Annotated in this window: 53 protein-coding genes, 5 tRNA genes and 6 pseudogenes (2 of these 64 running past the window's edge); 25 read left to right on the forward strand and 39 right to left on the reverse strand. The window is 56.0% G+C overall.

The features are described from left to right. The 10 genes from LOY38_RS17980 to uvrB form a co-directional block, all read right to left on the reverse strand. On the reverse strand, positions 1–612 hold the 5' portion of the coding sequence (locus tag LOY38_RS17980) for a tRNA-dihydrouridine synthase (protein ID WP_258696388.1). Its footprint begins 348 nt before the window's first position; 612 of the gene's 960 nt are visible here — the first part of the coding sequence; its start codon is at positions 610–612; the stop codon falls past the left edge of the window. A 167-nt stretch (positions 613–779) separates the two neighbouring features. Beyond that, entirely contained in the window at positions 780–1,229 is a 450-nt protein-coding gene (locus tag LOY38_RS17985; RefSeq protein ID WP_134101384.1) for a thioesterase family protein, read from the reverse strand. 48 nt (positions 1,230–1,277) lie between these two features. After that, positions 1,278–2,111 (reverse strand): alpha/beta fold hydrolase, encoded by an 834-nt coding sequence (locus LOY38_RS17990; RefSeq protein ID WP_258696389.1) that lies wholly within the window; start codon positions 2,109–2,111, stop codon positions 1,278–1,280. Positions 2,112–2,142: 31 nt separating this feature from the next. After that, the gene (locus LOY38_RS17995; RefSeq protein ID WP_258696390.1) at positions 2,143–2,682 is read right to left on the reverse strand and encodes a TetR/AcrR family transcriptional regulator; all 540 of its coding nucleotides are present in this window, start codon (positions 2,680–2,682) and stop codon (positions 2,143–2,145) included. A 181-nt stretch (positions 2,683–2,863) separates the two neighbouring features. Next, a tRNA-Glu gene (locus LOY38_RS18000) sits at positions 2,864–2,939 on the reverse strand. Positions 2,940–3,019: 80 nt separating this feature from the next. Then, a tRNA-Ala gene (locus tag LOY38_RS18005) sits at positions 3,020–3,095 on the reverse strand. A gap of 53 nt (positions 3,096–3,148) precedes the next feature. Next, a tRNA-Glu gene (locus LOY38_RS18010) sits at positions 3,149–3,224 on the reverse strand. Positions 3,225–3,303: 79 nt separating this feature from the next. Next, positions 3,304–3,379, reverse strand: a tRNA-Ala gene (locus LOY38_RS18015). 189 nt (positions 3,380–3,568) lie between these two features. Next, the gene (gene gltX, locus LOY38_RS18020) at positions 3,569–5,050 is read right to left on the reverse strand and encodes a glutamate--tRNA ligase (RefSeq protein ID WP_258696391.1); all 1,482 of its coding nucleotides are present in this window, start codon (positions 5,048–5,050) and stop codon (positions 3,569–3,571) included. 326 nt (positions 5,051–5,376) lie between these two features. After that, complete coding sequence (uvrB, locus tag LOY38_RS18025) at positions 5,377–7,392, reverse strand: excinuclease ABC subunit UvrB (RefSeq protein ID WP_258696392.1); 2,016 nt, start codon at positions 7,390–7,392, stop codon at positions 5,377–5,379. 336 nt (positions 7,393–7,728) lie between these two features. On the opposite strand from uvrB, the gene LOY38_RS18030 reads away from it, so the two are divergent. Next, on the forward strand, positions 7,729–8,925 hold the full coding sequence (locus tag LOY38_RS18030) for an amino acid aminotransferase (protein WP_258696393.1): 1,197 nt from the start codon (positions 7,729–7,731) through the stop codon (positions 8,923–8,925). A 250-nt stretch (positions 8,926–9,175) separates the two neighbouring features. After that, complete coding sequence (locus LOY38_RS18035; RefSeq protein ID WP_007935214.1) at positions 9,176–9,376, forward strand: hypothetical protein; 201 nt, start codon at positions 9,176–9,178, stop codon at positions 9,374–9,376. Here the strand turns inward: LOY38_RS18035 and LOY38_RS18040 are convergent. Beyond that, on the reverse strand, positions 9,373–9,603 hold the full coding sequence (locus LOY38_RS18040; RefSeq protein ID WP_008007186.1) for a hypothetical protein: 231 nt from the start codon (positions 9,601–9,603) through the stop codon (positions 9,373–9,375). The two genes, LOY38_RS18035 and LOY38_RS18040, sit on opposite strands and share 4 nt — an antisense overlap. Positions 9,604–9,830: 227 nt before the next feature. Between LOY38_RS18040 and LOY38_RS18045 the strand changes: the two genes are divergently transcribed. The 8 genes and pseudogenes from LOY38_RS18045 to LOY38_RS18080 form a co-directional block, all read left to right on the forward strand. Beyond that, positions 9,831–9,906: transfer RNA gene (locus tag LOY38_RS18045), tRNA-Asn, on the forward strand. A gap of 161 nt (positions 9,907–10,067) precedes the next feature. Then, positions 10,068–11,387, forward strand: coding sequence for an integrase arm-type DNA-binding domain-containing protein (locus tag LOY38_RS18050; protein ID WP_258696394.1), 1,320 nt, complete (start codon positions 10,068–10,070; stop codon positions 11,385–11,387). Positions 11,388–12,300: 913 nt separating this feature from the next. Then, a pseudogene (locus tag LOY38_RS18055) lies at positions 12,301–12,549 on the forward strand (integrase); the annotation flags it as partial. 227 nt (positions 12,550–12,776) lie between these two features. Next, positions 12,777–13,109 carry a carboxymuconolactone decarboxylase family protein gene (locus tag LOY38_RS18060; RefSeq protein ID WP_014860758.1) on the forward strand — a complete coding sequence of 111 codons (333 nt, stop codon included), beginning with the start codon at positions 12,777–12,779 and terminating at the stop codon, positions 13,107–13,109. A gap of 44 nt (positions 13,110–13,153) precedes the next feature. After that, positions 13,154–14,260, forward strand: coding sequence for an alkene reductase (locus tag LOY38_RS18065; protein ID WP_258696395.1), 1,107 nt, complete (start codon positions 13,154–13,156; stop codon positions 14,258–14,260). Between the two features lie 48 nt (positions 14,261–14,308). Then, positions 14,309–14,527 carry a 4-oxalocrotonate tautomerase family protein gene (locus tag LOY38_RS18070; protein ID WP_071550870.1) on the forward strand — a complete coding sequence of 73 codons (219 nt, stop codon included), beginning with the start codon at positions 14,309–14,311 and terminating at the stop codon, positions 14,525–14,527. A 166-nt stretch (positions 14,528–14,693) separates the two neighbouring features. Next, positions 14,694–15,096, forward strand: a pseudogene (kefF, locus tag LOY38_RS18075) (glutathione-regulated potassium-efflux system oxidoreductase KefF); the annotation flags it as partial. Positions 15,097–15,109: 13 nt separating this feature from the next. Continuing rightward, positions 15,110–15,394 (forward strand): annotated as a pseudogene (locus LOY38_RS18080) (glutathione-regulated potassium-efflux system protein KefC); the annotation flags it as partial. A 14-nt stretch (positions 15,395–15,408) separates the two neighbouring features. Here LOY38_RS18080 and LOY38_RS18085 read toward each other — a convergent pair. The 9 genes from LOY38_RS18085 to LOY38_RS18125 form a co-directional block, all read right to left on the reverse strand. Then, complete coding sequence (locus LOY38_RS18085; protein WP_258696396.1) at positions 15,409–15,738, reverse strand: co-chaperone YbbN; 330 nt, start codon at positions 15,736–15,738, stop codon at positions 15,409–15,411. A 63-nt stretch (positions 15,739–15,801) separates the two neighbouring features. Further along, on the reverse strand, positions 15,802–16,500 hold the full coding sequence (locus tag LOY38_RS18090) for a DsbA family oxidoreductase (protein WP_258696397.1): 699 nt from the start codon (positions 16,498–16,500) through the stop codon (positions 15,802–15,804). Between the two features lie 23 nt (positions 16,501–16,523). Next, a complete protein-coding gene (locus LOY38_RS18095; protein ID WP_258696398.1) occupies positions 16,524–17,108 on the reverse strand; it encodes a TetR/AcrR family transcriptional regulator in 585 nt (194 codons plus the stop codon). A gap of 104 nt (positions 17,109–17,212) precedes the next feature. Further along, positions 17,213–17,986 (reverse strand): SDR family NAD(P)-dependent oxidoreductase, encoded by a 774-nt coding sequence (locus LOY38_RS18100; RefSeq protein ID WP_258696399.1) that lies wholly within the window; start codon positions 17,984–17,986, stop codon positions 17,213–17,215. Between the two features lie 98 nt (positions 17,987–18,084). Continuing rightward, entirely contained in the window at positions 18,085–18,639 is a 555-nt protein-coding gene (locus LOY38_RS18105) for an OsmC family protein (RefSeq protein WP_258696400.1), read from the reverse strand. Positions 18,640–19,039: 400 nt separating this feature from the next. Next, the gene (locus tag LOY38_RS18110; protein WP_104910642.1) at positions 19,040–19,615 is read right to left on the reverse strand and encodes a TetR/AcrR family transcriptional regulator; all 576 of its coding nucleotides are present in this window, start codon (positions 19,613–19,615) and stop codon (positions 19,040–19,042) included. 506 nt (positions 19,616–20,121) lie between these two features. Beyond that, positions 20,122–21,639, reverse strand: coding sequence for a nucleobase:cation symporter-2 family protein (locus tag LOY38_RS18115; protein WP_258696401.1), 1,518 nt, complete (start codon positions 21,637–21,639; stop codon positions 20,122–20,124). A 130-nt stretch (positions 21,640–21,769) separates the two neighbouring features. Next, positions 21,770–23,101 (reverse strand): hypothetical protein, encoded by a 1,332-nt coding sequence (locus LOY38_RS18120; RefSeq protein WP_258696402.1) that lies wholly within the window; start codon positions 23,099–23,101, stop codon positions 21,770–21,772. Between the two features lie 321 nt (positions 23,102–23,422). Next, the gene (locus LOY38_RS18125) at positions 23,423–24,253 is read right to left on the reverse strand and encodes an arylamine N-acetyltransferase (protein ID WP_258696403.1); all 831 of its coding nucleotides are present in this window, start codon (positions 24,251–24,253) and stop codon (positions 23,423–23,425) included. A gap of 389 nt (positions 24,254–24,642) precedes the next feature. On the opposite strand from LOY38_RS18125, the pseudogene LOY38_RS18130 reads away from it, so the two are divergent. After that, positions 24,643–24,858 (forward strand): annotated as a pseudogene (locus LOY38_RS18130) (transposase); the annotation flags it as partial. Positions 24,859–24,901: 43 nt separating this feature from the next. Continuing rightward, positions 24,902–25,480, forward strand: coding sequence for a plasmid pRiA4b ORF-3 family protein (locus tag LOY38_RS18135; protein ID WP_258696404.1), 579 nt, complete (start codon positions 24,902–24,904; stop codon positions 25,478–25,480). Between the two features lie 216 nt (positions 25,481–25,696). Here the strand turns inward: LOY38_RS18135 and LOY38_RS30375 are convergent. The 12 genes and pseudogenes from LOY38_RS30375 to LOY38_RS18200 all read right to left on the reverse strand — a co-directional run. Beyond that, a pseudogene (locus LOY38_RS30375) lies at positions 25,697–25,986 on the reverse strand (hypothetical protein); the annotation flags it as partial. Positions 25,987–26,021: 35 nt separating this feature from the next. Further along, the gene (locus LOY38_RS18150) at positions 26,022–26,627 is read right to left on the reverse strand and encodes an aminodeoxychorismate/anthranilate synthase component II (protein WP_258696405.1); all 606 of its coding nucleotides are present in this window, start codon (positions 26,625–26,627) and stop codon (positions 26,022–26,024) included. Next, positions 26,608–28,131 carry an anthranilate synthase component I family protein gene (locus tag LOY38_RS18155; RefSeq protein WP_258696406.1) on the reverse strand — a complete coding sequence of 508 codons (1,524 nt, stop codon included), beginning with the start codon at positions 28,129–28,131 and terminating at the stop codon, positions 26,608–26,610. The genes LOY38_RS18150 and LOY38_RS18155 overlap by 20 nt, the downstream gene beginning before the upstream one ends. A gap of 130 nt (positions 28,132–28,261) precedes the next feature. Then, positions 28,262–28,873 carry a glutathione S-transferase family protein gene (locus LOY38_RS18160; RefSeq protein ID WP_258696407.1) on the reverse strand — a complete coding sequence of 204 codons (612 nt, stop codon included), beginning with the start codon at positions 28,871–28,873 and terminating at the stop codon, positions 28,262–28,264. A gap of 103 nt (positions 28,874–28,976) precedes the next feature. Then, a complete protein-coding gene (locus LOY38_RS18165) occupies positions 28,977–29,822 on the reverse strand; it encodes a glutamate racemase (protein WP_258696408.1) in 846 nt (281 codons plus the stop codon). A gap of 46 nt (positions 29,823–29,868) precedes the next feature. After that, on the reverse strand, positions 29,869–30,471 hold the full coding sequence (locus LOY38_RS18170) for a LysE family translocator (protein ID WP_258696409.1): 603 nt from the start codon (positions 30,469–30,471) through the stop codon (positions 29,869–29,871). Positions 30,472–30,565: 94 nt separating this feature from the next. Beyond that, positions 30,566–31,279 (reverse strand): glutamine amidotransferase, encoded by a 714-nt coding sequence (locus LOY38_RS18175; protein WP_258696410.1) that lies wholly within the window; start codon positions 31,277–31,279, stop codon positions 30,566–30,568. A gap of 46 nt (positions 31,280–31,325) precedes the next feature. Next, entirely contained in the window at positions 31,326–32,504 is a 1,179-nt protein-coding gene (locus tag LOY38_RS18180; protein WP_258696411.1) for a 4-hydroxybenzoate 3-monooxygenase, read from the reverse strand. A gap of 151 nt (positions 32,505–32,655) precedes the next feature. Next, a complete protein-coding gene (locus LOY38_RS18185) occupies positions 32,656–33,039 on the reverse strand; it encodes a cytochrome c (RefSeq protein ID WP_258700749.1) in 384 nt (127 codons plus the stop codon). A 947-nt stretch (positions 33,040–33,986) separates the two neighbouring features. After that, positions 33,987–34,109 carry a hypothetical protein gene (locus LOY38_RS18190; protein ID WP_258696412.1) on the reverse strand — a complete coding sequence of 41 codons (123 nt, stop codon included), beginning with the start codon at positions 34,107–34,109 and terminating at the stop codon, positions 33,987–33,989. A gap of 30 nt (positions 34,110–34,139) precedes the next feature. Continuing rightward, positions 34,140–36,725, reverse strand: coding sequence for an EAL domain-containing protein (locus LOY38_RS18195; RefSeq protein WP_258696413.1), 2,586 nt, complete (start codon positions 36,723–36,725; stop codon positions 34,140–34,142). Positions 36,726–36,910: 185 nt separating this feature from the next. Continuing rightward, positions 36,911–38,482 carry a GGDEF domain-containing protein gene (locus LOY38_RS18200; protein WP_258696414.1) on the reverse strand — a complete coding sequence of 524 codons (1,572 nt, stop codon included), beginning with the start codon at positions 38,480–38,482 and terminating at the stop codon, positions 36,911–36,913. Positions 38,483–38,880: 398 nt separating this feature from the next. On the opposite strand from LOY38_RS18200, the gene LOY38_RS18205 reads away from it, so the two are divergent. After that, positions 38,881–39,363: a hypothetical protein gene (locus LOY38_RS18205; protein ID WP_258696415.1), complete on the forward strand. Its 483-nt coding sequence runs from the start codon at positions 38,881–38,883 to the stop codon at positions 39,361–39,363. Positions 39,364–39,366: 3 nt separating this feature from the next. Here the strand turns inward: LOY38_RS18205 and LOY38_RS18210 are convergent, their stop codons facing one another. Further along, positions 39,367–41,115 carry a murein L,D-transpeptidase gene (locus LOY38_RS18210; protein WP_258696416.1) on the reverse strand — a complete coding sequence of 583 codons (1,749 nt, stop codon included), beginning with the start codon at positions 41,113–41,115 and terminating at the stop codon, positions 39,367–39,369. 81 nt (positions 41,116–41,196) lie between these two features. Here LOY38_RS18210 and LOY38_RS18215 point away from each other — a divergent pair, with 81 nt between their 5' ends. From LOY38_RS18215 to LOY38_RS18260, 10 genes are all read left to right on the forward strand, one after another. Next, on the forward strand, positions 41,197–41,904 hold the full coding sequence (locus tag LOY38_RS18215) for a murein L,D-transpeptidase catalytic domain family protein (protein ID WP_258696417.1): 708 nt from the start codon (positions 41,197–41,199) through the stop codon (positions 41,902–41,904). Between the two features lie 147 nt (positions 41,905–42,051). After that, a complete protein-coding gene (locus LOY38_RS18220; protein ID WP_258696418.1) occupies positions 42,052–43,836 on the forward strand; it encodes a copper resistance system multicopper oxidase in 1,785 nt (594 codons plus the stop codon). A gap of 10 nt (positions 43,837–43,846) precedes the next feature. Beyond that, complete coding sequence (locus LOY38_RS18225) at positions 43,847–44,734, forward strand: copper resistance protein B (protein ID WP_258696419.1); 888 nt, start codon at positions 43,847–43,849, stop codon at positions 44,732–44,734. Positions 44,735–44,788: 54 nt separating this feature from the next. Next, positions 44,789–45,172, forward strand: coding sequence for a copper homeostasis periplasmic binding protein CopC (gene copC, locus LOY38_RS18230; RefSeq protein ID WP_258696420.1), 384 nt, complete (start codon positions 44,789–44,791; stop codon positions 45,170–45,172). A gap of 3 nt (positions 45,173–45,175) precedes the next feature. After that, on the forward strand, positions 45,176–46,099 hold the full coding sequence (copD, locus tag LOY38_RS18235) for a copper homeostasis membrane protein CopD (protein WP_258696421.1): 924 nt from the start codon (positions 45,176–45,178) through the stop codon (positions 46,097–46,099). Between the two features lie 158 nt (positions 46,100–46,257). Beyond that, the gene (locus LOY38_RS18240; protein WP_038980048.1) at positions 46,258–46,599 is read left to right on the forward strand and encodes a hypothetical protein; all 342 of its coding nucleotides are present in this window, start codon (positions 46,258–46,260) and stop codon (positions 46,597–46,599) included. 305 nt (positions 46,600–46,904) lie between these two features. After that, positions 46,905–47,315: a hypothetical protein gene (locus tag LOY38_RS18245; protein WP_258696422.1), complete on the forward strand. Its 411-nt coding sequence runs from the start codon at positions 46,905–46,907 to the stop codon at positions 47,313–47,315. Positions 47,316–47,408: 93 nt separating this feature from the next. Then, positions 47,409–47,615 (forward strand): DUF2933 domain-containing protein, encoded by a 207-nt coding sequence (locus LOY38_RS18250; RefSeq protein WP_258696423.1) that lies wholly within the window; start codon positions 47,409–47,411, stop codon positions 47,613–47,615. A gap of 90 nt (positions 47,616–47,705) precedes the next feature. Further along, the gene (locus LOY38_RS18255; RefSeq protein WP_258700750.1) at positions 47,706–49,787 is read left to right on the forward strand and encodes a copper-translocating P-type ATPase; all 2,082 of its coding nucleotides are present in this window, start codon (positions 47,706–47,708) and stop codon (positions 49,785–49,787) included. 112 nt (positions 49,788–49,899) lie between these two features. Continuing rightward, positions 49,900–50,691 (forward strand): transporter substrate-binding domain-containing protein, encoded by a 792-nt coding sequence (locus LOY38_RS18260; protein ID WP_258696424.1) that lies wholly within the window; start codon positions 49,900–49,902, stop codon positions 50,689–50,691. A gap of 127 nt (positions 50,692–50,818) precedes the next feature. Here LOY38_RS18260 and LOY38_RS18265 read toward each other — a convergent pair whose 3' ends face one another. Next, a complete protein-coding gene (locus LOY38_RS18265) occupies positions 50,819–51,016 on the reverse strand; it encodes a hypothetical protein (protein ID WP_258696425.1) in 198 nt (65 codons plus the stop codon). Positions 51,017–51,541: 525 nt separating this feature from the next. Between LOY38_RS18265 and LOY38_RS18270 the strand changes: the two genes are divergently transcribed. After that, on the forward strand, positions 51,542–52,000 hold the full coding sequence (locus LOY38_RS18270) for a hemerythrin domain-containing protein (RefSeq protein WP_258696426.1): 459 nt from the start codon (positions 51,542–51,544) through the stop codon (positions 51,998–52,000). Positions 52,001–52,142: 142 nt separating this feature from the next. Here the strand turns inward: LOY38_RS18270 and LOY38_RS18275 are convergent. Further along, positions 52,143–52,920, reverse strand: a pseudogene (locus LOY38_RS18275) (IS4 family transposase); the annotation flags it as partial. A 182-nt stretch (positions 52,921–53,102) separates the two neighbouring features. Beyond that, complete coding sequence (locus tag LOY38_RS18280; protein WP_258696427.1) at positions 53,103–53,666, reverse strand: hypothetical protein; 564 nt, start codon at positions 53,664–53,666, stop codon at positions 53,103–53,105. Positions 53,667–54,009: 343 nt separating this feature from the next. Between LOY38_RS18280 and LOY38_RS18285 the strand changes: the two genes are divergently transcribed. Beyond that, a protein-coding gene (locus LOY38_RS18285; RefSeq protein WP_258696059.1) for an IS3 family transposase occupies positions 54,010–55,190 on the forward strand; the annotation gives its coding sequence in 2 pieces (ribosomal slippage) (positions 54,010–54,274 and positions 54,274–55,190; 1,182 coding nt in all). A 569-nt stretch (positions 55,191–55,759) separates the two neighbouring features. Here the strand turns inward: LOY38_RS18285 and LOY38_RS18290 are convergent. The 3 genes from LOY38_RS18290 to LOY38_RS18300 form a co-directional block, all read right to left on the reverse strand. Further along, positions 55,760–56,470, reverse strand: a complete 711-nt coding sequence (locus tag LOY38_RS18290) for a hypothetical protein (protein WP_258696428.1) — start codon at positions 56,468–56,470, stop codon at positions 55,760–55,762. A gap of 101 nt (positions 56,471–56,571) precedes the next feature. Beyond that, positions 56,572–56,784: a lysis system o-spanin lipoprotein Rz1 gene (gene rz1 / locus LOY38_RS30380; RefSeq protein WP_408980529.1), complete on the reverse strand. Its 213-nt coding sequence runs from the start codon at positions 56,782–56,784 to the stop codon at positions 56,572–56,574. A 249-nt stretch (positions 56,785–57,033) separates the two neighbouring features. Beyond that, positions 57,034–57,232: the 3' portion of a cell wall hydrolase gene (locus LOY38_RS18300; protein ID WP_258700751.1), read on the reverse strand. It continues 227 nt past the right edge of the window; 199 of the gene's 426 nt are visible here — the last part of the coding sequence; its start codon lies beyond the right edge, outside the window; the stop codon is at positions 57,034–57,036.

Below are 57,232 nucleotides of genomic sequence, written 5' to 3' on the forward strand. Positions count from 1 at the left end.
GCTCCAGATGTCGCCGTTGGCGAACACCGGCACCTTGACCACGTCCTGCACCCGCGGGATCCATTCCCAGTGAGCCGGCGGCTTGTAGCCATCAGTCTTGGTCCGTGCGTGAACCACAATGTGCGCCGCGCCGCCTTCGGCCAAGGCCGTGGCGCAGACCAGCGCACCGTCCGGGCTGTCGAAGCCCAGGCGCATCTTGGCAGTCACCGGAATGTGCGCGGGGACGGCACGACGGACGTGTTCGACGATTTCGTTGAGCAGTTCAGGTTCTTTGAGCAGCACCGCGCCGCCACGGGACTTGTTCACGGTCTTGGCCGGGCAACCGAAGTTCAGGTCGATGACCTCGGAACCCAACTCGCAGGCCAGCGCAGCGTTTTCCGCCAGGCACACCGGATCGGAGCCGAGCAGTTGCACCCGTAGCGGAACGCCGGACGCGGTTCGGGCGCCGGTCAACAGTTCCGGGCCGAACTTGTGGTAATAGGCAGGCGTGAGCAGTTGATCGTTGATCCGAATGAACTCGGTCACGCACCAATCGATACCGCCCACACGGGTCAGCACGTCCCGCAGGATGTTGTCGACCAACCCCTCCATGGGCGCCAAAGCAATTTGCATGAAAAACACACTCAACGAAAAACGTGCGGCAGTTTACTGGATTGCGCGAGGAATCTGCAGAACATCGCAGATTCCCTTGTGGGAGCGAGCCTGCTCGCGAAAGCGGTGTGTCAGTCGAAACAGAAGTTGTTTGATACGCCGCCTTCGCGAGCAGGCTCGCTCCCACATTAGATTTTGGTCGTATCCAAAATCTGCAACGCAGGGCCGTAGCCCTCGATGAACTCCGCCGGCATGCGCTTGGGCTTGCCAGTGGACAGTTCGATGCACACGAAAGTGGTCTGCGCCCGCAGCAACGTGGTGTTGTCGCTGGGGCGCTTCAACTGAAAGTGTCGGGTCATTTTCAGGCGTTGGTCCCAATCGACGATCCAGGTCGCCAACTGCAGCTCATCGCCTTCGTAGGCTGCCGCCAGATAATCGATCTCGTGCCGCACCACCGCCATCGCCCGGTCCAGCCGACGGTACTCGACCAGATCCAGACCAAGCCGTTGCGAGTGGCGCCAGGCGCAGCGCTCGAGCCAGGTCACATACACCGCGTTGTTCGCATGCCCCAGCCCGTCGATGTCCTCGGCGCCCACTTCCAGATCAATGATAAACGGCGTTGCCCGATCCCAGCCCATGCCCCACTCCCGGTCAGATGATTTCGACCGGGGCAGTGTAACGGATGCTCAGGCCGATTGGCGCGATTGCAGGCTTCGACCGGCCAGCAGCGAAAGAACGCCTTCGATCACCCGCGGATCAGCCAGCACCCGCTGATGACCGCCCTCTTCCAGGCGCAACAGACGACTGTCGAACCAGGCTTCGTGGATCAACTGCGATTCCTTGACCGAGACATAGTTGTCGTCTTCAGCATGGACAATCAGGCCGGGCATGTCGAGTTGATAGTGCGCGACATCCAGCAACGAAGCGCGCATGCCGACATCTTTCTCGACCTGACGAATGAACGCCGAACGGGCTTTGGGCGGCAACCGCACATAGCGCGCGAAACCGCGCAGCACTCCAAGAATTCGCGCTGGGGCGGCGATCGTGACCAGGGTTTCGGTACGCAGGCCCAACTGAACCGCAAGCATGGCGCTGGCGCCACCCATGGAGTGACCGATCACCGCTTGCAGCGGCGGTAATTCAGCGGCGGCCTCGAGCATGGCCCGAGCGAACAGCACCACATTGGCCTCGCGCCCAGGCGAGCGACCGTGAGCCGGACCGTCCAGGGCAACCACGGTGTAGCCGGCATCGACCAGCGCCGTAATCAGCGCGGCAAACTGCGTTGGCCGGCCTTCCCAGCCGTGCATCAACAACACCGCCGGCCCCTGCCCCCAACGCAATGCCGAGAGACCGAAGCGCAAGGTGATTCGTTCGGACTTCGCCAGCAGCGGCAATTCCCAGTCACGCGGTGTCAATTCCCGCGGGGTCATGAATGCCAGGCGCATCTTGCTCGCCACCAGCTTCGGTGCGAACCAGCCCAAGGTGCCATTAACGCCACGAACCCAGCTCAACGTGTTCATCGCTCATTTCCTCAGGCTGGATGCCTTTAGGTCACAGCACCGCCGATTTGGCGGCGCGCAGCAATCGATCGGACAACTCTCCAGGCCCCAGCGCCCGCGCCAGAGCCAAACCACCGACCATCAAGGCGATGTCGGCCAAGACTTTGTCGGTGTCTTCCGGGCTGGCCGCCAGCTGCGCGACCATCAACTCAACATGCTCATTCAACGCCACACGAAATTCGTCCGGCAGACGGCCCAACTCACCGACCGACGCCGGAATCGGACACGCCTGCTCGGTGGAATCACGGTGTTTACGCGACAGATAGAACGCAGCGACCAACGCGCGACGCTCTTCGACGGTCAACTGCGCGTCCATGTCGGCGATCAAGCCACGACGATGGCTGAGCAGCTGCTTGAACGCCTCCAGCATCAATGCGTCCTTGCTTTCGAAATGCGCGTAGAAGCCGCCGACCGTCAGGCCGGCCGCCCCCATCACTTCGCCCACGCTCGGCTCGGCCGGGCCGCGCTGGATCAGCGCTGCGCTGGCAGCCTTGAGGATGCGTTCGCGGGTTTGAGCTTTTTTATCGTTCATCGTTGCCTCCGAATATTACGACTAGAATATTATTCTCATAATAATTTTCGCAAGTCGTGGATGTGACCGCTAGTCTGAAGAACAGTTTTGAGGAATAAGGAGATTTGGCCAAACGCCAGACAAACAAAAGGGCCATTCAATAATTGAATGACCCTTAAAAATCCCGCAAAGCGGGTAATCGTGGCGTCCCCTAGGGGACTCGAACCCCTGTTACCGCCGTGAAAGGGCGGTGTCCTAGGCCACTAGACGAAGGGGACACAAACCCTTCTATACAACTGATCAGTGCTGAGAGCTGATCGATTCAAGGCCGGTGTGGCCAGACCTTGAACTGTAAAATTGGTGGAGCTAGACGGGATCGAACCGTCGACCTCTTGCATGCCATGCAAGCGCTCTCCCAGCTGAGCTATAGCCCCAGATTTTTCGCCTCGCGGCGGAGCGACATTTTGCAACATCGCTTCTGTAAAACTGGCGTCCCCTAGGGGACTCGAACCCCTGTTACCGCCGTGAAAGGGCGGTGTCCTAGGCCACTAGACGAAGGGGACGCAAACCCTTCTATACAACTGATCAACGCTGAGTGTTGATCGCTTCAAGGCCGGTGTGGCCAGACCTTGAAGTGTAAATTGGTGGAGCTAGACGGGATCGAACCGTCGACCTCTTGCATGCCATGCAAGCGCTCTCCCAGCTGAGCTATAGCCCCTCATCGCTGAGGACGGGGCGAATCTTAATGGCGCATCGGAAAGCTGTCAAACTTATTTTTCAAAAAAATTAAAATTTTTTGCCGACATAACAAACACTTACCGCCCTCCCCCCGTAAATTCGGGAGAAGCGCCGAAGATCAGGATCAAAAGATCGCAGCCTTCGGCAGCTCCTACAGAGTCAAACGCAGTCAGGCAATCGCGCCCAGGAGCTTTTCCCACTCCTTGTTTTCCTTCTTCGACACGCCGCCCAACAGGTCGATGGCCTGGCGCAGACGGAAACGCGTCAGGTCCGGACCGAGGATTTCCATCGCGTCGAGCACCGACACCGAGCTGGCCTGGCCAGTGATCGCGGCGAACATCAGCGGCATGGCGTCACGCAGCTTCAGCTCCAGGGATTCGACCACCGCCTGAATGGTCGCGGTGATGCTGTCCTTTTCCCACTGGCGCAGGCTTTCCAGCTTCCACAGGATCAACTGCATCAACTGACGAACCTGATCAGCCGAGAGCTTCTTGGATTCGAACAGCTTGGCGTCCGGGTTCACGCCACCGGCGAAGAAGAAACCGGCCAGCGGTGCGACCTGACTGAAGGTTTCAACCCGGCCCTGCACGTGCGGCGCGATCTTCATCATGTATTCAGGGTTCAGTGCCCACTTTTGCAGGCGAGCGGCGAACTCTTCCACCGGCAGGTCACGCAACCATTGGCCGTTGAGCCACGACAGTTTCTCGATGTCGAAAATCGGCCCGCCGAGGGAGACGCGGCTCAGGTCGAAGTTGTCGACCATCTCCTGCAGGGAGAACTTCTCGCGCTCGTCCGGCATCGACCAGCCCATGCGACCCAAGTAGTTGAGCATCGCTTCCGGCATGAAGCCCATGCGCTCGTAGAACGTCACCGAGGTCGGGTTCTTGCGCTTGGACAGCTTGCTCTTGTCCGGGTTACGCAGCAGCGGCATGTAGCACAACTGCGGCTGTTCCCAGCCGAAGTATTCGTACAAAAGGATCAGTTTCGGCGCCGAGGGCAGCCATTCTTCACCGCGCAAAACGTGGGTGATACCCATCAGGTGGTCATCGACCACGTTGGCCAGGAAGTACGTCGGCAGGCCGTCGGTCTTCATCAGCACTTGCATGTCCATGCGATCCCACGGGATCTCGACGTCGCCACGCAGCATGTCCGGCACCACGCACACGCCTTCGGTCGGCACTTTCATGCGGATGACGTGTGGCTCGCCAGCGGCCAGGCGGCGCGCGACCTCTTCCTTGGAGAGCAACAGCGCACGGCCGTCGTAACGCGGGGTTTCGCCGCGGGCCATTTGCTCGGCGCGCATCTGGTCCAGTTCTTCGGCCGTGCAGAAGCACGGGAAGGCATGGCCCAGTTCGACCAGTTGCTGGCAGTACTTCTGATAGATGTCGCCGCGCTCGCTCTGACGATAAGGACCGTGCGGGCCGCCAACGTCCGGGCCTTCGCTCCAGTCGATACCCAACCAGCGCAGGGCGTCGAAAATCTGCTGTTCGGACTCGCGGGTCGAACGCAGTTGGTCGGTGTCTTCGATCCGCAGGATGAACTCACCGCCATGCTGCTTGGCAAAGCAGTAGTTGAACAAAGCGATGTAAGCGGTACCTACGTGGGGGTCCCCGGTAGGCGATGGCGCGATGCGAGTGCGGACGGTGGTCATGGCATGTCTCGAAAAGAATAAAAGCGGAAATCAAACAAGAGGCGAATGGTAACAGGCGATAGCCGCCCGGCTCCAGTGAGTGGGGCATAGTAAGCCAGTATTGCATTGGGGGATCAGCTTGGTGGCGGTGCTGCCTACCAGAAGGTTGCAGGCAGGGCTGAAGGCTAGGAAAGCACGCTAATTGATATTTGTAGTGTTCCGACGGGCCTCATCGCGGGCAAGCCCGCTCCCACAGGATCCGTAGGTGGCCACATATTGTGTGAATACCCTCAATCCTTGTGGGAGCGGGCTTGCCCGCGATGAGGCCCACCCATTCACTGCGCATCTCAAACCGTGATCAACCGCTCCCGCAATTTGCCGATTTCGTCGCGAAGCTGCGCCGCGGCCTCGAACTCCAGGTCGCGGGCAAGCTGGTACATCTTCTCTTCCAGCGCACGAATGCGTTTGGCGATCTCGCCCGGCGAGCGCAACTCCGCTTCGTATTTGGCACTTTCCTCGGCGGCCTTGGCCATGCCTTTGCGCTTCTTGCTGCGCGAGCCCGGCACGGTTGCGCCTTCCATGATATCGGCGACGTCCTTGAACACACCCTTCGGCGTGATGCCGTTGGCCAGGTTGAAGGCGATCTGCTTGTCGCGACGACGCTCGGTTTCGCCGATCGCCCGCTCCATCGAGCCGGTGATGCGATCCGCATACAGAATCGCCCGCCCGTTGAGGTTGCGCGCCGCCCGGCCGATCGTCTGGATCAGCGAGCGCTCGGAACGCAGGAAACCCTCCTTGTCCGCATCGAGAATCGCCACCAGCGAGACTTCCGGCATGTCCAGACCTTCACGCAGCAGGTTGATCCCCACCAGCACATCGAAGGTGCCAAGACGCAAATCACGGATGATTTCGACCCGCTCCACGGTGTCGATGTCCGAGTGTAGATAACGCACGCGAACGCCGTGGTCGGCCAGGTAATCGGTCAAGTCTTCGGACATGCGCTTGGTCAGCGTGGTGACCAGCACCCGCTCCTCCAGGGCCACACGCTTGGTGATTTCCGAGAGCAGGTCGTCGACCTGGGTCAACGCCGGGCGGATTTCGATTTGCGGGTCCACCAGGCCGGTCGGGCGCACCACTTGCTCGACCACGCGCCCCGCGTGTTCGGCCTCATAATTGCCCGGCGTGGCCGAGACAAAAATCGTCTGTGGGCTGATGTTTTCGAACTCGTCGAAACGCATTGGCCGGTTATCCAGCGCCGATGGCAGGCGGAAGCCGTATTCCACCAGCGTTTCCTTACGGGACCGGTCGCCCTTATACATGGCACCGACCTGGGGCACGCTGACGTGGGATTCGTCGATCACCAGCAAGGCGTCGGCCGGCAGATAGTCAAACAAGGTAGGCGGTGCCTCGCCGGAGGCACGGCCCGACAGGTAACGCGAGTAGTTTTCAATGCCATTGCAGTAACCCAGCTCGAGAATCATCTCCAGATCGAAACGGGTACGCTGTTCCAGTCGCTGGGCTTCCACCAGCTTGTTGTTGGAGCGCAGGTATTCCAGGCGCTCCTGCAACTCGACCTTGATCCCTTCGACGGCGTCGAGCAGGGTTTCCCGTGGTGTCACGTAGTGGCTCTTCGGGTAGAAGGTGAAACGCGGCAGTTTGCGGATGACTTCGCCGGTCAGCGGGTCAAAGGCGGACAGGCTCTCCACTTCGTCATCGAACAGCTCGATGCGGATCGCTTCAAAATCGGATTCTGCCGGGTGGATATCAATCACATCACCGCGCACCCGGAAGGTCGCCCGGGCGAAGTCCATGTCGTTGCGGGTGTATTGCAGGTCAGCCAGGCGACGCAGCAGCGCACGCTGGTCGAGCTTGTCGCCGCGATCCACGTGCAACACCATCTTCAAATAGGTTTCCGGACTGCCCAGACCGTAAATGCACGACACCGTGGTGACGATGATCGCGTCCTTGCGCTCCAGCAGCGCTTTGGTGGCTGACAGGCGCATTTGCTCAATGTGGTCGTTGATCGAGGCGTCCTTCTCGATGAAGGTGTCCGACGACGGCACGTAGGCTTCAGGCTGGTAGTAGTCGTAGTAGGAAACGAAGTATTCAACGGCGTTATTCGGGAAGAACGCCTTGAACTCGCCATATAACTGCGCGGCCAGGGTCTTGTTCGGCGCCAGCACCAGGGTCGGGCGCTGTATCTGGGCGATCACGTTGGCGATGCTGAAGGTCTTGCCCGAGCCGGTCACACCGAGCAGCGTCTGGTGCGCCAGCCCGGCTTCAATGCCCTCGACCATCAGACGGATGGCTTCCGGCTGATCGCCGGCGGGCTCGAAGCGGGTGACTAGCTGGAATTCAGACATACATACCTCTGGTTCACTCTTGCCCGGTTACACCGGACAGGAACGAGAAAGACCGCAAACGACCGATGTCGCCCGAGGAAAAAACTGGATTGTGCTCAATGTGGAGCCGATTGCCATCGCTTTCAAGGCAAACGTCCTACATCGGGTAAAACCTTTGACGACGTCACTTGACCAACGATCGAAAAATAATTGGAAAAACTTACCGTAAAAGCCGAATCGCCTGTCGCCATCAATCGCTGATGGCCTCTATACTAGCTCCCCGTTTGTGCACCGCTCTAGTGCATTCGGCTGGAGCGCGACACGTCCCTCCACACTCCATTCAGAGCCGCCGTAATAATGAGCCTGTTCTCCGCTGTCGAAATGGCACCACGCGATCCAATCCTGGGCCTCAACGAAGCATTCAATGCCGATACCCGTACCAACAAGGTCAACCTGGGGGTTGGTGTTTACTGCAACGAGGAGGGGCGAATTCCACTCCTGCGCGCCGTTGTCGAAGCCGAGACGATTCGCGCCGCTCAACACGCTTCCCGTGGTTACTTGCCGATCGACGGTATTGCCGCCTACGACCAGGCGGTGCAAAAACTGCTGTTCGGCAATGATTCACCGCTGATCGCTGCTGGCCGGGTCATCACCACCCAAGCCGTCGGCGGTACCGGCGCGCTGAAAATCGGTGCCGACTTCCTCAAGCAACTGCTGCCGAACGCCGTTGTGGCGATCAGCGACCCGAGCTGGGAAAACCACCGCGCACTGTTCGAAACCGCCGGTTTCCCGGTGCAGAACTATCGCTACTACGACGCCGCGACCCACGACGTTAACCGTGCAGGCCTGCTGGAAGACCTGAACGCCTTGCCGTCCGGCTCTATCGTTGTACTGCACGCTTGCTGCCACAACCCGACCGGCGTGGATCTGAGCCCGGCGGACTGGAAAAACGTCCTGGAAGTGGTGAAAGCCAAAGGTCACGTACCGTTCCTCGACATGGCCTACCAGGGCTTTGGCGACGGTATCGATGAAGACGCCGCTGCCGTGCGCCTGTTCGCCGAATCGGGCCTGACCTTCTTCGTCTCGAGCTCGTTCTCCAAATCCTTCTCGCTGTACGGCGAGCGCGTTGGCGCCCTGTCGATCGTCAGCGAGTCGAAAGAAGAAAGCGCGCGCGTGCTGTCGCAAGTCAAACGCGTGATCCGCACCAACTACTCCAACCCGCCGACCCACGGCGCTAGCATCGTCGCCGCCGTGCTGAACAGCCCGGTATTGCGTGCGCAGTGGGAAGAGGAACTGGCAGAAATGCGCCTGCGGATTCGCGGCATGCGCACCCAGATGGTCGACCTGCTGGCGAAAAACGCTCCGCAACGCGATTTCAGCTTCGTCGGTCGCCAGCGCGGCATGTTCTCCTACTCCGGCCTGACGGTTGAGCAAGTGACCCGTCTGCGCAACGAGTTCGGCATCTACGCCCTGGACACCGGCCGCATCTGCGTTGCCGCGCTGAACCAGAACAACATCGACGCCGTGACCAAGGCCATCGTTCAGGTGATCTGAGTCTTTGTGTGATATGAAAACGGGAAGCCACATGGCTTCCCGTTTTTTATTTGTCTTCGATAATTCCCAGTTCGACGACCGGTCGCTCTAGACTGCACGCAGATCAAAAATGTGGGAGCGGCGGTGCGGCGATCCGACTTGCTCGCGAAAGCGGTCTATCTGTCACATTGATGCTGAATTTGCCGCCGCCTTCGCGAGCAAGCCCGCTCCCACAAGTTATGAGTACACCCGAGAATTCTTGAGAGCCCACATGAAAAACGATGACCTACGCGCTGACCGCGACGAGCTGGACCACTTCGTGCCCCGCTCCTCGGCCAAACGCGGTAACAACCTGGTGCTGCAAGTGGCTGCAGGCGTGTTCCTTGGCGGCCTGGCATTGTGGCTGGTGCAACTGGCCGCCACGATGTTGTACGCCAAGCTGATGCTCGGCACCATTACCTTCGGCGGTTAGGCCAGTTCGGTCGCGCGCTGGCTGGCCGCGTCGTCGTAGGCGACGTAAAGCGACTCGGCCACCTGGCTTTTGATCGCCTTGGTGCTTTCCAGGCCCAGGACAAAACCTTCAGCCTTGCCGCCCGCGCGGTTCAATTCGTCAGCGGTGCTGGCCTGAGTGATTGCGTCGAACAGCTTCTCGGCGTGCGGGCCCACACCTTTGGGCAGGCTTATCTGAGCGATGCTCATACGAACACCTCGTTGTTTTGAGGTGTGAGGGTTGGATGATTCATGGCGCGTACCTTTTCGGCTGAGGGCCGGCAGCGCGTGTCACCACTTCCGGGCGGCCATGGTAGACCTCTACCGCAATTCTGGTAACCGCCAATAGCCGATAAACCACCCTCTGATCCGATGAAAACACCAAACTACCAACAGAGGCTTGACTTCTCTTTTTGAATCAGTAACATACACGTCATTCCGCGATAGCTCAGTTGGTAGAGCAAGTGACTGTTAATCACTGGGTCCCTGGTTCGAGTCCAGGTCGTGGAGCCAGACAAGGTTCCAGAGAAGGCTTTCAAAATCTCTGAAACCCCCGAAAACCCGCCTTCTGGCGGGTTTTTTCGTTTTGGCGTTCTGTCGGATTCCGGTAAGTACCAGCCATTTTAAGGGTAGAGTTTGGGATAAAGGTCAGTTCGATAAAAGGGAGTACCCTTATGTCGCGCACTACTGCTCCACTCTCCGACGCCGCTTGCCGTTCGGCCAAGCCCACAGACCGCGCCTACAAGCTTTTCGACGGCGACGGCCTTTACCTTCTAGTCCAACCCAATGGCCGCAAAGGCTGGCGTCTCAGATACGTCAAACCTGATGGCCGGGAAGGACTGACCTCATTCGGCAACTACCCCATCGTTGGCCTCGCGAATGCGCGCCGCAAGCGCTTGGAGGTCAAGCGAATGCTGGCGGATGGCATTGACCCTATAGGAGCCAAGAACCAAGCCAAGACGGACGCTCTGATCAAAGGCCGCACCTTTGAAAGCGTTGCCCTCGGCTGGCACACGGAAATGTCAGCCAAGTGGGCACCGGACTATTCCAAGACAGTGATGAGTCGCCTCAAAACTCACCTCTTCCCGCTGATCGGCGCCCGCGCCATTGTCGACCTTGATACCCACGACCTTATGCGGCCCCTGGACGCGATTAAGAAGCGCGGAACGATAGACATTGCTTTAAGGGTACAAAACTACCTGCAGAGCATCATGCGCGAGGCAAAGCGCCTCCGGCTTATCACCGTAAACCCTGCTTACGACCTCGTAGGCTCGATCAAAGCCCCGCGGGTCGTCCACCGCCCCGCCTTATCCTTATCGCGCTTGCCTGAATTGCAGGAACGGATCGACACCTATAAAGGCCGCGCACTTACCCGGCTGACGGTCTTGCTGTCGCTGCACGTGTTTGTACGCTCCAGCGAGCTGCGCCTCGCCCGCTGGAGCGAGTTCGACCTCAAACGTGGCGTCTGGGAAATACCCGACACGCGACCAGCGTTGGAAGGCGTACCCTTTTCCACAAGGGGTACGAAGATGGCAGGCGATATCCATCTTGTACCCTTATCGCCGCAAGCGATCGCCCTGCTCGAGCAGATCCACGCAATCACAGGCAAATTTGACTTGGTGTTCGCAGGCGATACCAAGTCTTGGAAACCAATGTCCGAAAACACTGTGAACAGCGCGCTTCGGAAGATGGGGTACGACACCAAATCCGAGATCTGTGGGCATGGGTTTCGTTCGATGGCCTGCAGCGCACTGATCGAGTCAGGTTTGTGGACGGACACAGCCATCGAGCGGCAGATGAGCCACAAGGAACGCAACAACGTCCGCGCCGCTTACATCCACAAGGCCGAGTTCATCGAGGAGCGCAGGCTGATTATGAACTGGTGGAGTCGCTACCTTGAGGCCAATCAGCAGAAGCATGTCAGCCCACGCGAATTCGCCAATCAGACGGGTGCGAATGTCACTCGCCTAAAAGCAAAACGTGGCGCAACTTAGTAAGCGCTCGGTCCTCATATCTCAGTGATCCGCTTGTCCACGCGGGTCCATCCAAACAGGGCTGCAAAGCCGCCCTGTTTGGATGGACCTCACTTAAAAAATCTAAAGCCCACGCAATTGTCTGTGGAAAACCACTGATTTCTATTAGTGGATAATTTCATCCACAGCCGCAGAACTCCCGAAAACTCGAGCCTTGACCCGAATTCTCCACAGGCGTAGAAAAGATCGGGCAAAGCGCTGTCGTTGACAGCAACCCAGGTAGCCAGAACCTTTAAGGCTACGCCACGCCGTGGTGGTTCTCCCAAAGTGCGATTAGCGTCCGGCGGCTCGCACGATCACAGCGATGTGATGGATGCCTACTCGACTTATCTGCCCACTGCGGCAGACGATGGACCTACCTCGCTGCGCTGCAGCAACCTCACCTCTTGGCACACTTCGCTGCGCCAATCCGTGCCCGTCTCTTTCTCCTGGAACGAGACGGGCGCTCCTACCACTGCTGCAGCCCACCTCGTACAAGGCTTTGCGGCATTCCCCCTCGTGACAATCGGCGTGACAAACACCGAAGTCACCAGCAACAGCGATGCAGATGATGGTGCCGCAGCCCACGGAATGGACTGCACCTGACTGACAGTCAGGCACGCCCCGGTCTTCGCCTCGCTGCCTTCACCCGACTCAGGATCTCGCGGCATTGGTCTCGTCAGCCAGTGCGACCTCCACCCGCCCACTTCTTCGGAAGTGCTCAGGAGGCCAGATCATGAGATGCCCAAGCTCCCGGTCGTAAGGAGCCGCCAGTCCCGCGTTAGTGGACAAACCTCACAGGCCGCAGGGGCCTTGATCCCTGATAACACTCAACATTCGTGGCGGGATGACGTGGGGAAAGTTTCAAAGGTTTGGTTTCGGGAGGAGTTTGATCATGGCACTGGTGGGCAGGCGAGATGGACGCAATTTTGGCTACGGTCGGCAGCTGAGTTATGCCGGGCCGCAGGCATTGCGCGATCTATTTGGCGGCGGGCATTACGGCACGGCGCAGGCGCACAGTGCTCGCTGGTAGGCGTTTGTTCGGTGGTGTCGCTCGGAAGATGGGCCGGGGCTTAACGATGCGCGGCAGATTGATCGGCAGACGTTGCTGAACTATGCCGGACATCTGCGTCAGCAAGTTGAATAAGTGCGATATCGGCATCGCCACCGCGCAAGGTGCTGACAATCAACAGTCCAGTAATCGTCATCCCCATGAAGCGATTTTCTATTGTTCGGGACCAAATTATCAATACCTTCGATTGCGTTGATAGTGAAAATCAGCACGAACACATTGTACGCCTACCAACTGGATGGTAGCTTATTAGCAAATTTCTAGATAACTGTAATTAATACCATCCCTGTGAGAATCCCATGCAAGATTGGAAGCAAACCCGCAAAGACATCAATACTCGCTTGGTAGAACTAAACGGCCTGTCTCCGGAAACAATGAAAGGCATGGCGGCGCTCGGCGCTGCCGGCGGCAAGACCAATCACCTGGACGCGAAGACCCGCGAACTGATTTCCCTCGCCGTGGCCGTGACCACCCGCTGCGACGGTTGCATCGCCTTCCACGCCGCCGAAGCCAAGAAACTTGGCGTCACCAGTGAAGAAGTCGCCGAAGCACTGGGCGTGGCAATCAACATGAACGCCGGTGCCGCGTTGGTGTACAGCACACATGTGCTGGACGCATTCGATAAGTCGTAAATCAAACGCTAACTTTCAACCTGTTAACGACTTCGAGACTAATCATGAATAAGCTGTTCACCCCTTACGATCTGTCCGGTACTGCGCTAAAAAACCGGGTCGTTATGGCCCCCATGACCCGCACCCGGACACTAGACAACATCCCTAACGAGTTCACCGCGCTGTATTACGCACAGCGTGCTTCTGCTGGTCTGCTGATCACCGAAGGCCTGCCGATTTCCGACGAAGCCCGTGGCTACCTGTACACCCCAGGTATTTATGCCGACGAACACTTGCCAGGCTGGCGTCAGGTCACCGACGCGGTGCATGCCAAGGGCGGGAAGATCTTCGCGCAGTTATGGCACGTTGGCCGTATGTCCCATATCTCGGTGCATGGCATGGTTCCGGTTTCTTCGGGTACTCAGCCGGCGGTCGATACCACGGTGTATGCCTGGATCGAGCCTGACGAATCCGGCGCTGTGCAACCCAGCGTGCCCCGTTCGCTGGAAACGGAAGAAGTGAAACGTGTCATCGCTGACTTTGTGAAGTCTGCGCGTATGGCGATGGAGGCCGGTTTTGACGGTATCGAAATCATGGCTGCCAACGGGTTCCTGTTCGATCAGTTCCTCAGCAGCGCCTTGAACACCCGTACCGACCAGTACGGTGGCTCGATCGCCAATCGCCAGCGCTTTCTGCTGGAAACCATTGACGCGATTTCTGCCGAAATCGGCGGCTCGAAGATTGGCGTACGGTTCTCGCCGTTTGGCCGCCTGTATGACTTTGGTGTGTACGAAGGTGAAGCAGAAACCTGGATGAGCATGGCGGCAGCGCTTAATGAACGCGAACTGGCCTACGTCCACCTGAACTACCAACCGACCATCGTCGCCGCTGAAACGCCGCCGGGGTTCGGCGCCGCGTTCCGTGAAGTCTACAAGGGTACTTTGATGGCCGCCGGTGGGTTTAACCAAACCCTCGCTGAGTCGGAACTGGTTAAAGGTGAACTCGACTTGATCGCCTTCGGTACGGCCTACATCGCCAACCCCGATTTGGTGGAGCGCATGCAGAACGGCTGGCCACTGGCAGAGGGTGATCGCGCGACTTACTACGGTGTCAGCGATCGCATTGCCAAGGGTTACACCGACTACCCGGAATACGTTGCAGCCAAAGCCTGATTGTTCGCTGTTTCATCACTGTCCACTTCAGACGTTAAGGAGCACACCATGCCTCTCGTTACCATCAAAGGCATTGAAGGCGTTTTTACCGACAAGCAGAAAGCCGAAGTCATCCAAAAAGTGACGGACGCCATGGTGTCTGTAGAAGGTGAAAACATGCGCGCCCTCACCTGGGTCATCTTCGAAGAGGTCAAAAGCGGAGATTGGGGAATCGCTGGCGAACCCGTGACTGCGCAGGACATATTGAAACTGCAAGTAGGTAAATAAGGGTTCCATCCCCAAGAAGCGACTCTCTGGTCGGTGGGCATCTTTATGCCCAACGACCAGAGAGTTTTTTCGTTCTGAATGAACTCGCGATTTGTCGTGGAATGCTCCCAATGATTCTGATCATTACGCTCACCCTTACCCCGACAAATCCAAGGTTAACGAGGTGATGCTCAGGCAAGCCTCCAATAACCCGGATGTGGTCATACGCTCCATTTATGACCTGTACCCGGACTTCAACATCGATGTCCAAGCCGAGCAGCAATCCCTAGAACAGGCAGAGCTTCTGATCCTGCAACATCCGCTGTACTGGTACAGCTGCCCGCCGCTGCTGAAATTGTGGATCGATAAAGTCTTCACCCAAGGGTGGGCCTATGGCAAAGGCGCCACCGCACTCAAAGGTAAGAGCTTGTTGTGGGCCGTGACCACCGGCGGCGAGCACGACCAGTTCGACATGGGTGACCACCCCCGAGTTTTCGGTGCTTACCCAACCCCTGCACGCGAGCGCGACCTACTGCCAGATGCGCAGGCTGACGCCTGTGGCTGTCCACGGTGCTTTCAACGCTGCCCCTCGACCCTGCTTTCGCATTGTCCTTGGGCCGCAGGGCATTGGAGCAACTGGGCATTGGTCGCTACAAAGCCCGCGAACGAGCGGATCGATTCCGTCGCCTGAACCTGGAGATGCTGGAAGAAATGGCCGCGCAGCCTGTGGATGATACCGAGTTCAAGTATGGCGCCTACAAACGGGCCAACGCGCTGTTAACGGAAATCTTCAACGAAGACCGCGCTCATCCCATCGATAACTGGTCCGGGGCAAATCCACACCCGAGGGATGAAAAAGAACGTCAGGCTGATCAGCCTGACCGCTGATGGAGGAGGTTCGGTTAAATCGCCTCTTCCAACTCCGCAAGAATGGCTTTTTTCATTGTTCCAACTGAACGGGATCCGGGCATGACCCGCATCAGCCGCCCCTCATGGAACACCGCCAAGGATGGCACCGCCCGGATACCGTACATTTGCGCGATCGTCGGAGACACCGCCACATCAATCTTTGCAAAAGCCGCCAGGGAGTGAAGCTTTTCTTCCAAAGCATGAAAGACCGGCTTCATCTCCTGACAAGGCTTGCACCAGGACGCTGAAAACAGCACGACGCTGCTGCCTTTGGCCACAAAGCGGGCGAACTGCTGAGCACTCAACTCAACGATACGGCTCATTTGGATCTCGCTCTCAATATGGATGAAGGGCGGCACAACCCAGTGCCGCACCGCTTCTGCTGATCAAATTTTGCAGCCATCTATGCCGCAGACTTGACTGCTGAATGCGTCATCTTCGACTTTCGACTTCTCCTGCATCTTGTTCAGCGCTTCAAGAAAAGCAGCCTCAGGCTGAGCACCGGACAATGAGAAGGCATTATCGAATACAAACAAAGGCACGCCCGAACCTAGTTGCGCGGCGATATGTTCGTCTTCCTCCATCTCTTCGCGCAATTCAACGGATGACCACGCCCATTGGATTAACGCGTCCGAAACACCTACGGTCTTGGCTATGGCCTCCAGGCTGCCGCGATCAAACAGCGACTGACCATGGGAGGTACTTTGCTCATACAGCGCCTCGACCAAGCGTTTTTTAACGACTTCGTCCGCAACCGCCTTGACCAGTACATGGGCATCTGCGGTATCGCCAAACAGCATGCTGTCAAAGCGGTAATCAAGCCCATCGGCCCGACCATATTTACTGACGGTGTTCATCATCGCGGCAGCGGAATCCGGATTGCCGAGCTTGCGTTTAAGGGCAGCGATCATAGGCTCTGGCGCTTGATTCGCCGCCAGACGATAGGCCCTGACGTTGACTTGTACATTGTCTTTTTCAGCAAATTTATCGAGCGCCTGCTCGAATCGACGCTTGGCCACCCAGCACCAAGGGCAAACAAAATCAGACCAGATATCCACTGCATATTTTTTCGAAGAAGTTTGCATGACTCGTCCTGTACTCAAAGAAATCAAGACCGCGTTACCAGCGTTTCAAGCAAATGATCGAAGCCTGCCAACGGGTCGGTTGATCGGCCCAATGTCCAATCGATAAGGCTCGCGCCCTCCAGGCTGCTCAGCAGCATGAACGCGTAGGTCTCAACGGGTTTGTCCGGCGACCAGTTGCACTGCCGGACCCCTGCATTGAGGGTGGCCTGAAGCCAATCGAGCTGGGTTTCAAAGAAAGCCCGAGTGAGCCCTTGCAGCGACAGCGGCAGTGCCGCCATTTCTGCCGCCATTTCTGCCGCCAGGGCACCACACAAGGGCAGCAGCCCCTCGTTGGCGCTGATGATGAAAAGCCGGGCAAAACCACGAAGCCGCAGCAACGGATCAGTATTCATTTCTTCGATCGAACTGAGGGTCGCATCGAAGCGTTTGATGTAGTCCTTGATCAGCTCCGCGCCCAGACTTTCCTTGGTCGGGAAGTGATGGTGAATACTGGCTTTTCTAATACCGATCTGCGCCGCAAGATCGGCATAGCTGAACGCGGAATAGCCCTTGGAGCGCATTTGGGTTTCCGCGACTCTCAACAGCGCTGCTTTTGTCGTGATCGACATTGAAGACTCCTGCGGCCAGCATCAGCCTTCTTTCACTTGAACTGAGTGAAGGCGTGAAAGCTCCCACGATGGGAGCTTTCATCAGGCCGCGCTCGCCACTGTGGTCAGGCCCGAACAGCCATAATTCCAGCATCCACGTCCCAGATTGCGCCGGTCACCCAGGACGTCTTGTCCGACAGCAGGAACAGGATGGTGTTGGCGACGTCTTCAGGAACGCCGACTCGTCCCAACGGGTGGAAATCGTTCAGCGACTTCATCGCTTCCGGGATCGCCTCTTTGTCCATGAACCCTTCATAGATCGAGGTGTGAACGATCCCTGGCGAGACGGCGTTGACCCGGATACCCGAGTGAGCCAATTCAATTGCCAGGTTGCGTGTCAGCGCATGCAGACCTGCCTTTGCCATGGAGTAGGCAGAGGCCGGCGAACCTGCCAATGCAGCCTGTGCACCGATGGATCCGACGTTGACAATTGCCCCTTCAAGCTTGGCGGCCAGCATGTTCTTGACCACGGCCTGAGTGATGAAGAAGGTTGCACGGTTCAGAGACAGGTACATGTCGTACTCGGCCTCATCGTGCTCGGTGAACGGCTTGGGAATAAAGATCCCGGCGGAGTTCACCATCAGGCTGATATCGCTATGGTTGGCATTGATTTCCTTGCGAACTAAATTCATGCCCTCTTCAGTCATCAGGTTGGCGACGATCACCGACACAGGGCCCAGCGGACTCAGCTCGTTACGCACCGCATCGGCCTTGTCTTGCTTGCTGCCGGTGAGCACCACGCTGCCGCCTGCCTTGAGCACCATGCGGGCCGTTTCCAAGCCCATGCCACTGGTGCCACCGACAACTAGCAGTTTTTTACCTTGGAAAAAATCGTTCATTGCAGACTCCGGTTATCCAGAACTAATTAGGGTCGGCACCAAGGCGGCTGGCTGCCTGCTGGTGCACGCAAGGTTTGAATGTCTTTGAAACGAGCGAATCAGCCCTCACGCACTTCGAGGGTTGGCACCATGCGGATGGCTTTCGAGAAGTTGGCGTAGTTGACCGAGGTTTTGAGCACCACTTTGTGCAGTTCTTCAACGCGCTCACGGGAGGCGTCGGTGTGCAGTCGAATCACCACACTCACTTCGTCGTAACCCGGGTTGACGCTCTCGTCGAGGCCCAGGAAGCCTTGCAGGTCGAGGGTGCCGTCCGTTTCGATTTCCAGGCTGTGAATCTTGATACCCATCATCGCGGCGTTGGCGGCATAACCGACCGACATGCAGGCGTTGAGAGCGGCCATCAGCAGCTCTTGAGGGTTAGGCGCAGTGTTTTGGCCCAGCAATTCATTAGGCTCATCGGCGACGATTTCGAAATCCCGCGAGTAGGTTTCACCGGCCAGACTGTAGCGGTTGACTTTGGCCACAGAGCGAGTCTGGCCTTTCCACTGAGTCTTGACGTTGAAGCTCGCGTGGCGCTTGGTCGCATCCTCAGCAACGCCTTGGGCAAACTGCTGGAGTGCGGCGACATCGATACCATTCAGGTTGTTGCTCATGTGTTCGTTCCTCTTCGGATGGACCGGGCGTTTGGCCCGGAAGAGAAACAAGACTACCAACTAGTAGGTTGTCGATCAAGAAATTATTCTTCTTAAAACCAACCACCGAAAAAAAACAGCTTAAACAGCGTTTTTTTCCTGAATAGGGATAACTGCGATAACAATGCAGTGATTGCTACTTAATCTTGTACTTTTGGTCACACACCGAAAGTGTAGGCATGGGTAGGTATCCGCAACCCAAACGCGAGACTAGACGTACGTTCGTCAGATTGAGTGCGCGCAAAAAGAACTCAGAGAGTGTGAGCTAAGCGGCTGAAACCACTTACGAGGCGGGAAAACGGACCGAGCCAGCAGTGGCAGAATCGGTCGTTTTATGACGCAGAAAAAAGCTGATCGAACCTCAGTGATGCGTTTCGGTAACCCGAAGTCCATCTAAAATGAAATCAAATCCAGAAGACTGTTCGTAATTGTCGTTCAGCGCCCAAGATACAAAGCTGCCACCTTCCAACGTATTCAAGATGAACCTGGCAACCTTCACGCCGTCCAGCTCAGCTTTGAGTTCCCCTGCCGCTTGGCCCAGTGCGATATTGGCCTGAAGCCAATTGAGATGGATTTCGAAAAAGTCCCGCGTCATTTCCTTTAGGCTTTCAGGCAAAGCCAGCAACTCCGCCGCCAAGGCGCCGCAGAGCGGAAGCATCGCGTTTTTACTGCTTTGCGCGAACATCAAGGCGAAGGCATTGAGCCGATCGATAATGCCGGTATTTTCATCATTGATGCATTCCAGCTGATTCTTGAACCGGAACAGATAACTCTCAACGATGGCAATCGCCAGACTTTCTTTGGTGGGAAAGTGGTGGTGAATACTCGCCTTCTTGATACCGATGTCTTCCGCCAGATCGGCATAGCTGAAGGCTGCGTAGCCCTTGGTACGCAACAGAATCTCAGCGCTGGTCAGGAGGTCGGAACGTGTACTCATGATGCCGTTTCCAAATTTATCAATGCGGCATCATAAATTAGTACTTCTTCATAAGACAGCGCTCAGGTTGCGCACCTATGAACCACCCTCTGGAATCGGCCACAAGCAGTCAGCCGTTTCTCAGCTCGGCATTCTCCTCAGTGAAATAGGCCTAACGTTAGGCTGCTAACTTTCTACTGTTGCCGTTGCCGTTGCCGTGCTCATGAGGTACTGAAAGAACTCGCATAAAATACTGTCTTGATTAGGATAATCGTAGGGATAGAGACTTTAGAAATCCGCATTAATTTATTGTAAAACAGGTACTTAATTTTGCATTCGAGTCCAGGTCGTGCCAGACAGCAAAACCGAAAAGCCCCTGAATCGAAAGGTTAAGGGGCTTTTTTGTGCTTGCCATAAAGTCAAAAGATCGCAGCCTGCGGCAGCCCCTACAGAGGATCGCATCACACACGAATCACCTGCAGGAGCCGCCAAAGGCTGCGATCTCTTGATCTTCCGGCTATAAGCCGTCAGACATGCTCACTGCTTTTCGCATGCACCGCCCGCGGCTCGGCATGCCCATGATCCATCTCCACCACCGGGATCTCATTCCCGTCGCAGTCATGCAGCTTACCTTCGCTGAAGTAATCCCCTTCCCGCAACGCCGCCAGGTCCTGATAACGCAGGACTCGCTCGGTACCGGCTGCAAACACCGATTGCTGATCCGAGTTGCCGGCGGTGAGGTGGTTGAAGGTCAGGTTCAGCACGATGGCCATGATCGCCGAAGAACTGATGCCCGAGTGGAAAATCGTCGCAAACCAGCTGGGGAAGTGTTCGTAGAAGTTCGGTGCGGCGATGGGGATCATGCCAAAACCGATCGAAGTGGCGACGATGATCAGGTTGACGTTGTTGCGGTAGTCGACCTTGGACAGCGTCCGAATGCCGCTGGCCGCCACGGTGCCGAACAACACGATGCCGGCGCCGCCGAGTACGGAGGTCGGCACGGCGGCGATGACCCGCCCCATGAACGGCAGCAATCCGAGCACCACCAGGAACACACCGCCGGTGGCCACCACGAAACGGCTCTTGATCCCGGTCACCGCCACCAACCCGACGTTCTGGGCGAAGGCGCTCTGGGTGAAGGAGCCGAAAATTGGCGCGACCATGCTCGACAGCATGTCGGCGCGCAGACCATTGCCCAAGCGTTTGGAATCGACTTTGGTGCCGATGATTTCACCGACGGCGAGGATATCGGCCGAGGTTTCCACCAGGGTCACCATGATCACGATACACATCGACAGAATCGCGGCGAAGTGGAAGGTGGGCATGCCGAAATGAAACGGTGTCGGGAAGCCGAACATCGGGCCTTGGGTGACGGACGAGAAATCCGCCATGCCGAGGAACACCGCGATGACTGTGCCGATGACCATGGCCAAGAGGATCGACAAACGGGAGATGGTCGCACTGCCGATCTTGCTCAGTAGCAGGACCAGCACCAGCGTCACCGCCGCCAGACCAATGTTTGCCATGCTGCCGAAGTCCGGAGCATGGCTGTTGCCGCCCATGGCCCAGCGCGCGGCCACCGGCATCAGCGTCAGGCCGATCGTGGTGATCACAATGCCCGTCACCAGCGGCGGAAAGAACTTGGTGATTCGCGAGAACACCGGCGTGATCAGCAAGCCGATCAGCGACGCGGCAATCACCGCTCCGAGAATCGACTGAAAGCCGCCTTCCCCACCACTGCTGACAATCGCCACCATGGTCGCAACGCCGGAGAACGACACGCCCTGTACCAGCGGCAACTGACAACCGAAAAACGGCAAACCCAGGGTTTGCAGCAATGTCGCCAGCCCCCCTGCAAACAACGAAGCAGCAATCAACAAACCGATGTCCGCCGGTGAGAGCCCGGCCGCCTGGCCAATGATCAAAGGCACCGCGACGATACCGCCGTACATGGTCAGAACGTGTTGCAGTCCGTAAGCCATATTCGCGCCGATCCCGAGATTTTCATCCTCGGGCCGTTGGTGTGAAACATGGGGTGTTTTCATGGCTGGGGGATTCCCTGGTTTTTTGTTGTGCGCACACTGTATTCAACACTCAGGACAAATGTCCATAGAATTGTATACAGTTATTCATCAAGACAAAGAACCAAATAGTCCCGAAATCGTCCGCAGAACCTTAAAGCCCCACCAACTCAGAAAGCTCTGGACGGTCAGATTTTGCGCGTGGGGATTCGGAAATCACTGGCGTCAGAGGAAGTCCATGACTCTCCCCGCACTTGCAACAGGTCGTCACCCCCTTGATTACAGACGTCGAACTCGTAGCACGATCATCCACACGCTCAGCAATGACATCCCAGATTTGTCGAAGCCTTTTCACATGCAGATCGTCCCTGATGATAGACACCAATGCTTCAGCATGGTCGGAGTGCCTCAGGTCAACCTCGCTATTGGAAAAAAGCCGAAAACGCTCGATGCCTACGTCATTACCCGGATCCGCTGACTCACCGACAGCCAACACCGCCATCAACCGGTTCTTCAATGCAGGGTTATAAATCATTCTTTCCAGATCAAAGATCGTGCGGATGTTCATCTCACGCAACTTCAACGCCTTTTCGGGGCCTACGGCGAGAATAAGCTGGGCCTGAGCGACCCAGTCAATCACCTCATAGAGCCCGTAAGGTGTCTCTACAAAAATCTGAATGGGGTTGATCGTTGCAAGGTTTTGTACGTCCTCGATTTCAAACTCGGCAAGTCGGAACTTCATGAACGCGTCGATCCCCAGAATGACGTCCAGCGGCAATTCTTCCTGAAGTGCCTTGCTGTAACGCGAGACACGCTTCAACCTGGCCCATGGGAATTTGGCGATAATGACATTCATGCATAGCGATGGGTACAACCCGACCAGCAATGCGACCGCTGCGATTCGGCGATCCATCGCCAAGAACAAGCCACTGTAATAAATAGCGAACATGACAAACAAACCAAATAAAATATGCATTAACGAACGATAAAAGGACACTGGAGACAGATCAAAATTTGCCACCCTACGCAGGAGATATTGAACACTCCACAAATAACCACCCAAAAAGGTAAAAGAGAATACCGCCAGAAAGTTCAGATTTTGCGGCGTCTTTTCTATACCGACAGCCCATCCAAAAGCGCCATCTGATTCTATTCCACCAAGCGTCAATAAAACGGCCAAAAAACCGACCGTCGACATCAAGGCGTAGAGAAACACCGGAATCATGTAATAGAGAACCGAATGGGCTTGATCAGCTCGACTCTGGATCTCCGAAGTGGGCCTGTATTTATATTTCACCAATTCAAAGGAAGGGATTATCAGCGGCGTTCCGCCCGCTTTCGTTGCGAATCCGAACAGTTTTTCCAGGTCTGCTACAATTTCGTATCGACTTGCTCGAATATTACTTCTTCCGACAAAAATACCTATCGGAAAAATCACACCAAAAACCACCGCAACAAAGTACGACACATAATTCAGATTGGCCATGATGCGAACCTCCCAGTCTAACTTCCTACCCCGTCCCTATTGCAACATTGCTGGCCTGACTATGTTACGACATGACTGCTCGACCCCGCTTGTGACAAACGCACCATTGACTGCACCTATAAAAGCGCCCCAACTTAAACGTGCCTGACTTAACTTGTAGTTTAACGCGCGAGGACCACCAAACAAAACGGAAATTCTTTTATAATATAAATAACCGACATTATGGCAATTTGACATAAGCGCAAACGAAAGCAACTACGCAGGGACAATACAAACGTTTCACCCGATGTTCGCTTCAGCGACATCGGGTCGCGATGGGTATTACTCTCGACTGGTAATTAATTGATTTATAACGCGCTCCAACTCTGGGTGCTGTGGTACGCGTATATCAAACTCACTTTTCAGCAACCCGATCAACTCATCCACATCCGCCACCTGCCGCCGCTCGCTCTCACTGCCCATGCGATGAATGGCAAAACTGCCGTTGTTCAGCGTGCGTCGCCATCCCTCCCCCGTCCGCGCCACCATCAGTTGCGTCACGAAGGGTGATTCGGGATGAGTCGAGACGTACCAGTTGCCGAGGTCATAGTCGATGTCCTCCTGACGTTGCAGGTCGAAGATGTACATCGCTCGCCATTCACCGCAAACGTTGGCGCGCAGGGTATAGCCGTCCGCATGCTGTTCGATGCGATAGGGTTCGTGGGGGGTGAGCTGTTCGGCTTCGGTGTCGAGCATCAACGGTGCGGTGGGCACCATGCCGCCGAAGCCGACGTCGGTGATGTAGCGCACGCCATCAAGGGTCACCAGGCTCAAACGGTGAGTGCGTGCGGTCCACGCGCCTTCGGGCTGGTTCATGACCACGCGGCCGGTGATGCCGCGCGCCTCGAAACCCAGCGTCTGAAGCAAGGCCAGGAACAGGTTGTTGAGTTCGTAGCAGTAACCGCCGCGACCGTCGTGCAGGACTTTCTGCTCGATGGACGGCAGGTCGATGAGCACCGGCTGCCCCAACAGCGTGGCGAGGTTTTCGAACGCAAAGGCACCGGTGTGGCGCAGCTGCAATTGCCGCAGGGTTTCCAGGGTTGGCGCCGGCGGGGCGTCGATGCCCAGGCGTTGCAGGTACAGGGCAAGATTCGTCAGTCGTGGCTCGCTCATCGCTCAATCCTTATGCAAACCTTCATCATGCAAATCTCAGTAATCAAAATTGACAGGATGGCGTATCCCGATCCGATCTATCCAGAAATTCATCACTGATCCGCTTGGATAGTGTGACCTCACTCCATCCCGCAAGTGAGAGGTGTGCGCTGACGCCAGCACTAAAATCATTCGCCCACTGCCTCCCAACGCCACCATTTTGCGGCTATTGTCGAGACTCCTCACGGAAGACAAAACAATATGCCGACGCGCGATGTTTCAACAGCACTCTTTGAGCACGAGTCGCGGTAGGGATGGCAGTTACCTGCCCCCCCCACACAGGTCCGTACGTGCGGAACTACCGCATACGGCTCCAGCCTCAGGTACGTGATACGAAGCGTTCCTCTGGTAAGGACGAACGGTTCTGGGCCTTGGTATATAGAGGTCGGCAGGCGTTTACCTACTCGCCGGATCGCAAGGGGCAGCATCCCCGCGCTCATCTCAATAGTTTCAGCGGCATCTTGCAGGCGGACGGCTACGCCGGTTTTGCTCAGCTGTATGCCACGGACAGCATTCAGGAAGCCGCGTGCTGGGCTCACGCCCGGCGCAAGTTCTACGACGTCTATAAAGACCAGGCTCACCGCTCGCCGCCGAGGAGGCTGCTGACCCATGGCCAAAAATGTACGTTTGCTAAAACCCGAGCCTGATTTGTTGCTGTTACACATTGAGTTGAAGTGGGTCGAACCCACCATCTGGCGCCGCATAGCAGTACCCGAAAACATCACGTTGGGCACATTGCATACGGTGATCCAGTTCGCGATGGGCTGGGAGGGCGGGCATATGCATGAGTTTGAAATTGCCGGTGAAAACTACGGCATTCCCGATTCCGATGGATGGGGCCCACGCGTCAACTCGGAAACCCGCCAAACCCTGATCAAAGCGTTGTACGGGAAAAAGACGTTTAGCTATCTCTACGACTTTGGCGACGGCTGGGATCACCGGATCGAAGTCGAAAAGAAACTGCCTGCTGGGGCCTGCCCTCAGGTGCCGTACTGCGTCGACGGCGCCAATGCTTGTCCGCCGGAAGATATCGGCGATGCGCCGGGGTATGCCGAATTTCTTGAAGCGATTGCTGATCCCGATCATCCAGAGCGCGACGACATGGTGGAGTGGCATGGGGATAGCTTCGACCCAACGGTTTTCGAGTGGGAGCGCGCCAATGAGTGGCTGAAGGACATTAAGGTCTGAGTTTCAAGGCGGTGTAGTTCGGACGGTTACGGTACTACAACAGTGTATGAAGCCCAGGAAGTCAAATGTCTCCGGTTTCCCTAACCTTCGCTTCCTACGATTTCTCGCAGCAAAACGCTCGCACAAAAAAAACGTCCCGTACAAGTCGGGGCGTTTGTTGGGCTGGCCTTCAGTGCGTTTTCATATGGCCTGCAAAGCAGCCTTTCGAGTGGGTGGCCCCATCCAATACTTGAGCGTTCCAAAAGGATGTTCAACGGTCTGTCGACGCCCCCTCATCATCGCTGGATCATCTTCTAACCGAACCTGCCATCGCGTCGAATATCGCTTCATGCTCCCAGCGCCTCACACGGCGCTCCTTGCCCGTCGTACACGGCCTCTGCATTGCGCAGGACTGGCAGCCCCATCGTCGGCGACTCAGCGCCGATCTCTTTACGCGCCTGGTTCGCCATATTGCTGAGCTGCGTCCGGTCATGACCAACATTGGTCACCTCATGGGCAATGATCATGCTCCGTAAGTGTGTCGGCGCTTCGTAGCGAGCGATCAGGTAGCGGCCCTGGTGACGCGGCCTCGCTCAGCCAGTTGAAGGTAATTGGCTAACATCGCCAGGCCTTGTTGCGTCATCAATGACTCTGGATGAAATTGCACTCCATAGATCGGCAATTCTCGGTGCCGCAGCGCCATGATCTCCCCCGGCATGCCGTCTTCGTCCAGAACATGCGCCGTGGCAACTAATTGGCTGGGTAAGACACCGGCCACTAACGAGTGATACCGTGCTACTTGCAATCCGTCAGGCAGGCCGTCGAACAAGTCACGTCTGTCGTGACGGATACGTGAAACTTTTCCATGAAGCACCTCACGGGCCCTGCGCACCTCACCGCCAAAAGCGGCGGTTATGCACTGATGACCAAGACAGATGCCTAATATAGGCAAACGGCCCGCAAAATGATTGATTGCTGCGAGGGAAATACCCGCTTCGGCTGGAGAACACGGCCCAGGAGAGACAATCAAGGACTCTGGCGCCAGTTCGTCTATTTCTGCCAAGGTAATTTCGTCATTACGACGCACTTCAATATCAGCCCCGAGAACTCCCAGGTACTGCACGATGTTGTAGGTAAACGAGTCGTAGTTATCGATCATTAAATGCATACGCCACCTCCTGGCGTTGCGCGACAGTTCTACACCGGCTGGCTGCAACCCAAACCAACTGGCTTTTCTCTATCGTTTCCTGCCACTCGCGATCTGCTACCGAGTCCTGCACCACTCCGGCGCCTGCCTGAACGTAGAGACGAGCGTCTTGAAGCAGTCCGGTTCGAATGGCGATAGCCAAGTCGGCACGGCCGCTCCAATCCAAATAGCCGATGGCACCGCCATAAACCCCGCGAGAATGGGGTTCCAGTTCGGCAATAATCTCAAGCGCACGCACCTTCGACGCCCCACTCAGCGTGCCTGCAGGGAAAATGCTTTTGAGCAGCTCCAAACCACTGACGTGGTCAGGTATCTGGCCGGTAACAGTAGAGACAATGTGCATGACATGGGAAAAATATTCCACATTCAGCAATTGGGTCACTTGCACACTTCCAACGTTGGCCAACCGACCGAGGTCATTTCGCGACAGATCGACGAGCATCATATGCTCGGCGATTTCCTTCGGATCAGCGAGCAGTTCTTCCTTGAGCCGATTGTCTTCGGCCACCACACTGCCCCTACGGCGTGTACCTGCCATCGGCCGGGTTGTAACCATTTGCTCTTCCTGGCGAAACAACATTTCTGGAGATGCGCCGACCACTTGGCAGTCGCCCAGGTTCAGTAAGTAGCGATAGGGTGTGTGACCCAAATCAGCCAAGGAACGGTACAACGCGACGGCGTCTTCTTCGAAAGGAAGGCTCATGCGTTGGGATAAAACGACCTGCATCACATCGCCAGCAGCGATATAGTTCTTGATGCGTGTCACTGCCTTAACAAACGCTGGCTGCGGGAAGGCCGACTCGGCGGCAGGGGTTGTAGCCTCAACCACGTGCCCGCAGGGCGCGGATGGTACGAGCAATGGGCGCAAATGCGCGACTAGTCGGTTGAGTCTGTCTTGGCCGCACTGGTAATCGCCCAGGGCCTTCGGGCTTTCATGCACGATGCAATAGGCCAGACGTGCGCGGTGGTCCAGCACGACCAGATCAGTGCTGATCAATTGCAATACGTCAGGGAGCTGAAAACCGGAGGGCTTGCGGGGTACGCGACGTAAACGAGGCTCGATCAGCCGAGTCGTTTCGAAACCGAAATAGCCGAAGAACCCACCGCTGAAGGAAGGGAGGCCGGGGCACCGCGGTATACGAAAGTCCTTTTGCAGCCTGGCCAGCTCTGCCAACGGATCGTCGCAGTCAATCTTGGCTGACATCTGGCCGTCGCGATACAGGCGCAAGACGCCCTCATCGAGCTCGATTCGTTGACTGCAAGGCAGACCAATCGCCGAGTACGCCTGTTCGAACACGCCATCGTGCCAGTGCCCCGTTTCGAACAGGTAGTCTTGCCCGCAGTTGGCTAACCCTTGGTACAGCGAAAGTGCTTCGACCCCTGGCGGCAACGGCAGGCTCTGCCAAAGCGGAACATGGGTATACCCCGCTTCGCCGTAGGCAAAAAAATCTTCTAGACTCAACATTTTTGTGTCTCCTGTGAATCACGCAATAACAGAGTTGCCTCGTCTATAGGGTCTCGCCCTTCATCGACAAACCAGTCCAAGGTTTATGCAACTAAAACCCGCCCCTACACTGGAGGGGCAGGGACAGAGTTTATTTAAGTGGTGTATCGACGAACTCCGGCAGTTGCTCGATCTGGTCGGAATAGGCGGCAAGCGCGGTATAGCTTTTGACATCGACCAGGTTGGACACCCTGAATTGCGTGAAACGCCAAGCTGCTGCCACAGTCACATCGGCCTGAGACACTTGCGCGGTTGCAAGCCAAGGATTGGCGCGAACCGCAGCTTCTTCCAGAAGTGCCAACGCGGCATGCAATTGCTCGGCGATACGAGTTAGCCAAGGCTCATAGTGATATTCGACCGGCTTGTTGTGCTCATACTCGAGTTGGACAGCTTTTTCGCAAACAGCGAGGCCGAGCCCAATGAGCGAAAGCACCTTTTGATGCTGCCTCGAGTCTTTTGGCATCAAACTGTGTTTTGGTTCGACCAGCGACTCCAGATAATCAAGGATCATCGACGAGTCCATGATCATTTCGCCATTATCGCAAATTAGAGTGGGTGCCTTGACTACCGAATTGATCGCTCGGAATTCATCAGCATCGCGAAACACCGAAATCTGCCGATGCTCATGCTCCACGCCCATCAGCCGTAACGAAATTGCCACGCGCCGAACATAGGGTGATCCCATCATGCCAACAAGTTTCATCACTTTCTCCTAAAGTCTTAATCGTCCGTTTTATCTACCACTCCACTCTGTGCGCCATAAGCGAACAAAGAGTGAAACTTACACACATGATTGCTACAAGCAACTACGCATCTATTCTCGAAAACTCCACCCTTGACCCGTAGAACAAAGATGCTCGCTCTGAAACTGTGTTGACATCGCCTGTCGTAAAGAACTTATTATCTCCCACTCTTGCATTAGAGAAGCGAGGGTTACTTTTTAGGTATTCAACCAGACTCTGTGCGCAAGCATCGGACTGGGAAATTATACGCATTGAGCCCGGGAGCTCCGTTCGCCATATATGCTCAACTATCGGATAATGCGTACATCCCAAAATGCAAACATCTGGAGTTTGCGCAGCGGCATTCAGAAGCGCTTTAACATTTTTACGGATTTCGGCGCGCACTCTATCCTCAGGTGCGTCTTGCTCAATGAGCAAAGCGAGACCAGGGCATGCTTGTTGGTACACGTTTATTCCAGGACGTCTGTTATTGATTTCCACAGCAAAGGCATTTGATTGAACCGTGTGCTGAGTAGCGAAAATGGCGACGCTCTCCACAGGGTAATCAGAGTGATCATGCGTGGCAGCGGATGTCGGATTCCAAGGCGCTCCCGTAATCGCTTCAGCGACAGGTGCGATCACGCCGATCACCCTCCGACCTGGATACACTTCTGGAAGCCACGCCTGCTGTAATTTCCGCAGACTAATTGCCACCGCAGTATTACAGGCGATGACTACCAGTGAGCAGCCATACCTGAAAAGGCGATCAAGGGCGGCTTGTGTCAGATCATGGATATCGTCGGATACATTATTGCCATAGGGCGCGTTTCCATGATCACCCAAATAGACGAATTGTTCATTTTGCAAGACGGATTCAAACGCGCGCATCACCGTTAATCCGCCGCTACCGAAATCAAATACGCCAATCAAAATGAACCTCACTTGAATGCTGGTGATACCAAGCTGTCACAATCACTCAGATCGTTGTCGCAATAGCAGCAGCGACACCGACATATAAAACGCCCGTCACCACACTCATTTGGCGTTTGGTTCGAAAAATCTTCGCCGCATGGCGAGCCAGAAGCATATACATGGAATACACCGACGTAGAAATGAATATTGCCGTCGCCACCAATGCAATGCACTGCGGAACATAAGGCAAAGTCTTATCTATGAATGTCGGAAATAATATTATATTCGTCAATATACCCTTAGGATTTGTGAATGAGACAATTATCGCCCCCGTGAACATTTGAAGCGGTGTACGCTTGCTTGATGTCGCAACAACTACTTGGGAGTGCGAGCGCAACGATTTCAGCGCAAGATAGAACAGGTACGCAACGCCCACCCATTTAAGCCAAAACAAAATGTCAGGATTATTACTGACGAGTATGCCGAGCCCCGAAAGAACAACAACTGCGTGCCCCCCGCTCGCCAACCCGAAACCAACAGCGCCCGGAAATGATTCCTTGAAACCATGATCCAGTGCTTGTGCCATAGAGAAGGCAACATTCGGCCCCGGAAGGATCGCCGCTGAAAGAAATACGACGCAAAACAATATCCAAAGTTGAAAGCCCATACTGCACTATCCCTGTATAAGTGTCGAAGCCCGTATGTTTCCGCACTGACTGAAGTTATTAGTCCGAATCTCGATACCCTGTCACTCAAATGGTTTAAGCAGGCGTTTCTATCCATTTTGGAAGAAACGCTTTGATCCAGGTTGCGACCGCGGAGTCATATAGATGCCAGCCAGCAATATGCTCATCTGCGGGCTTCGTACCAGGCGCTTTGAGCCGTTCGGTACCCCGCATTGCCCAGCGATTGATCGTCTCGTAAGTTACTTCGGGGTGAAATTGCAAAGCGTAGGCGTTACCTGCATATCGATAGGCTTGAACTGGAAAGGTCGAACCTTCGGCGAGCTGCGTAGCGCCATTGGGCAAATCGAAGCCTTCGCTATGCCACTGATAGACATGGCCTGGAAAGGGTGCGCATGCGTCAGCGGTTATCTCGTGAGCAGCAGCAAGCGGTGTTATCGGATAATAACCCGCCTCAGTTCCTCCGTTATCGAGTCGGTAGACGCGCGCACCCAAGTGCCGAGTCAGCATTTGCGCGCCTAGACAAAGACCAAGCAATGGTTTCCCTTCCTTCAACGGCTTGGCCAACCAGTTGATTTCTTCGCGAATATACTCGTCGTTGTCATTAGCACTCATCGGACCGCCGAAAACGACCACACCTTCGTACTCCCTCATACTCTGCGGAAGAGGATCACCAAATCGCGGCCTGCGGATATCAAGCTCGAATCCCAGTTGACGCAGCAGGAAGCCTACTCGGCCAGGCGTAGATTGCTCCTGATGTAAGATAATCAGGATCTTCCGTATTTGACCCATTGCACAACTCCATGTTTTCAGATTAGCAACTTAATCGTGGACTGGTTCAAATCGACGCTGCGAATGGAGGATTCCCGACCCATAGTTCTGCGAAGTTTTGCGCTGCGGGGCCAGACCCGAGAATACGATCAAGTTCAGCTATCTGAAGTCGTCTATGGAAATGAGAGTTGTCGTCGAAACGATGTAGCAACATGGCCATCCAGTGGGAAAACTGTACATCCCTCCACACCTGTTTCAAGGCGATGTCGGAATAAGACAGCAGGAGCTCATCCTTGTCGCTGGCATAAAATTGTTCAAAGGCGCGAGCAAGAATATTAGCATCGGAAACTGCGAGATTAAGCCCTTTTGCGGCAGAAGGCGGCACGATGTGTGCAGCATCTCCCGCTAGAAAGAGCCTTCCCTTTTGCATTTTTTCGGCAACAAAACTTCTAAGCTGCACAATACTTTTTTCGATAATCGTCCCACCATTAACTTTCTCAGGCCTACCCTCTATACGTAATTGCAAAAGATCCCAGATTCGCGAACCAGACCACTCATTGAGATCTTCGTCCGGAGAACACTGCAAATAAATTCTTGAAACATTTGGGGAGCGCATGGTGAATAATGCAAGCCCGGTTTCGTGGCTGGAAAAAATGACATCCTCTGAAATGGGTGACATTTCGGCGAGAACCGCTAGCCAAGCAAAAGGATAGGTGTGCGAAAAGTGGGTAAGAGAATCAGCGATATGCGGACGACAAATGCCATGAAAGCCGTCGCAGCCGACGACAAAGTCGCACTCTAGAGTCTGTTGTGTGTCGCCGTGCCTAAAAGAAATAGAAGGCGCATTTCCATCGGTATTATGAATCTGAACATCTGCAGCGTCGAACAAAAGTGGGTAATCTGTTTTTAAACGTGCTGCAATCAGATCCTTGATAATTTCCTGTTGACCATAAATGGTAACCGTACGCCCGGTGAGTGCTTGAAAATCCAATTCGCGCGTCGATCCATCATAATGGAACTGCAACGCAGAATGTATCATTCCTTCAGATTGAATCCTCGACCCAACACCACTTTCAGTAAGAATCTGGACCGTAGCAGGGGTGATCTGGCCTGCGCGACTGCGGCCCTCTACGTAATTTCTTGATCGACTCTCAACAACCACGTTGCTGATATTCATAAGAGAAAGAAGCTGCCCCAACATTAATCCAGCCGGGCCGGCTCCAACGATTGCAACCTTTGTCCGCATGGGTTTGTCCCTCTGAGTTATAAGGTTTTAAGTGAATTCAGCGACAGCTACTGTCCATGACTAATACTCCATCAGCTCTTCGCTGAATGAATTGTTTGCAACCGACCCTGAAATGGCTCTTGGATTTCTGTGCCCGCCTCTCATCTCAAGATCATCGTTTTTTTGAAATTACACCACTCATGTATTGATGTAGATCGCGCAGATCATTAACACTCCAAGCGTGCGGCGGTATCTTTACACCGTTCTCTCGCAAAACTTTTGGAATCAAGTTTCCACTTGGGCGGAGTATTATCGATGACACAATAACGCCCGGATAATCATTTAGTCGTTTCTTGAAAGCGGAGGTTGTAAGGTCAGGTGTTGGAGGATTGCTTTTATTAGCCAATGGCCCGGTTCCTTTGATATCTGCTCCATGGCACACGGCGCACCTCTGCAAATAGAGATTCTTCCCATTGACATCATCCGCAAAGGACAGCGATGTTTGAATAAGCGATAAAACCCCTAGTAAAGCGATGAATGATATTTTCATTTTCATGTGGCCTTGTTGGATAAATTGGATCTGAATCAAGGGTAAACCCCAGCAGTGCCACTGCAACACTCAATTCTCTCGATAACATTTGAACCGAAATTATTCATTAGCAATGTACTCGCGAGAGATCGACTGGCTCACCGACATTGCCCCATAAGCCCTCAAACCACGGTCGTCGTTTTCGCGCCACGGCCAGGCGCAAGACTGGCTTGACGTTTCTTGCATCGTCATCCCACAGGGCGCCCACGGCCAGTACCTGATGGTGAAGCGTGGACAGGGTGTGATGCATCTTCTAACGCACCACTGCATGGCGAAACACGCTCATCAGGTTGCGAGCGGGCATCGACGCCCAGCGCTGCCTCCGTGGCCCAGAAATCGCGTAACACAAACATTACATGCCTCCAATAGACCACGCGTTCAATAATGGTCGAGCGTGCAGGAAATGGTGGTTAATACCTGTTGATAGTGCGCGAACTACTCAATGTGTCGATATCGATTTATTCCGGCCGATAAAGTTCTTCGCGCATTTCAGAGGCGGAAACGAACGACGTCGAACATAACTAAAAGTTATGCCGTAGATGCTTTCTTCATATCGAGCGATCGCCAGCCGGCGAGGGACTTGCTCATGCCGAAGACGTAATGACACCTATCGCCAGAACGGCGTTGAGAGGAAACTGATAATGCGCGGAGTGCCTTGGAGGAAAAGACAAGTGGAGGAGAAGACGTATTTATAGCTGCGGTATGAAACATGCCAATCCCTTGAGCGTATATAATTCTATTGATTACAATGAGTACGATCCTTGCTCACGACCAATACCTTCACACTTGTTTCTGGACATGTCAATATCAAAAAAATAAATTGACAAGCTTATTACTAGGAGAGTGTGGACAAAATCAGACCGTAAGTCGACGCACCAGCAATCGCGCTTCTGCCAGCCACACTCAAGCTTCACTCACGCCGTGTAATCGGTGCTGCGATCACCGCGCATGACGTTGAAGGTGGCGATTTTCAGGTTCTTCATGGTCCGACACTCGCAACGGATGGACGGTATCCAGTTGTGACCGAGGGCTGCCACGGCAGTTGCCGTGACGAACGAAACAGGCGACTAAAGGTGCGCGCCCTGCTGCGGAAAATCTTCCTGCGAGGCATTGAGCAACGGCAGCAACGCATACCTGTCCACCGGACGACTGAGGTAGAACCCCTGCACCTCATGGCACTGATCCGAGATCAGAAAATCCAGCTGCTCCAGCGTCTCGACACCTTCAGCGGTCACCGTCAGGCCCATGGCCTTGCCCAGGTTGATGATCGCCTGCACCACGGCGCGATCATTGCTGCCATTGCCCATGGACGAGATGAAGCGCTTGTCGATCTTGATCCCGTCGAACGGATACGTGCGCAAGTAACCCAGCGAAGAATATCCGGTGCCGAAGTCGTCCATGTTCAGCCGCACGCCCAGCTCCTTGAGCGCGTTCATGGTCGCCAGGGCGCCATCGACGTCGTTGAGCATCACGTTTTCAGTGATCTCCAGCTCCAGCCGACTGGCGGGCAAGCGGGTCTGAATCAACACTTCCCGGACGTCCTCGATCACATCGCTACGGGCAAACTGCACCGGTGACAGGTTAACCGACACCATCATCGCGCCGGGCCAGGTCAGGGCCGTCTCGCACGCCTCGCGCAGCACCCAACGCCCCAACGGCACGATCAGGTCGGTCTGCTCGGCCAGCGGAATAAATGCATCGGGGCTCAACAAGCCTTGCACCGGGTGCTGCCAGCGCAGCAGCGCTTCGACCGAAACGATCCGTTTGCCATCGACGTGATAACGCGGCTGGTAATGCATCACGAATTCGTTGTGCTTGATCGCCTGACGCAGGTCGGTTTCCAGTTGCCGACGATGCTGGATCTGATCGTTCATGTGCGTTGCAAAGTAGCACCAGGTCTTCTTGCCATCGGATTTAGCCTGATACAACGCGATATCGGCACACCGAATCAGCTCCTGCGGAATATGCCCCTGGCGCCGACTCAAGGCGATACCGATGCTCGCGCCGATGTGCAGCGTGTGATGGTGGTAGTGAATCGGTTGATGCAGGCTGTCGAGCAAGCGCCCGCAAAACCGGTCGATTTCCGCGTGACTGTCCATGCCATGGAGCACCAGCACGAACTCGTCGCCACCCAATCGGGCGACCAGATCAATGTCCCGCGTGCTCTCACGCAAACGGGCAGCCACTTCCAGCAATACCGCATCGCCGGCCGGGTGACCGAGGGAATCGTTGATTGGCTTGAAGTTGTCCAGGTCGATCATCAACAGGGTCAGCGCCGTTGACTGCTCTTTCAGCGCCAGCGCCTCTTCGAGGTAGCGCGCCAGTTTGTTGCGGTTCGGCAAACCGGTCAGGGCGTCGTGCAACGACAGATGCTGGATCTGCGCATGGGCGGCGACCTCATCGGTGATGTCGTTGGCCGTCCCGCGAAAACCCAGTACCGCGCCCTTGCGCCGGATCGGTCGCGCCGACACCCGGCAGACTCGTTGTTGCCCCGACTGATCGCGGTAGGAACAGCGCAAGTGGCTGACAGCCTGCTCTTCATCGAGCTTGTTCAGCCACAGCGACAAGGGTGTGGTATCGCAGTTGAGCAGTTGCCCGATGTTCTGCCCCAGCCACTGCTGATCGGAGAACCCGGTAACAATGCTGAAGCGTCCCGACAAATAGGTGATGCAATGCTGGTCGTCGACTTCCCAGATCCAGTCGGACGCGGCCTCGGCCACGGCACGAAAACGTTCTTCACTGGCCTCCAGCGCCTGGTTTGACAAATCGAGGCTGGTGTAACTGGCATCCACATGCCCGGACGTGCGCAAGACATACCGAAAGAAGTAGGCCGTCAACAACGCCAGAATCAGCAGCGCTCCGCCCAGTGGCGGCAGCAGCGACCAGAGCAGTTGATGACCCGGCTGCTCGAGCCGGGAGACCAGGCTGTAACCGGTGCCTGCGAGTGCGACGGCCGGCAGACCGGGAGCGATGGCGTCGTCGGCCGCCAGGCTCAAGTCATGCAAACCGTAGTCGGCACTCAAGACACTGAGCTTCTCGGGGTTCAATTCGTCGACGTATATCAGCACCGAAGTGCTTGTGGGATCGACCGCCGGACGCTCGTCATTGGGCACGATCGCGGCAGCCGTCAACAGCGCCGGCTTACCCTCGAACAAGGTGTACTGGCTGACGGGTTTGATGAGGCTTTCCTGACGCTGAACCGCCTCAACGAGCGGCGCCATCGATGTCGACAGATAGGCCGCGGCCTCGTCCTGTACCTGAAGCCCGCGCACCACGGCGTATTTGCTTCGCTGAAGATCGACCACGAAAACACCATCGTAGTGGTCCATGGTGAACAGGGTTTTACCCATGTTCTGCTCGACGTAGGCCCACTGCACATCGACCTCACCGTTCAGATGGTCGTAGGCCGTCGTCCAGTTCGCATAACTGGCGATGTAGTTTTTCGTGGCGGTGATGCGGTTTTCCAGGGCGCGCTGGGTATAGAAAGTGGTCTTGGCCAGGTCCTGGGCATCGAGCCGTCCGGCAATACTGAACAGGGCGATCAGCGCGATCAGCACGCCAACGACAAACAGCAGACCGACAACGAATATCAGGTTGCGGGTAATTGGGGTATGGCGCGCAGGTGCGACGGTGGTAACGGCAGACAAATCCATGCATTTATCCTGTCAATCGATCGCCTGATCAGGTGAGACCGGCGAGGCCTGGTCTGTCGTGCATGACCGCCAGGCTCTCCACTGACCATAGCAGTCATGCTCGATCATCGCCCCTGGATAATACAAGTCATTGCCACACTTGAAGAAGTGATCAGAGGGCCATTGCCAATCGACGGCCGCAAGCTTCATCGATCCGAACGCATCAGTGCCTCGACGCCCCCTTCCATCGACAACACCGCCGCGCGATTGCGCCCCGAGTGCTTGGCTTGATACAGCGCCGCATCCGCGCGCTCGATGAACATATTGGTGCTGTCGTGCCCCGTCGGCACAAACGAATAACAGCCAAGACTGATCGTCACGTAGCCCGTGGGCGAGCCGCTGTGGATGATGTTCTTGTCCATGACGCTGCGGCGGATCTGTTCGGCGATTGTCAGCGCACCATGGATGTCGGTGTCCGGCAGCAGCACCGCGAACTCTTCACCGCCATAGCGCACCGCCAGATCGGCTTTGCGGTGACAGCAGCTCTTGAGTGCCCGCGCCACTTCGGTCAGGCAATGGTCCCCGGCCACATGGCCGTAGGTGTCGTTGTAGCGTTTGAAGTAATCGATATCGAGCATGATCAGGCTCAGCGGGCTCGACCGCCGGGCACCGCGCCCGAACTCGACCTCCAGCGCCCGCTCGAACAATCGACGGTTGGCCAGACCGGTCAGGCTGTCGTGGGTGGCGATCAATTCGAGCGTTTTCTGTGCCTTGCGCAAATCCGCCTCGATGCGCTCACCCGCACGCACCTGATGAATGAACACCCAACCGAACAACCCCACACCGAGGACGACCAGAGCGACAATGAGACTGGATTGAATCGCCGTGTCATACCAGTCCTTGAGGATCGCGTCCCTGGACGACGCCGCTGCGACCACCAGAGGATAGGCTTCGAGCTGATGATAGCCATACAGCCGGACGATGCCATCCACCACTGAGTCGATCATGGCGTTACCGGAAGTCGCGTGGGGCAAGAGCATTTGAAAGATCTCCCCTTGAGCCAGCGACGTGCCGATCTGCGACTCCACAAACGGCCGTCGCGCCAGCAGTGTTCCGTCAGTCGACGCCAAAAACATCGCACCGTTGCTATCGATGCTGAAGCTTTTGAAGAACTGATCGAAGTACGACATCTTGATCCCGGCCAGCAACATGCCCTGAAAATTGCCGTTCTTGTCGTTTATCCGTTTGGAGACAGGAATGATCCACTCACCATTCTCCCGACTGCGAATCGCCGGCCCAATGTGCGCCACGGAAGACGCGTTCTGCTGATGGAACTGGAAATACTCGCGGTCCGCCACACCTGGGCCACGGGGCAGATTCTTGAACGAAGTCACGACCCATTGCCCCTGCTTGTCGAACAGAAATATCCCGTGCAATTGATGCAGCGCCTGCACCCGCCGGGCGAAGGTTTTCTGCAAGCGTGGCGTCTGGGCAGCGTCGAAACCATCGGTCTGGATCCAGTCCACCAGACTGGTCAATACCAGATCGGCCTTCATGAACGTGTCTTCGGCCTGCTGCGCCATGGCCCGGGTCAGGTTCGACGACGACACCTCGGCCAACGCCAGGTCGTGCCGGCGCGACTGCTCCAGCTGCAGATACAGCAGACCACAGAGACAGAGGCACACCGTCGCAATAAACAGCACCGCCGCCTTGAGCAAAGGCAGCCGCTTCAAGGCACCGCCGGGCACGTGGTGCGGATCGTGAATGGGGATAGGCAAAAGTGAGTCCTGAAAGGGTAAGGCATGGGCAACGGCCCAAAACCCTTAATTTTTGTGAGCTTAGTCTAATGGGTTGTGCGGGGTAAACGGAGGATTGGGGGATCAGTGGTCGTGACGCCATGCCTTTTAGCGACTCAATGAAAATCGCTGCATCGATGGGGACTCAATCGACCTGGGGAATTGAGTCTGTCCGCTGGCTTTGGGTCGTGCAAAAAGCAGCCCCCCTAAAGGCGCGGAACCTGTGGGAGCGGGCTTGCTCGCTCCCACATGGATTGCGCTGAAGTGACGGGCATTAACCTCCGATGTTTCACGCCAGTGTTTCAACCCCATGACGCAAAGCAAAACCCGCATGACGCTGAAAGAGCTACGATTAACTGACACCACGACAGGAAATCGAAATGAGTAAAGCAGACGAGCTCGCCGCGAAGCTGAAACAATCCTGGCAAACCAGTGCCGACGCGACCTTCGCCGATCAGGCCATCGACAGCTGGCCCGCCCAGGTCTACGAGCTGTATCACCAGATCGAAACCTGGTTGCAGCCACTGATCGAAGTGGGCCTGAAGTTGCGACGCAATTCCACTCACGTGTTCGAGAGCGCTCCGGACGGTGCGACCTACGATTACGCCATCGACCAACTGCTGATCGAAGGCAACCACCACAGCATCACCTTCGATCCTGTCGCTCGCTTCACCGCCGACGGTGCCGGGCGGATCGAAATCCACGCGACAGGCAAGGAACTCGCCCTGTTACGCACCGTGAACGAACACGGCGAGACACAGTGGTGGCTTCAGGCAATCGAGCAATCCGGACAACAACCGGATGCGATAGCACTGACGGAACACAATTTGCTGCTGGCTGTGCAAGAAGGCTTGGGGCTTTAAGGCCTACAACTTACTCTGCTCCGCTGCCACCGAGGGAGGCGCCGCTCGCCTCCCGTCCAGCGCCGGCCGCTCCGAAGGCCGATTCAACGCCCGCAATACCGGGGAATCGTACCCATACACATCGGGCTTGAATGTCACGCGCCCATCAAGACTCAGGTCCACCGTCCAGTAGGCCAACAGCACCGGCACTTTCACCGGGAGTCTGATGTTCTCTGTCTTGCCGCTGGCTAACTGCTTTTGAATCCCTTCGCTGTTCCAGTGAACCGGATCGTTGAACAACAGCTCCACCAATTGCAGCGGGTTTTCTACCCGAATACAGCCGGAGCTGGTCGCGCGATTGGATTTCGCGAACAGCTCACGATGCGGCGTGTCGTGCAGATAAATCGAATACTCATTGGGAAAACGAATCACCACCTGCCCCAGCGAGTTATCCGACCCCGCATCCTGACGCAGGGTAAGGCCGCGCGGGTTGTCCCAATCGACAGTCGACGGATCGAGCACATTGCCATCTCGATCGATCACGCGAATCCGGCTTGCCTCAAGGTAGCCAGGATTGTTGCGAATCTTCGGCAGCATGTCCTTGAGCAGAATCGTCGGTGGCACGGTCCAGGTGGGATTGAATGTGATGTAGGTGATCGCGGATTGAAAAATCGGCGTGCTGCGAAACGGCTTACCGACCTGCACCCGTGAGCGCCAGATCGGTTTGCCATCGCGATAGAACGCGACTTTGTACCCGGCGATATCGACAACAACGAAGGTGCCTTGAAGTTTGTACAGCAGCCATCGAGCTCGCTCCATGTTCACGCGAACCTGGTCGATGCGTGCCTCGACCGACACATTCAGTTCCGCGAGTGTCGCTGGCCCCGCGACACCGTCCGCCCCAAGGTATTGCTCGGCTTGATACTTTTTCACCGCCGCGGTGACGGCGTCGTCGTAGTCGGTACGAGCAGTCGCTTGCGCGAGATAACCGCCCGCCGCCAGACGGGCTCGCAACTGCGCGACCGAGGCGTCGTCCATGCCGGGCCTGAGCGTTTGCCCTTCCGGGATCCTTGGCCAACCGCCCCTGTCGCGAACCTTGCGCAGTTGCGCCAGGCCCTGTCGCAAGGTGCCGTAAACCGCTTCTTGAGGCGGCGCCTGAGCGAAGGCGCGCGCAATGTCATGGCTGTCGAGGGCGGCTAAAAATTTGTTGACGTCCTCCCGAGGATCGACGCCAACGGGATCGAAGTTCCAGTGGATGTCCAGCCGCGAAGGGTCGACCTTGCCGCGCCGCAACTGCAGCAGCGCCGTGATGAACGTCTGGGTGGCGGAGATATCAAAAGCTGCCCGTTGCCCGGGGGTTGGGGTGGTTGTCTGCATCAACGCGTGGGCCTCGGCCAACTCGGCGATCCGGAAATCCGCGGGGTTCAGACCATCGGTCTGGGTATCGCCCAAGCTTTTCAATAACAGGGCGACATCGTCATCGTCCATCCAGGCGGCGCGATAGCCACGATGACTATAGAAATCCATCACCACTCGGTTCACATCAACGCGCTGATGGCCCGGTGACGTGAGCAGCGGCGGAAACGCCGAACTCAATGGCGCCAATTCAGCCTGAATCGCTTGGCCGACATAATCGCCGGGTGCCGCTTCAGCCGCAGCGCTAACGGGAGATACCGGCTCAATCGGCGAAGTTTGTGCGATCGCCGTGCCGCTTATCAGAAAGCCCATAAAAAAGATGCGGCTTATGACGAATAACCTTGTTAACTGCCCCATGGATAATCCTTAATCTCCCGTTTTCAACCGGCTAGCGTCGTGCGCGCTGCTAGACTCGAAATATTCAGATGAGACTTGCATATGGCCCCACACCGCTTTGGCTGCTTAATGACGGCCCTGCTGCTGACTGCATTTTTTACATTACCGGCAGCCTACGCCGATTCGCTTGAAGCTGCCTTGGTCAAAGCGGCCCCTGATGCCAACGCCAAGGTCATTGCCCTGGCCGTACGCGCCTTCCAATGCAGCCGAGCCCAAGACGCGGTCCCGGTGCAGAGACTCGCGGTGATCGATTATTCCCTGCCCTCGACCGTGCAACGTCTTTGGGTATTCGACCTTAAACAACGCAAATTGTTGTTCCATGAACTGGTCGCCCATGGCCGCAACAGCGGCGAGAACATGGCCAGCCAGTTCTCCAATCAGAATGCCAGCTACGCCACCAGCCTGGGTTTGTACCGCACCCAATCCAGCTACGTCGGGCAGAACGGTTATTCCCTGCGCATGGAAGGTCTGGAACCGGGTTTCAACGACAACGCTTTTGAGCGAGCGATCGTCATTCACGGCGCGCCTTACGTCAGCCCAGACCTGGCGCGGGCCAATGGCCGGATCGGCAGAAGTCTCGGTTGCCCGGCCGTGAGGCCTGCGATTGCACATCGACTGATCGACTCGATGAAGGATGGGCAGTTGTTATTTTCTTACTATCCGGATCAGCGTTGGTTGAAGTCTTCTTCATATATCAATTGCGGTAATGCCACCGTGGCGGATTCGTCCAGGTCCAACAGCAGTCCTTGAACATCGTGTGAAACTGTCAAAACTGTAATCTTGGCCTCAGCCTGCTGAAAGGCGCCGCCCGTTAGCCTTCTCCTCATCAAGCTCTCTGCCCTCCGCTCAGGATGGACCTGAGGGCTTCATCAAGCTGACCGGACGGGATAAAACGGCATGCATTCCAACACCTCAAGACGCACCTTCGTGAAGGGCCTGGCCGCTGGCGGGGTGCTCGCTGGCCTCGGACTGTGGCGCACGCCGGTCTGGGCGGTCACCAGCCCCGGCGAACCGAATGTGCTGGCCGGTACCGACTTCGACCTGTTCATCGGCGAAACCCCGGTCAACATCACCGGCAACCCTCGAACCGCGATGACCATCAACGGCGGCATTCCCGGCCCTCTGTTGCGCTGGCGTGAAGGTGACACCGTCACGCTGCGGGTGAAGAACAAACTCAAGGACAGCACCTCCATTCACTGGCACGGCATTTTGCTGCCGGCCAACATGGACGGCGTGCCGGGTTTGAGCTTTCACGGCATTGAACCGGGCGGAATGTACGTCTACCAGTTCAAAGTCCGGCAGAACGGCACTTACTGGTACCACAGCCATTCGGGCTTTCAGGAACAGTCCGGGGTTTACGGGCCGTTGGTAATTGATGCCAAGGACCCGGAGCCTTTCCAGTACGACCGCGATTACGTGGTGATGCTCACCGACTGGACCGACGAAGACGCAGTCGGCCTGATGAAGAAACTCAAGAAACAATCGGACTACTACAACTACAACAAACGGACGGTGGGGGACTTCATCCACGACGTCAGCGAGAAAGGTTGGGGCTCGACAGTCGCCGATCGCAAGATGTGGGCCGAGATGAAGATGAACCCTACCGATCTGGCCGACGTCAGCGGCGCCACCTACACCTACTTGATGAACGGCCTGGCGCCGAACATGAACTGGACGGGTCTGTTTCGGCCGGGCGAAAAGTTGCGATTGCGCTTTATCAACGGCTCGTCGATGACCTACTTCGACGTGCGTATTCCGGGCTTGAAAATGACCGTGGTCGCGGCGGATGGCCTGCACGTCAAACCGGTGAGCGTCGACGAATTCCGCATCGCGGTGGCGGAGACGTTCGATGTGATCGTCGAGCCGACCCAGGACGCCTACACCCTGTTCGCGCAATCGATGGATCGAACGGGTTATGCGCGAGGCACCCTGGCGGCGAAGGCCGGGTTGTCGGCGCCGGTTCCAGCGCTGGATCCGCGACCGCTGGTGACCATGGATGACATGGGCATGGGCGGCATGGATCACGGCAGCATGGGCGGCGACATGGCGGGGATGGATCACGGTGCCATGCAAGGCATGGACGGAGGCGACATGCAGGGCATGGACAGCATGACCGGAATGGATCACAGCAGCATGGCCATGGGTGGCATGGCCGGTATGCAATCCCATCCCGACACGGAAAAAGACAACCCGCTGGTGGACATGCAAGCCATGAGCACCGTGCCAAAACTCGACGACCCGGGCATCGGCCTGCGCGACAACGGCCGCCGTGTACTGACCTACTCCGACCTGCGCAGCACCTTCGAGGACCCGGACGGCCGCGAGCCCGGCCGCACCATCGAACTCCACCTCACCGGCCACATGGAGAAGTTCGCCTGGTCGTTCAACGGCGTGAAGTTCTCCGACGCCGAACCGCTGCGACTCAAGTATGGCGAGCGGGTTCGGGTGGTGCTGGTCAACGACACGATGATGACTCACCCCATTCATTTACACGGCATGTGGAGCGACCTCGAAGACGAGAACGGCCAGTTCATGGTGCGCAAACACACCATCGACATGCCACCGGGATCAAAGCGCAGCTATCGGGTCACCGCCGATGCGCTCGGCCGCTGGGCCTACCACTGCCATCTCCTGTACCACATGGAAATGGGCATGTTCCGTGAAGTTCGCGTGGAAGAATAAGGCGCTCCCCATGACCAGACTCACTCCGTTCTCTTTGGCCCTCGTTACCGTGGGCCTGACGCTCTCTTCGGCCATGGCCGCCACCGACGACATGCAGGGCATGGACCATAGCCAGATGCCAGGCATGGATCACAGCCAAATGCAGAGCATGGACGATGGGCAAATGCAGCCCGCCGCGCCGACCCAAAGCCGCACGCCGATCCCGACATTGACCGACGCCGACCGCGCCGCCGTATTCGTCAGCCCCGCCGGCCATGACATGCACGACAATGCGCTCAACTATTACTTCCTCGCCGATAAACTCGAATGGCAGGACGCCGACGACGGCAGCGCATTGGCGTGGGATTTGTCCGGCTGGATCGGCGGCGACATCGATCGCCTGTGGTTGCGCTCCGAAGGCGAACGCGTCAACGGCAAAACCGAAGACGCCGAAGTCCAGGCCCTGTGGGGTCATGCCATCTCCCCGTGGTGGGACGTGGTGACTGGCGTGCGCCAGGATTTCAAACCCGGCGACCCGCAAACCTGGGCCGCGTTCGGCGTGCAAGGCATGGCCCTGTACAACTTCGAAACCGAGGCCACCGCGTTCATCGGCGAAGGCGGCCAGACCGCTGCACGGCTGGAAGGCGACTACAACATCCTGCTCACCAACCGGCTGATTTTGCAGCCGACCGCCGAGCTCAACGTCTACGGCAAAAACGACCCGCAACGGGGCATCGGCTCCGGGCTGTCCAACACCGAAGCCGGCCTGCGGCTGCGCTATGAAATCCGCCGGGAGTTCGCGCCCTACATCGGCGTGACCTGGAACCGCACCTACGGCAAAACCGCCGACTACGCCAGGGACGAAGGCGAGGACCGCAGCGAAGCCCGCCTGGTCCTCGGCGTTCGGCTGTGGTTCTAAACGCTTCAACTCAAAACCTAAAAACCAACCGCTTGAAGCGGTAAGAGGCCTTGCATGCGCATCATCAAAACCACTGCTGTCGTCATCGCACTTTCCACCGGGCTGCTCATGAGCGCACTGGCTCAAGCCCACCCGAAACTGCTCTCCTCCACCCCGACCGAAGGCTCGGATGGTGCGGCGCCGAGTAATATCGAACTGCACTTCTCCGAAAACCTCATGACCCAATTCTCCGGCGCCAAACTGGTCATGACCGAAATGCCCGGCATGGCCCACTCCCCCATGCCCATGAAAGCCAAAGTCTCCGGTGGCAGTGACCCGAAAACCATGGTCATCACCCCGCTCTCGCCCCTGCCCACCGGCAGCTACAAAGTCGAATGGCGCGCCGTGTCTTCGGACACTCACCCGATCACCGGTAATGTTACGTTCAAAGTGAAGTGATTGATGAGCGACTCGGTCGGCATTGCCCTGCGGTTTGCGTTGTATGTGGATTTGATGCTGTTGTTTGGAGTGGCGCTTTTTGGGCTGTACAGCCTTAAAGGGCAGGAACGGGTGTCGGGAGCAGTGTTGCCGTTCCGGTCGATATTGGCGGGAACGGCGGTGCTTGGCACGGTGTTGTCCGTCGCCAGCATGGTGATGATGGTGAGCGCCATGAGCGGGGAATCGGACTTTGCCGAGTTGCGTCCGCACATCGAGATGATGGTGTTGGAGACGGACGTCGGGTTGGCCTGGACGGTTCGCATCGTTGCGCTGGTTGTCGCTGGTTTAGCGGTGATGCTCCGTGCGCCGGGTGTCGGCTTGTTGGTCGCCGTTTTTGCCGGCGGCATCGCCCTCTCCAGCCTGGCCTGGAGCGGGCATGGGGCGATGGATGAAGGCAGTCGTCGTTATTGGCATTTCGCAGTGGATATTCTGCATCTGCTGGCGGCGGGGGCTTGGCTTGGGGCGTTGATGGCGTTTGCGTTGATGGCGAAAATCAACGCCCTACAAACTGAAGTGCGCCTCCGGTTGTTGGTCCGCGCTGTTAATCGGTTTGAGGTTGTTGGCGCGGCCATCGTATTGGTGATCACGGTAACGGGGGTTGTGAATTATCTGTTCATCGTTGGGCCGAAGCTCGATGAGGTGTTTCTCAGCACTTACGGGATTTTGCTGTTTATCAAAGTGATGCTGTTTGCCGGCATGCTGGTGCTCGCCGCGTTGAACCGGTTTCACCTTGGGCCGTTTTTGCAGCGATCGTTGCGGGACGGGCAATACGCGGTCGCCGCCAATGCGCTGCGGCGCAGCGTGGTAGTGGAGCTGGCAGCGGCGGTGTTGATTGTGGGGTTGGTGGCTTGGCTGGGGACGTTGAGTCCGGAGATGGACGCACTGTAGAGAATGTATATCTGCAACATCCGATGACCGGCCAGGCAGTCGGTGGACAGGAAGAGGGTCCTTTACTAGCGTCTAACCACACCAGATTTCAAGCCAAAGGGTTCAACACCCAAGCGCCAAGGTGAAAAAGCGGCGCAATTATCGAAAGGAGTTCGAAAATGGCTGAAGTAATGAAAGTAGTGGATGTCGACTTAAAAATACTTAAATCAAACCCACCGCAGCTACACATATCGGCAATTGGCTTGGTGAATTCTGGTGGATGGACAAACCCGAGACTGGAGCCACGGGTTTATATCCAGTTCCCGCCTGACGGCATTCAAGACTTCGATTTTGTTGCTGATCCGCCCCAAGGGGCTGCTATACAGGTCATCCTTCCCATTGACGCATCAAAACTTTGGAAAGAGCCGCCACTCGATAAACTCAAGGGAGTAAGAGTCCACTCTGCCAGCAACTCGATTGAAGCGCATCTTAAGAGTTCGAAGTCCGTGGCTTGTGGATAAACAACTCATGTGAAGGGATACGTGTCGGGCCTTGCCTGACACGTATCGCGCATTGGAATGATCGGGATGCTGGGACACTGGAGAAGCGCTTTCACTCCACTGATTCCCGCTTGCCCCCCTCCATCACAAAAGCCTGATAACCATAAAAAGCACAATGATGCTCTGTGGGCGTCGTTTGATATGGATCAACAACGCCCTCCAATCGTGGCGTAAGTTCAAGATCACTCCCTCTAACGGGAACACGACATACTCTGGTTCGCAGCCATCCGACGCTGCCGATCCGCGCTATCACTGTGGAGATCGCCATGCACATCTACATCAAACCCCTCCTGGCCGCTCTGCTCATGAGCGGCCCATTGCTGGCACTGGCTACCGAATACCCCGAAACGGCGCCCGCCGCCCCCGCCAGTGACGCAGCCCAAACCATGCCCATGCAAGACAAGGCCATGAGCGAACAGATGAAGAAAATGCAGGCAGCTCACGACAAAATGATCGCCGCCAAAACTCCGGTCGAACGCCGGGCGGCGATGCAGGAAGCCATGACTACGATGAGAAACAGCCTCGGCATGATGCATGACCATTGCCCAGGTATGGGTATGGGGATGGGCAAAGGCATGACCGGCGGCAAGAACGGCTCGGATACAGCGATGATGGACATGATGATGAAAATGATGGATCAACAATCCAGCATGATGAAGATGCCGATGGGTCAATAAACATCACGCCATAGCCCCCCGTCGCGGAGGTTCGCACTGGCCGGCATGGCAGGACGCCCCCCAGGACACTTACCTCAGAACGGAGCTAGTCACATGAACCATTCATCGCCCTCGACGCCGCCAGCCCCCTCTTTCTGGCGCAGCAAACCCGGCATCGCGCTGGGCATGCTGCTGGTGATCGGGATGTTCTACCTGGCTCGTGAGCACTACGGCCATATCTACCCGATTCTGCCCTACCTGATTCTATTGCTGTGCCCGCTGATGCACCTGTTCGGGCATCACCACGGCGGCAGACACTGACCCATGCATCGCCATCTGGATCACCTCAAATCACCTGCTTTGGCGCAGCAGGCAGCGGAGCCGACGACCGAAAAAGAGTACACCTGCCCCATGCACCCGGAAATACGCCAGCGCGGTCCGGGGACATGCCCCAAGTGCGGCATGACCCTTGAGCCGGTGTTGCCCGAACTGGAGGAGTCGGACAACCCTGAGCTCGCGGACTTTTCCCGGCGCTTCTGGTGGACCCTGCCGCTGACCCTGGCAGTGACCGCGCTGGCGATGGGCAGCCATGGCTTGAGCCTGTTTCACGGCGCCACACAGAACGCGGTCGAACTGGTGCTCGCCACGCCCGTCGTGCTTTGGGCCGGCTGGCCGTTCTATGTGCGTGGCGCGCGCTCCGTCATCCAGCGCAGCCCCAACATGTGGACGCTGATCGGCCTGGGCACTGCGGCAGCCTTCCTCTACAGCCTTGCCGCCACCCTGACACCCGGCCTGTTTCCAGCCACCTTCATGATGGACGGCCGGGTTGGCGTGTACTACGAAGCAGCGGCGGTAATTATTTCCCTGACGCTGCTCGGACAGATGCTGGAACTCAAGGCGCGCTCGCAAACCTCGGCCGCGATCAAATCACTGCTCGGCCTGACGCCCAAGACCGCGCGCCGGATCAACGCCGACGGCAGCGAAGCAGACATTGCACTGAGCCATGTGCACAGCGGCGACACCTTGCGCGTGCGCCCCGGCGAGAAAGTCCCGGTCGACGGTGTGGTGCTGCAGGGCGAAAGCGCGGTGGACGAGTCCATGCTCACAGGCGAGCCGGTCCCCGTGATGAAACGGCCTGGGGACGGGCTGATCGGCGCCACCCTCAATACCCACGGCAGCCTGGTGATGCAGGCGCAGAAAGTGGGCCAAGCGACCGTGCTCGCGCAAATTGTGCAGATGGTGGTCCAGGCACAACGCTCCAAGGCCCCGATGCAACGGCTGGCAGACGTGATTGCCGGCTACTTCGTCATGGTAGTGATCGCCATTGCCGCGCTGACTTTTGTCGGATGGGGGTTGTGGGGGCCGCAACCTAGCTGGGTGTTCGGCCTCATCAATGCAGTGGCCGTGCTGATCATCGCCTGCCCGTGTGCCCTCGGTCTGGCCACACCCATGTCGGTAATGGTCGCCACCGGCAAGGCGGCCGGCAGCGGCGTGCTCTTCCGGGATGCGGCGGCGATCGAGAACCTGCGCAAGATCGACATCCTGATCGTGGACAAGACCGGCACCCTCACCGAAGGTCGTCCGGCGTTCCACAGCGTCGAACCTGCGCCCGGTTACAATGCTGACGAGGTACTGCGCCTGGCCGCCAGCCTTGACCAGGGCAGCGAACACCCGTTGGCCCATGCCATCGTCGAACGTGCTCGCGCCAATGGCTTGGTGTTGAGCACACCGCAGACGTTCGAGTCGGCGTCAGGGATCGGCGTGCGCGGCCAGGTCGACGGGCACAGTGTTCAACTGGGCAACACCGCACTGATGGCGGAAGCCGGCATCGCCCTGGAAACCCTGCAACCCCACGCCGAGCAACTGCGCAGCGACGGAACCAGCATCATGTACCTGGGCGTGGATGGCGTGCTCGCGGGGTTACTCGCCGTCGCCGACCCGATCAAACCCACCACCCGGCTGGCCGTAGAGTGTCTACAGGCCAATGGTGTGCAGGTGATTATGGCAACCGGAGACGGCCTCACTACCGCCCGCGCCGTCGCCCGCCAACTGGGTATCGAAGACGTCCATGGCGAGGTCAAGCCGCAGGACAAGGAGCGCCTGGTCGCCGGATTGCAGGAACGCGGGCACCGTGTGGCAATGGCCGGCGACGGCATCAACGACGCCCCGGCCCTGGCCCGTGCCGACGTCGGCATCGCTATGGGCACCGGCACCGATGTCGCCATGAACAGCGCTCAAGTCACCCTGGTCAAGGGCGACCTGCTCGGCATTCTGCATGCCCGCAAGCTGTCGGTGGCAACCGTGCGCAACATGCACCAGAACCTGGCTTTTGCCCTGGCCTACAACGCCATGGGCATCCCCCTCGCCGCCGGGTTGTTCTACCCATTGACCGGGCACCTGTTGTCCCCGTTGGTGGCTGCACTGGCCATGAGCGTGAGCTCTGCCTCGGTGGTGTTCAACGCCTTGCGCCTGCGCCGAGCCGCGATTGACTGAGCACATTGAACCAGAGCCGGGGAGCATCACATTCAGCGTGGATGACAGCCAAGAAGCGCTTTCACTACACTGATCCCGCCTTGCCCTACTCCATCACAAAAGCCCGAAAACAATGAAAACCATAAAAAGCACAATGCTGCTCGGTAGCCTGCTGGCTCTATCCTGCGGCGCTCAGGCAGAACAGAGCCCTTCGCACCTGGACACCGTCCTGCAACAAGGCCAACTTCGCGTTTGCACCACAGGCGACTACAAACCCTATACCTTCAAAGGTGAAGACGGCGAATACTCGGGAATCGATATCGCCATGGCCCGCTCACTGGCCGACAGCCTGGGCGCGAAGGTTGAGTGGGTCCAGACCACCTGGAAAACCCTGATGCCCGACATGCTCGCGGGCAAATGCGACATCGGTGTCGGCGGCATCTCCGTCACCCTGGAACGCCAGAAAAAAGCCTTCTTCAGCACCACGCTGGATGTCGACGGCAAAATCCCGCTGGTGCGCTGCGAAGATCAGGCGCAATACCAGACCATAGAACAAATCAACCAGCCTTCGGTTCGCCTGGTCGAACCAGCCGGCGGCACCAACGAGGCTTTCGTTCACGCCTTCCTGCCCAAAGCGCAACTGCAGCTTCACGACAACGTGACCATCTTCCAGGAACTGCTGGACAAGAAAGCTGACGTGATGATTACCGATGCGTCGGAAGCGCTGTATCAGCAGAAACTCAAACCGGGTTTGTGTGCGGTTAACCCGACGCAATTTATGCAGTATGGGGAGAAGGCTTACTTGCTGCCGCGTGATGACATTAGCTGGAAGTTGTATGTCGATCAGTGGCTGCACTTGGCCAAGGTGACGGGGAGTCACCAGAAAATTTTGGGGCAGTGGATCGCGACGCCAGAGGCTAAATAGCCCATTAGTTGCCGCTACACACTTCCTGTAGCAGCTGGCGAAGCCTGCGTCCGGCTGCGCAGCAGTCGTCGCGGAGCATCAGGCAGATCACGCAACGGCGAAAATACCCAAGCCGTTGCGTCATTCCTCAGTCGTGCAGCAAACCTGAGCTGTACTCATTAAAGCTGTTCCCGATCGCGCTCCCACCAACGTTCACCTTGTTGGCACCATGGCCATCGAATGATTGGCAGCCTTCTGAAAAACACGTGCTGGTGCTCACACCCGAACAGGCGCTCAAGAGCAAAGCACCGGTGATCAGCATGGCTTTGAAGAGGTTCGAGATCATTTTTCTGTTTCCTGTAGGGTGGAAGCATGGCGACAGGTGGTCATCCTATACCGCAAAATCGCCAAACTTGATAAAACATTGATGAGTGACAGCGTTGGTTCAGCATCCTTGTTTTTTCTGAAGCGACCCGCCTGTAGGACGCTCGTTTGTGTCCGCTCAATGGCGGCTTTGTGCGGGAGACCTTCGGGTCTGCCGGGTTCCCGGATTCCCGGTCTTGCAGACCCGCGCACAGCTGCCACCGCGTCGATTTGGGCGCTGCTTTTTCCTTCCGTTTTCGCTGGCGGAGATCCGGCAGATCAAATAGTGCATATAAACATACACTTGATATTTCAATTTTTTCCAAGGGCGGCAAATTTCCTGGGGTGAGAGCTTTTTGCTCGCCTATACTAAAAAGGTTAAATAGTGCAGGCGAATGCGTTTGACAAGATATTGAAATTATTGAACTTTAAAAGTTTAGGTATCCTTCGGAGTTACTGGTTAAAAACATCTTTCTGTGATGATTTGGCGTCGTGACGAGGATTTGATATGAACGTCTTGTTGAAAGAACTTCTGGCCTATCATCATGAAGTGGCTATGAAAATCACTCAGATCAAAGAGTTGCTGAGAAAGATGAGACATGAATCCGATGGGGCTGATGACTGTAAGCTGTTGTTCAAGATGCTGGAAGCCTTGCATGGTGATGCAGAGCGACACCACCATGAAAATGAAGAGCTTATTCGGCTGGCCTTGCTAGAAACTGAGGCGCCGATCCACCAACGGGTCAAGGATATCGAGCGAGATCATCAGGCATTTGGGCGCATTGCTGGACAGCTGAAGATGTTGGAGGACACAACTCAGGAAACGAGAGTAATTGCAGACACTATCGATGACTTCATTAAAAAATATTACGATCATATGGACGCTGAAGAAAATATTTTCTTTCCGGCGGCAGATAAGTGGCTGTCAGCCGACCAGTGGCAGGAAATCAAGAATCAATGGCATTAATTGGAGGTCGCCGTATACCTTCAAAATTTAGCTACTACTTAGTACTGACCTCGCTAAGTAATTAGGCGGACACCACGTATTAACTTACAGAGGTGTCCGTGTATCGGCGGCGCCTCATTGCAAGTCCCTTCGCTTTGGCGCCTGTTTCACGATTGGCCGATTGCCTGCTGAGTTTGTTTTGGGCGATTGAACCGGTGACACGCTGATGTTTGCGACCCTTTGCCGAAATGCCTGATGCAGTACAAATGGATGAAGTGCGGAGCGCTTTGGGTCATCTCGATCCGACCTAGTGATTTCGGTGAGGACGATGCCAGGGCATGGAGGTTTTTAACCGGTAGCCAAGTGTGTGCGTCGTTGCGGTAAAGGTCCCGGTTACGCACTCGCCCCACGTAATACCAGCCTTGCGCCTCGACGGCTTTGATCCATGGCCGGCGAAAACCTGTATCAGCTACAAGGATCGGAACACCGTCTTTGGGGAACATTTCGGCCAGCGTTTGCAGCAACCGTTTTTGATATTTCGGACAACCCTCGCGCTCATGAACGCTCTCGTAAATGGGGAACGAACGTCCTGCCAAAGGAATGGCCGCGCGCAACAAAAAGAACTCTCCAGCCGCATCGATCGGTGACCAATCGACCAGGATCAATGGATGTCTCAGCGACCCCAGCAAGGCTCGCAACATGACCCAGTAAAACAGCGAGCGCTCAGTTTGCAGATATCGATTACCCAGTAACCGATCGACTCGTTTGATGGCGTGTTTGGGGTAGGCCTTGCCTGACATGAATCGGCCAAGTCCCGTCAGAGTGAGCCGACGCCCTTGGAGTAATGCGCTGACACAACACATCAACGTTTTCAGACGACGAGAATGGACAGTGGGAAGTGCTTGGGCGAGCGCGCTGTGTAAGAATCGGATGGCCTGCATAAGATCGGGGTCTTGTTTTTGTGTGGTGCAATACAAGCTGCCGATCCATGCAGGTCTCTTCAACTCCTAACTTCTTGATTTATCGTAAGAAAAATCGGGGATTTCTCAGGGGCAGACTTCTTTTCTCAGCCATTTAAAAAATGGGACCAATCTATCTACTCACTACCTTTTACACGCGCCTCTCAGTGAATATCAAGCGAAAAAACCTGAAAATGAGTGTATGTATTCTCATACTCATGAACAATAAAGCTGGCCATTTCCGAGTGCAGGTCGACTTCTTCGTTATAGCTCCCGTTGTTGGCATCATAAAATCGTCCTGAACGACGATTATAGGCAACAACATGCCCTCTATCTCCAGCAACTAAAGGATTCTGTAACCACACAATACTTTCATCGTACAAGGCAAGAGTAAACGCGGCAAAAAGATTGCCAAACGATAGAGCACTGGCCGGCACAGGCACCACCTGGTTAATATTTGAATATAATGCTTGGGCCATCGCAACCAACGTTTGCAGCGTAATACCACCGCCAGCCATCATATTACCTGCATTTTGCATTTGATTTAATCGGTTGGCACTTCCAGGCCCATACGCAGCCAATGCACTATCTGCGACAGATTGAAACATTACATCTTCACAGTCGTTTGCTAACCAATGGATCGATAGGGAAAAACAAACACCCATATTATTCGGCGCAGGAAGCGGACCAATAAATAGCGCTTGGTTGCAGGGTTGAACCTCAATCATCTGATAGCTCCTTTATCATCAAGCATGCGTCCTGCTTTACATTACTGCTGCGCCTAAAGCTTCATTATCCAAATCAGAAAATGTCAATTTGACACCCTCAGTGCCTTGAGGCTAGTCAGAAACTCGGCATTTTCAAGATCATGCGAGAGCGAGGACAAAAAATATTTTTCGCCTATCCCAACGCAGTTCGATGGCCTTACAGCCCCCTCCTCCGCCCCAACACACATTCCTGATAAACTCCCACTCCTCGCCTCACACACCCAGATACCCAATGCCCCCTGCAGTGGTCTAATTTCCCCGGACACCTCGATAGGTGGAGAATGCATCTATCGAGGATTTTTTCATGACTGGCAAACGCAGAACATTCGACGACAGCTTCAAACTGCAAGTGGTAAAGATGATCAAGGACCAGGGACTGGCCGTTCCGCAGGTCTGCCGCGACCTGAATATTGGTGAGACCGCCGTCCGGCGCTGGGTGCAGCAGTACGAGGCTGAACAGCTGGGAGATGTCGGAATCGGCAAACCGTTGACTGCTGAGCAACAACGTATCCGGCAGTTGGAGCAGGAAAATCGCCAGCTCAAGATGGATAACGATGTATTAAAAAAGGCTACCGCCTTCTTTGCCCGCGAGCTGAAGTAACGTATCGCTTGGTTCGGCAGCTGCAACAGAAGGCTTATTCGGTGGCGCATGTCTGTCGGCTGCTGGGCATCAGTCGATCCGGGTTCTACGAAGCCAACAAACGTGCTGAAGTGCCAACATCAATTTGTCCCATGGCTCTGCAACTCAAGGCATCGTTTGCCGCAAGTGGCGGCTGTTATGGCAGTCGTCCGTTGCGTAAAGTGTTGCACGCCAAGGGCATGGAAATAGGCCTTTATAAAATTCGTCGCTTGATGCGTGCCAACGGTCTGCGTTCGGCTTGGAAGCGTAAGTTTGTGCATACGACAGATAGCAACCACGACCTGCCGATTGCTGAAAATGTATTGAATCGCCAATTTGAACCTGACGCAGTAAACAAAGCTTGGGTGGCAGACATTACCTACATCCGGACCCGAAGCGGCTGGTTATACCTGGCCGTGGTGCTGGACTTGTTCTCACGCAAGATAGTCGGCTGGTCCATGGCCCCGAACATGCCGGCTGAGCTGGTGTGTAGTGCAATGCAGCTGGCGATTGCTCAGCGTCAACCACCACCGGGTCTGGTCGCCCACTCGGATCGTGGCAGCCAATACGCGAGCGCAAGCTACAGAGCGCTGTTGGCAAGAAATGAAATGCAGCAAAGCATGAGCCGTAAAGGTAATTGCTGGGACAACTCAGTGATGGAGCGCTTCTTCCTGAGTTTGAAAATGGAGCGGGTATGGCGGCGTGATTACGCCAACCACGCCGAAGCGATACGTGACATCACTGAATACATCGTTGGGTTTTACAACAACGAGCGGCTGCACTCGAAACTGGGATATCTGCCACCGACCGTTTACGAACGGGCAATGGCGTCTAAACCTCCTATCGAGGTGTCCGGAATTAGTTGACCACTACAACGCAGTTCGATGGCCTTACAGCCCCCTCCTCCGCCCCAACACACATTCCTGATAAACTCCCACTCCTCGCCTCACACACCCAGATACCCAATGCCCCCATCATTTGCTCAAAACTCTGTGCCAGCCCTCTCCCGCCGCTTTAGCGTGGCGCCGATGATGGATTGGAACATCTAATCCTGAAGACCTTATAAATAAAGGCTTACAGCTAATCTGTTTTTTCAGCGTACCTCTTTCGTACCACCCTCTTATCCACGCCCCCACACATCCAGTCGCCATTAGCAAATCTTGTCGCCAGTGACTGTCGCTCCAATCCAGACAACACCGACACGACATTCATCTCGAACTCAAACACGAAAAGCTCCGCCACCTAGCTAAGGCGACGGAGCTTTGATGTGCGTCACTGAAAATGTAAAGGGACTACCCTTCCGATAACCCTATAGACCGCCATAGACCAATAACATCTAGACTTCCTCGCCTCTAGATTGGCTTGCGCCGGTCTATTGCGGCCTTTGATTTACCCTAAATCTGCCCTAGATTTTAGAAATTGATAGAGCTATATCTCAAATTGATAAATATTTATCAACCACATCCCATGTCTTCCTCAGGAGTTCCTCATATTTTTCAGCATCGATTAGCGACAAATTTCCATGCCGAGAATACTTCGCTAGTTCTGCGAACCATACGATCTGCTCTTTACTAAAACCGTTAGCATCCCTAAATGCAATCCACTTTCTCTCGTCATTTTCGGAAACACCGTTAACCGCGCAATAATGCTGCTTGAGCGACTCAATAGCCCGATAGCAATAAAATGCGGAATCCTCACGATAGCGCATGGCTGACGACAAATCGCTTAAGGCCCTATGAATAAGCGCTCCGTCCTGCCCAACTTGAAGAGCACGTATTTTTTGTATTGGAGCATCTAACTCAGCAATGTCACGTCGTCCGAACAAAACCGGATTTTCTATCCCATAGACGTAGTCAACCTCCCTTTCTTTATTGATCACTCTTGTCAATTGAAAATCTAAAGTACAACCCATCAAAAAAGAATAGACATGCAGCTGGTCAAACACCACGTAATTTGCGAAATTCTTTAAATCCACCACTGACAATTCCTTATCAGCTTCTAACCACAAAGCAACCTGATTACAAACTATCGAAACCTTAACCGAAAAAAATACCCCGCTTGATAAGTGCTGGCCTTTTAATCCCCATTCAGTATCAAACCTAGCGCGTTCCGGCAGTACTATTCCTTGTAGAAAGTAATTTTCCATAAACCTACCTGATATGCACTGTGAGTTGAAAGACGATAATAGTCCCCTAAAGGATCAGCGTAAAATTTCCCGTACGTAGGATTGACAGCCCTTCAATGCAATCAGTCCGCGATCGCCGGCATCGGTGATTCCGATAATTCGTTGAGCATGCGCCGGGTCAAGTCGGGCGCGTACGGTTGCATGATCCAGGCCGCCGGCGCCGGTGGTTTTTGACACGTTACAGGCACCGGCTGAATCCGCATCGAGGAGGACTGACAGCCGCAGATCAGCAGTGGCAAGGCGATCGCGCAGGCGAGCCTGGTCTTTTTGTGCATTGGTCAAAACCTCATGGTGAGTTTGATCGCTGGCCGCTAGGCGCTGCTCGAGCGCCAGGCGCTTGTCCTGATCGGCACGCACTTGGGCGGTGGCCGCGCTGCTGATGGCGGTCAGATCGTCCTTGTGCAGGCCAGCCTGTTCAGCCAACCGCTTGCCGTAGCGCCAGTCCTGGACCTTCCAAACCCCGCCGGCCGTCAGCAGCAATAGCGTCAGTACGCCTACAAGCGCCAATTTCAGCGCCGCGGGATTCATGGCACATCCTTGAAGAAGATGTGGTGGCCGAGCTTGAGTGTCTGTTTCGCTCCCATAGTCCAGGCCGGAGCCTTCGGCATGGTGGTCGCGTAATAATGAGTGGCCCCGCCGGTAGGATCGGACTCGGTACCGGACATCACCAGGTCGGCAGCCTTCTGCACTTGGGCGAATTGCCCGGCCGGGATTGGCTTTGCG

This window comes from Pseudomonas sp. B21-015, from assembly GCF_024749285.1.
In the GTDB taxonomy this organism is placed as follows: Bacteria; Pseudomonadota; Gammaproteobacteria; order Pseudomonadales; family Pseudomonadaceae; genus Aquipseudomonas.

Excerpts from the sequence above, each read along its gene's own strand:
- rz1 (WP_408980529.1), bottom strand. The coding sequence starts at position 56,784 with ATGCACAAAAAGACCAGGCTCGCCTGCGCGATCGCCTTGCCACTGCTG.
- LOY38_RS18100 (WP_258696399.1), bottom strand. The coding sequence starts at position 17,986 with ATGAACGATTTTTTCCAAGGTAAAAAACTGCTAGTTGTCGGTGGCACC.
- LOY38_RS18135 (WP_258696404.1), top strand. The coding sequence starts at position 24,902 with ATGGCCAAAAATGTACGTTTGCTAAAACCCGAGCCTGATTTGTTGCTG.
- LOY38_RS18175 (WP_258696410.1), bottom strand. The coding sequence starts at position 31,279 with ATGGGTCAAATACGGAAGATCCTGATTATCTTACATCAGGAGCAATCT.
- LOY38_RS18065 (WP_258696395.1), top strand. The coding sequence starts at position 13,154 with ATGAATAAGCTGTTCACCCCTTACGATCTGTCCGGTACTGCGCTAAAA.
- LOY38_RS18255 (WP_258700750.1), top strand. The coding sequence starts at position 47,706 with ATGCACCCGGAAATACGCCAGCGCGGTCCGGGGACATGCCCCAAGTGC.
- LOY38_RS18105 (WP_258696400.1), bottom strand. The coding sequence starts at position 18,639 with ATGAGCAACAACCTGAATGGTATCGATGTCGCCGCACTCCAGCAGTTT.
- LOY38_RS18110 (WP_104910642.1), bottom strand. The coding sequence starts at position 19,615 with ATGAGTACACGTTCCGACCTCCTGACCAGCGCTGAGATTCTGTTGCGT.
- LOY38_RS18160 (WP_258696407.1), bottom strand. The coding sequence starts at position 28,873 with ATGAAACTTGTTGGCATGATGGGATCACCCTATGTTCGGCGCGTGGCA.
- LOY38_RS18040 (WP_008007186.1), bottom strand. The coding sequence starts at position 9,603 with ATGAGCATCGCTCAGATAAGCCTGCCCAAAGGTGTGGGCCCGCACGCC.
- LOY38_RS18270 (WP_258696426.1), top strand. The coding sequence starts at position 51,542 with ATGAACGTCTTGTTGAAAGAACTTCTGGCCTATCATCATGAAGTGGCT.
- gltX (WP_258696391.1), bottom strand. The coding sequence starts at position 5,050 with ATGACCACCGTCCGCACTCGCATCGCGCCATCGCCTACCGGGGACCCC.
- LOY38_RS17995 (WP_258696390.1), bottom strand. The coding sequence starts at position 2,682 with ATGAACGATAAAAAAGCTCAAACCCGCGAACGCATCCTCAAGGCTGCC.
- LOY38_RS17990 (WP_258696389.1), bottom strand. The coding sequence starts at position 2,111 with ATGAACACGTTGAGCTGGGTTCGTGGCGTTAATGGCACCTTGGGCTGG.
- LOY38_RS18180 (WP_258696411.1), bottom strand. The coding sequence starts at position 32,504 with ATGCGGACAAAGGTTGCAATCGTTGGAGCCGGCCCGGCTGGATTAATG.
- LOY38_RS18150 (WP_258696405.1), bottom strand. The coding sequence starts at position 26,627 with ATGCATTTAATGATCGATAACTACGACTCGTTTACCTACAACATCGTG.
- LOY38_RS18220 (WP_258696418.1), top strand. The coding sequence starts at position 42,052 with ATGCATTCCAACACCTCAAGACGCACCTTCGTGAAGGGCCTGGCCGCT.
- LOY38_RS18250 (WP_258696423.1), top strand. The coding sequence starts at position 47,409 with ATGAACCATTCATCGCCCTCGACGCCGCCAGCCCCCTCTTTCTGGCGC.
- copD (WP_258696421.1), top strand. The coding sequence starts at position 45,176 with ATGAGCGACTCGGTCGGCATTGCCCTGCGGTTTGCGTTGTATGTGGAT.
- LOY38_RS18210 (WP_258696416.1), bottom strand. The coding sequence starts at position 41,115 with ATGGGGCAGTTAACAAGGTTATTCGTCATAAGCCGCATCTTTTTTATG.
- copC (WP_258696420.1), top strand. The coding sequence starts at position 44,789 with ATGCGCATCATCAAAACCACTGCTGTCGTCATCGCACTTTCCACCGGG.
- LOY38_RS18240 (WP_038980048.1), top strand. The coding sequence starts at position 46,258 with ATGGCTGAAGTAATGAAAGTAGTGGATGTCGACTTAAAAATACTTAAA.
- LOY38_RS18050 (WP_258696394.1), top strand. The coding sequence starts at position 10,068 with ATGTCGCGCACTACTGCTCCACTCTCCGACGCCGCTTGCCGTTCGGCC.
- LOY38_RS18215 (WP_258696417.1), top strand. The coding sequence starts at position 41,197 with ATGGCCCCACACCGCTTTGGCTGCTTAATGACGGCCCTGCTGCTGACT.
- LOY38_RS18095 (WP_258696398.1), bottom strand. The coding sequence starts at position 17,108 with ATGTCGATCACGACAAAAGCAGCGCTGTTGAGAGTCGCGGAAACCCAA.
- LOY38_RS17985 (WP_134101384.1), bottom strand. The coding sequence starts at position 1,229 with ATGGGCTGGGATCGGGCAACGCCGTTTATCATTGATCTGGAAGTGGGC.
- LOY38_RS18155 (WP_258696406.1), bottom strand. The coding sequence starts at position 28,131 with ATGTTGAGTCTAGAAGATTTTTTTGCCTACGGCGAAGCGGGGTATACC.
- LOY38_RS18260 (WP_258696424.1), top strand. The coding sequence starts at position 49,900 with ATGAAAACCATAAAAAGCACAATGCTGCTCGGTAGCCTGCTGGCTCTA.
- LOY38_RS18170 (WP_258696409.1), bottom strand. The coding sequence starts at position 30,471 with ATGGGCTTTCAACTTTGGATATTGTTTTGCGTCGTATTTCTTTCAGCG.
- uvrB (WP_258696392.1), bottom strand. The coding sequence starts at position 7,392 with ATGTCTGAATTCCAGCTAGTCACCCGCTTCGAGCCCGCCGGCGATCAG.
- LOY38_RS18225 (WP_258696419.1), top strand. The coding sequence starts at position 43,847 with ATGACCAGACTCACTCCGTTCTCTTTGGCCCTCGTTACCGTGGGCCTG.
- LOY38_RS18120 (WP_258696402.1), bottom strand. The coding sequence starts at position 23,101 with ATGGCCAATCTGAATTATGTGTCGTACTTTGTTGCGGTGGTTTTTGGT.
- LOY38_RS18185 (WP_258700749.1), bottom strand. The coding sequence starts at position 33,039 with ATGAAAATGAAAATATCATTCATCGCTTTACTAGGGGTTTTATCGCTT.
- LOY38_RS18195 (WP_258696413.1), bottom strand. The coding sequence starts at position 36,725 with ATGGATTTGTCTGCCGTTACCACCGTCGCACCTGCGCGCCATACCCCA.
- LOY38_RS18030 (WP_258696393.1), top strand. The coding sequence starts at position 7,729 with ATGAGCCTGTTCTCCGCTGTCGAAATGGCACCACGCGATCCAATCCTG.
- LOY38_RS18035 (WP_007935214.1), top strand. The coding sequence starts at position 9,176 with ATGAAAAACGATGACCTACGCGCTGACCGCGACGAGCTGGACCACTTC.
- LOY38_RS18085 (WP_258696396.1), bottom strand. The coding sequence starts at position 15,738 with ATGAGCCGTATCGTTGAGTTGAGTGCTCAGCAGTTCGCCCGCTTTGTG.
- LOY38_RS18265 (WP_258696425.1), bottom strand. The coding sequence starts at position 51,016 with ATGATCTCGAACCTCTTCAAAGCCATGCTGATCACCGGTGCTTTGCTC.
- LOY38_RS18290 (WP_258696428.1), bottom strand. The coding sequence starts at position 56,470 with ATGGAAAATTACTTTCTACAAGGAATAGTACTGCCGGAACGCGCTAGG.
- LOY38_RS18245 (WP_258696422.1), top strand. The coding sequence starts at position 46,905 with ATGCACATCTACATCAAACCCCTCCTGGCCGCTCTGCTCATGAGCGGC.
- LOY38_RS18125 (WP_258696403.1), bottom strand. The coding sequence starts at position 24,253 with ATGAGCGAGCCACGACTGACGAATCTTGCCCTGTACCTGCAACGCCTG.
- LOY38_RS18205 (WP_258696415.1), top strand. The coding sequence starts at position 38,881 with ATGAGTAAAGCAGACGAGCTCGCCGCGAAGCTGAAACAATCCTGGCAA.
- LOY38_RS18115 (WP_258696401.1), bottom strand. The coding sequence starts at position 21,639 with ATGAAAACACCCCATGTTTCACACCAACGGCCCGAGGATGAAAATCTC.
- LOY38_RS18280 (WP_258696427.1), bottom strand. The coding sequence starts at position 53,666 with ATGATTGAGGTTCAACCCTGCAACCAAGCGCTATTTATTGGTCCGCTT.
- LOY38_RS18090 (WP_258696397.1), bottom strand. The coding sequence starts at position 16,500 with ATGCAAACTTCTTCGAAAAAATATGCAGTGGATATCTGGTCTGATTTT.
- LOY38_RS18060 (WP_014860758.1), top strand. The coding sequence starts at position 12,777 with ATGCAAGATTGGAAGCAAACCCGCAAAGACATCAATACTCGCTTGGTA.
- LOY38_RS18070 (WP_071550870.1), top strand. The coding sequence starts at position 14,309 with ATGCCTCTCGTTACCATCAAAGGCATTGAAGGCGTTTTTACCGACAAG.